The organism is Pseudomonas sp. RP-B7, assembly GCF_059803535.1.
The window spans coordinates 57,672-100,971 of sequence record NZ_JAPFHC010000022.1; the positions used below are offsets into that span (position 1 = coordinate 57,672).

Consider the following 43,300-nt stretch of genomic DNA (forward strand, 5'->3'; position numbering starts at 1 on the left):
ATCTACCTGCACAAGCAAACCCAGAGCGCCAACGCCAAGTCGCTGGTGGCGATCATGGCGCTGCAAACCGTGTACGGCGACACCTTGCAAGTAAGCGCCGCGGGTGAGGATGCCGACGCGGCGATCAAGGCATTGGTGGCGCTGTTGACTGACGGTTGCGGCGAGACGGTCGCGGCAGCGGCCGAAGTGATTGCGCCGGTGTCATCGTCGACACTATTGCGCGGCGTGTGCGCGTCGCCGGGCTCGGCGTTTGGCCAGGTGGTTCAGGTGGCTGAGCCCGAGTTGAGCATCACCGAGCAGGGCGCTGGTGAAGCGGCCGAACGCGCCGCATTGCAGCGTGGCCTGCGGGCCGCGAACGCAGCGCTGCAAGCGTTGCAAGACAAGGCCGCCGGTAGCGCCCAGGCGGAGATTTTCCGTGCTCACCAGGAGTTGCTCGAAGACCCGACATTGCTTGAGCAAGCCCACGACCTGCTGGCGCAAGGCAAGAGCGCCGCGTTTGCCTGGAACAGCGCCACGCTCGCCACCGTCCAGTTGTTCCAGGGCCTGGGCAATGCGCTGATCGCCGAACGTGCAGCGGACTTGGCCGACGTTGGCCAACGCGTGCTCAAGTTGATCCTCGGCATTCAAGACAGCGCCTGGGACTTGCCCGAGCGCGCGATCCTGATCGCCGAACAGCTGACGCCCTCGCAAACCGCCAGCCTCGACACGCGCAAGGTGCTGGGGTTTGTCACCGTCGGCGGCGGCGCCACCAGTCACGTCGCGATCCTCGCCCGTGCCCTCGGCCTGCCGGCGATGTGTGGTGTGCCACTGCAAGTGCTGGCGTTGGCCAATGGCAAGCAGGTGCTGCTGGATGCTGACAAAGGTGAGCTGCATCTGGAGCCGAACCTGGCTGAAATCGAACAGCTGGAGGCCGCGCGCCAACAGCAAGTACTGCGTCGCCAGCGCGAAGTGGCGCAGGCTGGATTAGCTGCCACTACTCGCGATGGGCATCACGTTGAAGTCACTGCCAACGTCGCCTCGTTGCAAGAAGTCGAGCAGTCGTTGACCCTGGGCGGCGAGGGGGTTGGCCTGCTGCGCTCCGAGTTCCTCTACCTGGACCGCAATCGCGCGCCCAGCCCGGAAGAACAGGCGGGCACCTACACCACCATCGCCCGTGCCCTGGGCACCGAGCGCAATCTGGTGGTGCGTACCCTGGACGTCGGCGGCGACAAACCATTGGCCTACGTGCCGATGGACGCCGAGACCAACCCGTTCCTCGGCTTGCGCGGCATTCGCCTGTGCCTGGAGCGCCCGCAACTGCTGCGCGAGCAGTTCCGTGCAATCCTCGCCAGCGCCGGTTTTGCGCGCCTGCACATCATGTTGCCGATGGTCAGCCTGCTGTCGGAGCTGCACCAGGCCCGCACGATTCTTCAGGAGGAAGCGCTGGCGCTCGGGCTCTCTGAACTGCCGAAACTGGGCATCATGATCGAAGTGCCGTCCGCCGCGCTGATGGCCGATGTGTTTGCGCCCCATGTGGATTTCTTCTCCATCGGCACCAATGACCTGACCCAATACACCCTGGCCATGGACCGCGACCACCCGCGCCTGGCCAGCCAGGCCGACAGCTTCCACCCGGCGGTGCTGCGCTTGATCGCCACTACCGTCAAGGCGGCCCATGCCCATGGCAAGTGGGTCGGCGTGTGTGGGGCGTTGGCCTCCGAAGCACTGGCGGTGCCGGTGTTGCTCGGGCTGGGGGTGGATGAGTTGTCGGTCAGCGTACCGTTGATCCCGACCATCAAGGCCACCGTGCGCGAGCTGGACCTGGCCGACTGCCAGATCATCGCCCGCCAGGTGCTGGGCCTGGAAGAAGCCGCCCAAGTGCGTGAGGCGTTGCGCCTTTACCACGCGGCCACTGTTGAAACCTCACCTGTCGTGGAGCTTTGAACATGTTCGAGAAATTGCAGCGGGCGTTCTGGAAGGCGTTGACCCCGGATTTGATTGCCGAGACGGTCGCCGCGCCTGGGGTGTTGTCAACCGAAGTGCTGAGTGCGTTGGGTGGGGCGGACAACCTCAAGTCGCAGCAGCGGGTGGCACTCACAAGGGTGAGGGTGCAGTTGTTGGATGCGACGCGATTGGACGAGCAGGCGTTGACGGCAGCCGGTGTGCCGGGGGTGATGGTGCTCGCTGGCGGCGTGGTGCACCTGCTCACCGGCCTTTAAGCCTGGAGAAGATCAAAATGTGGGAGCGGGCTTGCTCGCGAATGCGGCGGTTCAGTCTACTCATGCAGTGACTGACACACCGCTTTCGCGAGCAAGCCCGCTCCCACACAAGCCCGCTCCCACATCTGGTTTTGTGGTGTGCTTACAGTTGGGGGGTGTCTTCCGGAGGCTTGGTCTTGTTCACGCCCGGCACATGCAGGTTGCCTTCGACCACCTGGTTGCCCTCCAGCTGCGGCTGGGTCACCCAGGTCAGGATGTCGTAATAGCGCCGGATGTTCGCCACAAAGTGCACCGGCTCGCCACCCCGGGCATAACCGTAGCGGGTCTTGCTGTACCACTGCTTCTGCGACAGGCGCGGCAGCATCTTCTTCACGTCCAGCCACTTGTTCGGGTTCAGGCCTTCGCGCTTGGCCAGGGTGCGTGCATCTTCCAGGTGACCGGTGCCGACGTTGTAGGCAGCGAGGGCGAACCACGTACGGTCCGGCTCGGCGATGCTGTCGTCCAGTTCATCCTTGATCTTGGCCAGGTACTTGGCGCCGCCCATGATGCTTTGCTTGGGGTCCAGGCGGTTGGACACGCCCATGGCCTGGGCGGTGTTCTGGGTCAGCATCATCAGGCCGCGCACGCCGGTCTTGGAGGTGACCGCCGGTTGCCACAGCGATTCCTGATAGCCGATGGCCGCCAATAAACGCCAGTCGACCTTTTCTTCCTTGGCATAGGCCCGGAAGTGTTTCTCGTACTTGGGCAAGCGCTGCTGCAAGTGCTGGGCGAAGGTATAGGCGCCGACATAACCGAGTACATCAACGTGCCCGTAGTAGCGGTCTTTGAGCCGTTGCAGAGTGCCGTTCTTCTCGACCTTGTCCAGGTAACTGTTGATCTCGTTGAGCAGGCTGTTGTCTTCACCGGCAGCCACGGCCCAGCTCTGGTTGCTGGCGTTGCCGAGGTCGAACGCCACGCGTACGTTGGGGAAGTAGACTTGGTTCATCGCCACTTCGTTGGAGTCCACCAGGGTCAGGTCGATTTGCCCTTCGTCCACCATGCGTAGCAGGTCGACCACCTCAACGGCGTCGGATTCTTCATATTCGATTGCAGGGTTCTGCTGTTTAAGCGCCGCCAGTTGTTCGGCGTGGGTGCTGCCCTTGAGCACCATGATCTTCTTGCCCACCAGGTCCGCCGCATTCGTCGGGCGGGACTGGCCGTTGCGGTAGATGATCTGCGGGGTCACTTCAAGATAAGGATGGGAGAAGCGCACCTGCTGCTGGCGCTGCTCGCTGCTGACCAGGCCGGCGGCGGCCAATACCGGGCCGTTGGTCTTGCCCAACTGGCCGAACAGGTCATCGAGGTTGTCGGCGGTCTCGATCTGCAACTTGACGCCCAGGTCATCGGCAAAACGCTTGACCAGTTCGTATTCGAAACCGGTTTCACCGTTGCGGTCCTGGAAATAGGTCGCCGGGCTGTTCCGGGTAATCACCCGCAATACGCCGTCCTCCTTGATTCGCTCGAGCGTGCTGGGTTTATCAACACAGGCGCTGAGCATCAGGAAGAGTCCGGTTGCGATGAGCCATTTGGCGCACCGCGGGCGCAAAGCAGTAGGGGAGAACATCTGCGCAGTATACGCAAACGGCCCACGGCGCCATATCTCGACAGCGCGGGACTTGTCTGCTAGGTGCCGAAAAAGCGTGCTGCAGCCCGCAGAAATGCGGGTTGGCGGGTGATTGTGACGGTTAAAATAACTGCGCGGAATGCCCTGGATAATGCCCCGATAGCGTGCAAACCCTGCCAACTGACGTTCGGCAGCGGCCAGCGGTGCCGTTTCGGGTGCCGTTGGCGATGGTTTACGCTAGAATGCACGGCCTCAAAGCACACCCCCTTCCCGAGGCTGTCCCGAAGATGTTGATCCTGCGCGGCGCTCCTGCCCTTTCTGCCTTTCGCCACAGCAAACTCCTTGAGCAACTGAGCCAGAAGGTTCCAGCTGTTACAGGCCTGTACGCTGAATTTGCTCACTTCGCCGAAACCACCGGCGTATTGACCGCCGACGAACAGCAAGTGCTGGCACGCCTTCTGAAGTACGGCCCAAGCGTTCCCGTTCAAGAGCCGACTGGCCGCTTGTTCCTGGTTCTGCCACGGTTCGGCACCATCTCGCCTTGGTCGAGCAAGGCCAGCGACATCGCCCGCAACTGCGGCCTGGAAAAAATCCAGCGCCTGGAGCGTGGTATTGCCTTCTATGTCGCCGGCCAGTTCAGCGACGCCGAAGCCGAGCTGATCGCCAGCAGCCTGCACGACCGCATGACCCAGATCATCGTCGGCCAGCTGGAACAGGCCGCCGGCCTGTTCAGCCACGCCGAACCCAAGCCGCTGACCGCGATTGACGTGCTCGGTGGTGGTCGCGCCGCCCTCGAGAAGGCCAACACCGAACTCGGCCTGGCCCTGGCCGACGACGAGATCGACTACCTGGTCAACGCCTTCAACGGCTTGAAGCGCAACCCGCACGACATCGAACTGATGATGTTCGCCCAGGCCAACTCCGAGCACTGCCGTCACAAGATCTTCAACGCCAGTTGGGACATCGACGGCGAGAGCCAGGAAAAAAGCCTGTTCGGCATGATCAAGAACACCTACGTGATGCACAGCGAAGGCGTTCTGTCGGCTTACAAGGACAACGCCTCGGTCATCGTCGGCTCCGTTGCCGGCCGCTTCTTCCCGGACCCCGAGACCCGCCAGTACGGCGCGGTGCAGGAGCCGGTGCACATCCTGATGAAGGTCGAGACCCACAACCACCCGACCGCGATTGCCCCGTTCCCGGGCGCAGCCACCGGCTCCGGCGGCGAGATCCGCGACGAAGGTGCAACCGGCCGTGGCGCCAAGCCAAAGGCAGGCCTGACCGGTTTCACCGTGTCCAACCTGCAGATCCCGGGCTTCGAACAACCGTGGGAAGTGCCGTACGGCAAGCCTGAGCGCATCGTCACCGCGCTGGACATCATGATCGAAGGCCCGCTGGGCGGCGCTGCGTTCAACAACGAATTCGGCCGTCCGGCGCTGACCGGTTACTTCCGTACGTTCGAGCAGTCCATCACCACCCCGCGTGGCGATGAAGTGCGCGGCTACCACAAGCCGATCATGTTGGCTGGCGGCATGGGCAACATCCGTGAAGAACACGTCAAGAAAGGCGAGATCCTGGTCGGCTCCAAGCTGATCGTGCTCGGCGGCCCGGCAATGTTGATCGGCCTGGGCGGCGGCGCAGCTTCCTCCATGGCCACCGGCACCAGCTCGGCAGACCTGGACTTCGCTTCCGTACAGCGCGAAAACCCAGAGATGGAACGCCGCTGCCAGGAAGTCATCGACCGTTGCTGGCAGTTGGGTGACAAGAACCCGATCAGCTTCATCCACGACGTCGGCGCCGGCGGCTTGTCCAACGCCTTCCCGGAGCTGGTCAACGATGGCGACCGTGGTGGCCGTTTCGAACTGCGCAACATTCCAAACGACGAGCCGGGCATGGCCCCGCACGAAATCTGGAGCAACGAATCCCAGGAACGCTACGTGCTGGCTGTTGGCGCAGAAGACTTCGCGCGCTTCCAGGCCATCTGCGAACGCGAGCGTTGCCCGTTCGCCGTGGTCGGCGAAGCGACTGCCGAACCGCAACTGACGGTCACCGACAGCCACTTCGGCAACAGCCCGGTGGACATGCCGCTGGAAGTGCTGCTGGGCAAAGCCCCGCGCATGCACCGTTCGGCCGTGCGTGAAACCGAACTGGGCGACGATTTCGACCCAAGCACGCTGGATCTGTCCGACAGCATCGAACGCGTGCTGCACCACCCGGCCGTGGCGAGCAAAAGCTTCCTGATCACCATCGGCGACCGCACCATCACTGGCCTGGTTGCCCGTGACCAGATGGTCGGCCCGTGGCAGGTTCCGGTGGCTGACGTTGCCGTCACCGCCACCAGCTTCGACGTCTACACAGGTGAAGCCATGGCCATGGGCGAGCGCACGCCGCTGGCCTTGCTGGACGCTCCGGCGTCGGGCCGCATGGCCATCGGTGAGACCCTCACCAACATCGCCGCGTCGCGCATCGGCAAATTGTCTGACATCAAACTGTCGGCCAACTGGATGTCTGCTGCCGGTCACCCGGGTGAAGACGCGCGCCTGTACGACACTGTCAAAGCCGTCGGCATGGAACTGTGCCCTGAGCTGGGCATCACCATTCCGGTGGGCAAGGACTCCATGTCCATGGCCACCCGTTGGAACGAAGACGGCGTCGACAAGACGGTCACTTCGCCGCTGTCGCTGATCGTCACCGGTTTTGCACCGGTCACCGACATCCGCCAGACCCTGACCCCGCAACTGCGCATGGACAAGGGCACCACCGACCTGATCCTGATCGACCTGGGCCGTGGCCAGAACCGCATGGGCGCGTCGATCCTCGCGCAAACCCATGGCAAGCTGGGCAAGCAGGCGCCGGACGTCGATGACGCCGAAGACCTCAAGGCCTTCTTCGCGGTGATTCAGGGCTTGAACGCCGACGGCCACCTGCTGGCTTACCATGACCGTTCCGACGGCGGTTTGCTGACCAGCGTCGTGGAAATGGCCTTCGCCGGTCACTGCGGCCTGAACATCGTGCTCGACAGCGTTGCTGAGGATAAGTCCGAGATCAACGGCATCCTGTTCAACGAAGAACTGGGCGCGGTGATCCAGGTTCGCCAGGACGCCACCCCGGACGTGCTTGCACAATTCAGCGCCGCTGGCCTGGGTGATTGCGTGGCGGTGATCGGTCAGCCGATCAACAACGGCCAGATCGACATCGTCTTCAATGGCGACACCGTGTTCGAAGGCCAGCGCCGTCTGCTGCAACGCCAGTGGGCCGAGACCAGCTACCAGATCCAGCGTCTGCGCGACAACGTGGAGTGCGCCGAGCAGGAATTCGACGTGATCCTGGAAGAAGACAACCCGGGCCTGAGCACCAAGCTCAGCTTCGACGTCAACCAGGACATCGCCGCGCCTTACATCAAGAAAGGCATCCGCCCACAAGTGGCGGTACTGCGTGAGCAGGGCGTCAACGGCCAGGTGGAAATGGCGGCCGCGTTCGACCGTGCCGGCTTCAATGCGATCGACGTGCACATGAGCGACATCCTCGCCGGACGTGTTGACCTCAACGAGTTCAAAGGCCTGGTAGCCTGTGGCGGTTTCTCCTACGGCGACGTGTTGGGTGCCGGTGAAGGCTGGGCCAAGTCGGCCCTGTTCAACAGCCGTGCGCGCGATGCGTTCCAGGGCTTCTTCGAGCGCAACGACAGCTTCACCCTGGGTGTGTGCAACGGTTGCCAGATGATGTCCAACCTCAGCGAACTGATCCCGGGCAGCGAGTTCTGGCCGCACTTCGTGCGCAACCGTTCCGAGCAGTTCGAAGCCCGTGTCGCCATGGTGCAGGTGCAGGAGTCCAACTCGATCTTCCTGCAAGGCATGGCCGGTTCGCGCATGCCGATCGCCATCGCCCACGGTGAAGGCCATGCCGAGTTCGAAAGCGAAGAAGCGTTGCTCGAAGCCGACCTGTCCGGCACCGTCGCCCTGCGTTTCGTCGACAACCACGGCAAGGTCACCGAGACCTACCCGGCCAACCCGAACGGCTCGCCGCGCGGGATCACCGGCCTTACCAGCCGCGACGGTCGCGTCACCATCATGATGCCGCACCCGGAGCGTGTATTCCGCGCCGTGCAGAACTCGTGGCGCCCGGAAGAGTGGAACGAAGATGGCGCCTGGATGCGCATGTTCCGCAACGCTCGCGTGTGGGTGAACTAAGGCGGTGTACAAGCTCGCCTTCTTTGTGCCCGACAGCCATGTGGAGACGGTGAAGACCGCCGTCTTCGCAGCTGGCGGCGGGCGCATCGGCAGCTACGACAGCTGCGCCTGGCAAGTGCTGGGCCGGGGCCAATTCCGCGCGATGGACGGCAGCCAGCCGTTTATCGGGCAAGTGGGCCAGGTTGAAGTGGTTGAAGAATGGAAGGTTGAGCTGGTGGTGGCGGATGAGTTGATCGCGGCTGTTGTGGCTGCTTTGAAATTCAGCCACCCGTACGAGACGCCAGCGTATGAAGTGTGGCAGTTGGCGGATTTCTGATTCGCATGCTGCAAAAACAACAAACCCGCTGGGCCAGTTTGGTCAGCGGGTTTTTTGTTGTCTGCTAGGGCCTCATCGCAGACAAGCCAGCTCCCACATTTCGAATGTATTCACAGATCATAAATGTGGGAGCCGGGCTTGCCCGCGAAGGGGCCTGTTCAGGCAATGATCAATCAAGCACCAGCCCCAACCTGCCGACCACTGACCAACCGTTCCAACGCCTCACCCAACCCCGACGCCTTGTCACCGATCAGCAAGTGCCAAACACCGCTATCCAATTGGCTCACGCCTTGGCAACCCAGCGCAGTCAGGTCAGCCTCGGACAGCACCGAGTCATCCCCCAGCTCCACCCGCAATCGAGTCATTGCCACCGCTTCCAACTGCCGTACATTCGTCCGGCCACCCAATGCATCCAGCCATTTCTCGGCCTCCTGCACGTTCACCGCGACCGGTTTATCCACAGGCACAACCGTCACCGGCGCACTGGCAACAAACGTAGGCATCGCCAACCGAATCTCATCGGCAATGCTATCGGCCATCGGCCCCACCACCACCTGCAGACTCCCGCCATTCCCCGGCCGTACAACGGCCATGGCGCCCAACGCTTTCAAGTCCGCATCCACTGCTTTATTGCGATCGACCATGTCCAGGCGCAGACGTGTGGTACAGGCACCCACGCTCAGCAAATTGGCGGCACCGCCCAGCGCCCGGAGATAGGCGCTGGCGCGCTGGTTATCGGTCATCACTTCAGCCTGCACTGCCTGGACATCCTCACGCCCCGGTGTTTTCAGGTTGAAACGACGAATGCAGTAGTTGAACACGCTGTAGTAGATCGCCGCGTAAGCCAACCCCACCGGGAACACCAACCAGCCATTGGTGGACTTGCCCCAACCCAGCACCATGTCGATAAACCCACCGGAGAAGGTAAACCCGAGGTGGATATTCAACATGTTGGTGACCGCCATCGACAGCCCGGTCAACAGCGCATGGATCAAGTACAGGAACGGTGCGAGGAACATGAACGCAAATTCAATCGGCTCGGTCACCCCGGTCAAAAACGAGGTCAGCGCCATCGACAGGAAAATCCCGCCCATCACCTTGCGGCGCTCCGGTAATGCATTGCGGTACATCGCCAGGCACGCCGCGGGCAGGCCGAACAGCATGACCGGGAACATGCCGGTCATGAATTGGCCGCCTTTGGGGTCGCCGGCGAAGTAGCGCGTCAGGTCGCCCGTCACCACGGCGCCGGTCGCGGGGTCGGTAAAACTGCCGAACACAAACCACGCCATATTGTTAAGGATATGGTGCAGCCCGGTAACGATCAGCAGGCGGTTGAACACGCCGAACACAAACGCCCCCAGGCTGCCGCTCTCCATCAGCAACACGCCAAAACTATTGATGCCATGCTGGATCGGCGGCCAGATCAAACCAAAGATCACCCCCAGCCCGACCGCGCTGAACCCGGTGACAATCGGCACAAACCGACGCCCGCCAAAAAACGCCAGGTACTCTGGCAGCTTGATGTCCTTGAAGCGGTTATACAGCCCGCCAGCCATCAGGCCGCTGGCGATGCCGGCGAGCATGCCCATGTTGATGCTGGTGTCCATCACCTTGAGGGTGGAGATCATCACCAGGTAACCAATCGCCCCGGCCAGACCGGCGGTGCCGTTGTTGTCGCGGGCAAAGCCCACGGCAATGCCGATGGCGAAGATCAGCGCGAGGTTGGCGAAAATCGCCTGCCCCGCATCGTGCATCACCGCGATGTTCAACAGGTCGGTGTCGCCCAGGCGCAGCAGCAGGCCGGCGATGGGCAGGATCGCGATCGGCAGCATCAGCGCACGGCCAAGGCGTTGCAGGCCTTCGATGAAATGTTGGTACATGGCGAGTCTCCTTTTTTCTTGTTGTTGTCAGCTCAGCGGCCAGTGGTGTTGACAGGCTTGGCGAACCGCCTTGGCGCTGCTCAGGTCGAGCAGGCCCTGGCTCAGTTGCCGGCATTGCGCCGCGTCCAGGTGGCGGACGCGGTCCTTGATTTCACCGATCTGCGGCGGGCTCACCGACAGCTCGCTGACCCCCAGGCCAATCAGCACCGGTGTGGCCAGCAGGTCGGAGGCGAGGGCGCCACACACGCCAACCCAGCGCCCGTGCTTGGCCGCCCCGGCGCAGGTCTGGGCGATCAGCCGCAGCAGTGCCGGGTGCAACGCGTCGACCCGCGCGGCGAGGCCTGCGTGGTCGCGGTCCATGGCCAGGGTGTACTGGGACAGGTCGTTGGTGCCGATGGAAAGGAAGTCCGCATGCCTGGCCAGTTGCTCAGCCAGCAGCGCGGCGGCGGGCACCTCGATCATCACGCCGAGTTCCGGGCGTTGGGTCAGTCCGAGCTCGACGCAGAGTTCATCCAGGCGCTGGCGGATCTGCAGCAGTTCATCCACTTCGCTGACCATCGGCAGCAGGATGCGGCAACGCGCCAGCGGCGAGACTTGCAGCAGTGCACGCAGTTGTTGATCGAGCAGTTCAGGCCGCACCTGGGCCATGCGGATACCACGCAGGCCCAACACCGGGTTGGCTTCGACCGGCAGCGGTAGATAGTCGAGTTGCTTGTCGCCGCCCACATCGATGGTGCGGATGATCACCGTCTTGTCGCCCATGGCATCCAGCACGGCTTGATAGGCCTGGCGTTGCTCATGCTCATCCGGCGCGGTGCGACGGTCGACAAAGAGGAACTCGGTGCGCAGCAGGCCGACACCATCGGCGCCGTTTTCGTACGCCACTTGGGCTTCTGCGCTGGAGGCCACATTGGCGGCGACTTCGATGTTCACGCCATCGCTGGTGTACGCCGCTTGTTGGGCTTGGGCCTGTTGCTGTTGGCGCCGCTGTTTCTGCGCGTCGCGGATCTGGTGCACTTCGGCGTGGCGCGTTTCGCTGGGGGTCAGTTCCAGGCGGCCATTGCCGGCGTCCAGCACCACGCGCTGGCCGTGGGGCACGTCGAGTACTTCGGCTCCCAGCGCGACCACGCAGGGCAGGCCTTTGCCTCGGGCGAGGATTGCCACATGGGACGTCGCGCCGCCTTCGGCCATGCAGATGCCGACGGCGTGTTGTGCGCTCAACTGCAACAAGTCCGAGGGGGTCAGTTCGTGGGCGCTGACAATGGCGCCGGCCGGCAGTTCGAAATGCCAGGCTTCACCCAGCAAGGCGCGCAACACACGTTGTTGCAGGTCGCGCAGGTCATTGGCGCGCTCGGCAAACAGCGGTTTGCCCAGGCCCAGCAACACCGCGCATTGGGCCTGGATCGCATCGCGCCAGGCGTGGGTGGCGGCGCTGCCGTGTTCGATGGCGCGGGTGGCCGCGTCGAGTAACGTCGGGTCTTCCAGCAGGGCCAGGTGGGCGGCGAAGATGTCTTCCTCGTCGACGTTCTTGCGCTGGCGGGCGTGGTCGAGGGTGCTGCGGATTTCGCTACGTACCTGTTCCAGTGCCGTGTCCAAGTGTTGCAACTGTTCGTCGGCGGAGTGCTGGCCGGGGTCCTGCGGCAGTTCGATACCGGTCAGGCGCACCAGTGGCCCGCACACCAGGCCGGGGGCCGCGCACACGCCTTGCAATACACCGGCTTCGCGGTTCGCGCGGCGCGGCGTGATAGTCACCGGCGCGTGAGGTTCTTCGCCGACCGCCACTGACAACGCCGCGACCAATGCCTGCAACGCCGCCGCCGAATCCTTGCCGCGGCAGGTGACGCGCACCTCATCGCCTTCACCAATCCCCAGCCCCACCAGCCCGATCAGGCTGTCGCACGGCGCCGATTTGCCGGCGAAATGCAGCTGCGCCTGGCTGCTGAAACCCTGGGCCGCCTTGCGGATCAACGCCGCCGGACGCGCATGCAAACCGCCCCGGTGGGTGATGCGCACACTGGCGCTGCTTTCGCTCGCGGTGTTATCCACAGGCGCTTCAACCGCAGCTGCCGAGCGCGCCACGATCTGCAGCAACGGCTCGCCAACCTTGACGGATTTTCCCGCGACCGCGCGTAGTTCAAAGTGCTCGCCGTTGGTCAGGATAATCAGGCTGACCAGGCTCCTGCACTGCCGCGCAATGCGGTCCAGATCAAACTGTATCAACGCCTGTCCCTGGCTCACCCGTGCACCGTCCTTGACCAGCAGCGCGAACCCTTCGCCATTCAGCTCCACGGTGTCGATGCCCACATGCATCAACACCTCGGCGCCGTTGTCGGCACGAATCGTCAGGGCATGCCCGGTGCGGGCGACGTGGATGATCACGCCGTCACAGGGCGCATGCAGGCAGTCGTTGAGCGGGTCGATGGCAATGCCGTCGCCGATGGCGCCGCTGGCGAACACTTCGTCGGGAACGTCGCCGAGGGCCAGTACTGGCCCGCTTAACGGGGCGCTGAGGGTCAATTCATTATTGTTGTAGGACATCGGCACGGTACTCATCAGGAAAACGCGGCAATCGACTCAGTGAGTGCGAGTGACTTTGCTCAGGTGGCGCGGCTGGTCCGGGTTCATGCCCCGGGCGACGGCGAGGCCTGCGGCCATCACGTAGAAACTCTGGATCGCCAGGATCGGGTCCAGGCTCGGGTGTTCGGCGCGGTTCAGGGTCAGGTCGCGCTCGGCGATGTCGTCCGGTGCGGCCAGCAGCACGCGGGCGCCGCGTTGGCGCATATCGGCGGCCAGGCTCAACAGGCCGGCTTGCTCGGCGCCGCGTGGGGCGAAGACCAGTAGCGGGTAGTTGTCGCCAATCAACGCCATCGGGCCGTGGCGCACTTCGGCGCTGCTGAAGGCTTCGGCCTGGATCGCCGAGGTTTCCTTGAGTTTGAGTGCGGCTTCCTGGGCGATGGCAAACCCGGCACCACGGCCGATCACCATCAGTTGCTTGCAACTGCGCAGGGCTTCAATGGCTGCGGACCAGTCCTGCCGGGCCGCTTCGCGCAGGCCGTCGGGCAGTGCCTGGCAGGCTTGCAGCAAATCCGCTTCGCCGTTCCAGTGGCCGACCAACTGCGCGCTGGCGCTGAGGGTGGCGATAAAGCTCTTGGTGGCGGCGACACTCTGTTCCGGCCCTGCGCACAGCGGTACGTGAAATTCGCAGGCGGCCTCCAGCGGCGAGTCTTCGGCGTTGACCATCGAGATACTCAGCGCGCCGCGCTTGCGCAGCAGGCGCAGGCTGTTGACCAGGTCCGGGCTCTGTCCCGATTGAGAGAAACCGAACGCCACCTGGCCGCTGACCTTCATTGGCGCTTGCAGCAACGTCACCACCGACATCGGCAACGAGGCGACCGGAATGCCCACATGCTGCATCGCCAGGTAGGCAAAGTAGCTGGCGGCGTGGTCCGAGCTGCCGCGCGCGATGGTCATCGCCACTTGCGGCGGCTGGCGCCGCAGGCGTCCGGCGATTTCCTCGAGCAGCGGCTGCAGGCGTTGCAGTTGGGCGGCGACGGCGTCGCAGGAGGCCAGGGCCTCTTCAAGCATTTTTGAAGTCAATGGTTTCTCCTTCGACCATTACGTCGGTGAGTTGCAGGGAGCGGTCCAGGCGCACGCAGTCGGCAAAGCTGCCGGGTTGCAGGCGGCCGCGTTCTTCCAGGCCCAGGTAGTCCGCCGGAAATTGCGACAGGCGTTGTGAGGCTTCGCTGATGGGCAGGCCGATTTTCACCAGGTTGCGCAGCGCCTGATCCATGGTCAGCGTGCTGCCGGCCAGGGTGCCGTCGGCCAGGCGCACGCCGCCCAGGCATTTGGTCACGGTGTGGCTGCCCAGCTTGTATTCGCCGTCGGGCATGCCGGCGGCGGCGGTGGAATCGGTGACGCAGTACAAACACGGGATCGCGCGCAAGGCCACGCGCATGGCGCCGGGGTGCACGTGCAGCAAGTCGGGGATCAACTCGGCGTACTTGGCGTGGGCCAACGCGGCGCCGACGATGCCCGGCTCGCGGTGATGCAGCGGGCTCATGGCGTTGTACAAATGGGTGAAGCTGCTGGCGCCGGCGGCGAGGGCGGCGACGCCTTCTTCGTAGCTGCCCAAGGTATGGCCGATCTGCATGCGGATGCCGCGTGCGCTGAGGGCGCGGATCAAGGCGTCATGGCCGGCGATTTCCGGGGCGATGGTGATCACGCGGATCGGCGCCAGGCGCAGGTAGGCTTGCACTTCATCCATCAACGCGGTGTGGGCGAAGTTGGGCTGGGCGCCGAGTTTTCCCGGATTGATGTAGGGCCCTTCCAGATGAACGCCAAGTACCCGGGCGCAGCCTGTAGGGCGTTGCTCGCAGAAGCTGCCGAGTTGCTCGAGCACACGGGAGATCTCGTCCACCGGCGCGGTCATGGTCGTGGCCAGCATTGACGTGGTGCCAAAGCGCACGTGGGTGCGGGTAATGGTCTGGAAGGCGGCAACGCCTTCCATGATGTCCTTGCCGCCACCGCCGTGCACATGCAGGTCGATAAAGCCCGGCAGCAGGTAGGGCAAATCGTTGCTGGCCGGGTCGCAAGGCGCGCCGTCGATGGCGACCACCTTGCCGTGTTCGTGCACCAGGCGGCCGCGCATCCAGCCGTGGGACGTGAGGATATTGTCTTCGGACATGGCAGTTCTCTAAGGCCGCAACTCGGCGGCAAAGTCATAGCGGCGCAGCTCTGCGACAAAGTCGTAGTAGTCGTTGCGGCAATAGGTGTCGGTGATTTCAATCGGCGTGTTGTCGGCGGTGTAGCCCACGCGGGTCATCAGCAGCATGGCGGTGCCGGGGGCGATGCCGACCAGCTTGGCGAATTCGTCCGAGGCGTTGATCGCCTGGATGTGTTGCAAGGCGCGCACGATGGGTTTGCCAATGCCTTCCAGGTATTCGTACAGCGAGCTGCCGACCACCTGTGGGTTGGGCAAGACGGTGGCGGGCATGGCGGTCATTTCAATGGCCATCACCGTGTCGTCGGCTTTGCGCAGGCGCTTGAGGCGCGCGACTTTGTCGGTGGGCGACAGGCACAGGCGGATCAGTTCTTCGTGGGTCGGCGGGGTGATGTCGCGCTCCAGCCATTGGGAGCTGGGCACGAAGCCCTTGAGGCGCAGCATCTCGCTGAAACCGGACAGGCGTGACAACGGCTGTTCCAGGCGCGGCGTGATAAAGGTGCCCGAGCCTTGGCTGCGGCGGATCAGGCCTTGGGCAAACAGCACTTCCAGGGCTTTGCGGGCGGTGACCCGCGAGATGTTCAACTGCTCGCACAGCGCACGTTCCGAGGGCAACGCCTGTTCGGACGTCCACTGGCCGGCATGGATCGCCGCTTCCAGTTTGCGCGCCAGTTGCAGGTACAGCGGCGTGGATTGCTTGTCGTCGGGGCGCAGGGCCAGGATGGGGTTCATCGTTCAGGTTTCCGATGCGGTTATTGGAGTGTTGTCGCCCGGTATTGGCCGGAAATTAATACCACTTAAATACCATGTCAATGCAGCCAAAATGGTGCGGGCCAGGGTTTTAGAGCCCTGTAGTGGGGCTTGTTATCAAGTGGTATTAGAGAGGTCTTTGTTGCGCGCAGAACAGCGCAGCCCGGCGCGGTGAACTGGTATTCACCGGCGGGCGTGATCTGAGGTGGGATTTTTTTTGAATTAATTTACGAACGGTCGACGATTACGGACGAATCTCGATCAGGGTGCCGTCCTTGACCAGGTTCCACACTTCCCGCATGTCGACGTTGCGCATGCCGATGCAGCCGTCGGTCCAGTCCAGGGTGTGGAACCACTGCTCCGGGTATTCTTCGGTGTCGGGGGTGCCGTGGATCATGATCATACTGCCGGGCTTCACGCCTTCGCGGCGGGCGCGTGCGGCGTCGCTGATATTGGGGTAGGAAATGTGCATGGCCAGGTTGAAGCGCTCGCTGGTCTTGCGCCAGTCGAGCCAGTACAGGCCCTCCGGCGTGCGGCGGTCGCCCTCGACCAGTTTTTGGCCCTTGGGGTTCTTGCCGAGGGAAATGCGGTAGGTCTTGAGGGGCTTGCCGTCGTTGATCAACTGCAATTGGTGGGCGGACTTGAGGACCAGGACTTTTTCGACGATTTTGCCGCCGATGGTTTCTACGGTGGAGGCCGATGACAACGTAGCGAACGACAGGCAGATAAGAGCGAGCAACAGACGCATTAAAACGGTTTCCCTGAGAAAAAGTGCTGCCTGGAATTATTTGGGCGACGGCATCATCGGCGGCACCGCTTCGCTGCGCACCGGGAACTGCTGTTGGCGGCGGTCAGCGAAAAAGCATTCTAAGGTACGCCCGACCGTGCGGAAAGCCAGCTCGGACCAAGGGATGTCGGCTTCGTCGAACAGCTGCACTTCAAGGCTTTCGGGGCCTGCGGCGAAATCCAGGTCGACCAGTTCGGCACGGTAGAAGATGTGTACCTGGTTGATGTGGGGCACATCGATCAGGGTGTAGATGCTCAGGTTGCACACACGGGCGCAGGCTTCTTCCAGGGTTTCGCGGGCGGCGGCCTGTTCGACGGTCTCGCCGTTTTCCATGAAGCCGGCGGGCAGGGTCCAGTAACCCAGGCGCGGTTCGATGGCGCGGCGGCACAGCAGCACTTTATCGCCCCACACCGGCACGGTGCCGGCCACGATATTGGGGTTCTGATAATGAATGGTCGAACAGTGATCACACACAAAACGCAGGCGGCCGTCGCCGTCGGGGATGCGTTGGGTGACCGGTTTACCGCACTGGCTGCAGAAATTCATGCTGGGGTTCCTGGAAAGTGCGTCTATCTTGGCGTGGAGGGCAGGGCGCTGCAACAAGTTGTCGTTTCGCGACACCGACAGGGTTTTGGGGTTGGGCACCCGCACGCTTTGGTGCATGATGCAAGGTAGCCAACAGACCGAGATGACTCATGCTGGACGAGCTACTTCGCCGGGTAAGCAATCACACCCCCCACACGCTGGAAACTGACGGACGTTTCCCCGAGGCTGCGGTGCTGGTGCCGATTACCCGTAGTGACGAACCTGAGCTGATCCTGACCCTGCGCGCCAGCGGCCTGTCGACCCACGGTGGCGAAGTGGCCTTCCCCGGCGGGCGCCGTGACCCCGAAGACCCGGACCTGATCTTTACCGCCTTGCGCGAGGCCGAAGAAGAAATCGGCCTGCCGCCCGGCCTGGTGGAGGTGATCGGCCCGTTGAGCCCGTTGATTTCCCTGCATGGCATTCGGGTCACGCCTTATGTCGGCGTTATCCCCGATTACGTCGAATACCTGGCCAACGATGCCGAGATTGCCGCCGTTTTCAGCGTGCCTTTGGAGTTCTTCCGACAGGACCCGCGTGAACATACCCACAGGATCGATTACCAGGGCCGCAGTTGGTACGTGCCCAGTTATCGGTTTGGCGAATACAAGATCTGGGGCCTGACGGCGATCATGATCGTCGAGCTGATCAACCTGCTCTATGACGACGCCAAGATCAGCCTGCATCAGCCCCCCAAGAGCTTCATCAATAGCTAAAAGCCATCGTTTGAATGGCATGCCGTGAGGACACACCATGAAATACCGCCTGGGCGACGCCCGCGTCGAGACGCATCCCCACAGCTGGGTGGCCCCCAATGCCACGCTGGTGGGCAAGGTCAAGCTGGAGGAGGGCGCCAACGTCTGGTTCAACGCGGTGTTGCGTGGCGACAACGAGCTGATCCTGATTGGCAAGAACAGCAATGTGCAAGACGGCAGCGTGATGCACACCGACATGGGCTACCCGCTGACCCTGGGCACCGGCGTGACCATCGGCCACAACGCCATGTTGCACGGCTGTACCGTCGACGACTACAGCCTGATTGGCATCAACGCGGTGATCCTCAATGGCGCCAGGATTGGCAAGCATTGCATCATCGGCGCCAATTCGCTGATCGGCGAAGGCAAGGAAATTCCTGACGGCTCGCTGGTGATGGGTTCGCCGGGCAAGGTGGTGCGTGAGTTGACCGAGGCGCAGAAGAAGATGCTGGAAGCCAGCGCCGCACACTATGTGCACAACTCGCAGCGTTATGCGCGTGACTTGGCTGAGCAGGAAGAATGAACCCGATTGAACGCCCCGTTGCCTCGCCGTGCGTGAGTATTTGTGCGCTGGATGACGACGATATTTGCACCGGCTGCCAGCGCACCGTGGATGAGATCACGCGCTGGGGGCGCATGGACAATGCCGAGCGCCGTGTGGTGTTGGGGTTGTGCCATGAGCGTGCGGTGGCGGCGGGGATGGTGTTTATGGTTTCGGGGAAACCAGGCGCCTGATAGATCGCTTTCGCGAGCAAGCCCGCTCCCACAGTTGAACGCATTCCTACAGAATAAACGCGGTCCAAATGTGGGAGCGGGCTTGCTCGCGAAGGGGCCCGCCCCGACGACATATTTCCAATTGTGAAGTACCCTGTGCGGCATAACCCACAGGTCCACTTTCCCATGCTCTTCCTGATCGCCTACATCAGCAGCGTCGTGCTGATCAACTTCGCCTTCTCCACCGCCCCGCACCTGGATGTCATCTGGTCCGCCTGGGGTGGCCTGGTCTTTATCCTGCGCGACATGGTGCAAACCCGCTTCGGCCACGGTGCAATCGTCGCCATGCTGGCGGCGCTGGTGCTGTCCTATGTCACGTCCGATCCGGCGATCGCGCTGGCCAGCGCCACGGCGTTTGCGGTGTCCGAGTGCATCGACTGGCTGGTGTTCAGCATCACCAAGCGTGCGCTTCACGACCGCCTGTGGATAAGCTCGGCGCTGAGCATTCCCCTCGATACCTTTATCTTTTTCGGCTTGATCGGTGCGCTTACCCCGGCCGTGGCGGGCACGGCGCTGGTGTCGAAATTCGCCGGGGTCACGGTGGTGTGGCTGATCATGGCCTGGCGCGTGCACAAGCGAGCTGTCGCCAACTGAGGCCAATTCTTGCAGTTCATGTAAAATGCCGGCCTTTCTCCCCATGATCCGCTCCCCTGAGGACCTGAGATGACCCGAATCGGAACTCCATTGTCGCCAACCGCGACCCGCGTTTTGCTGTGTGGCTGCGGTGAGCTGGGCAAGGAAGTGGTAATCGAACTGCAACGCCTGGGCGTTGAAGTGATTGCCGTGGATCGCTACGCCAATGCGCCGGCCATGCAGGTCGCGCACCGCAGCCACGTGATCAACATGCTCGACGGCGCTGCGTTGCGTGCGGTGATCGAGGCCGAGAAGCCGCACTTCATCGTGCCGGAAATCGAAGCCATCGCCACCGCCACCCTGGTAGAGCTGGAAGCCGAAGGCTTCACCGTGATCCCGACTGCGCGCGCGACCTCGCTGACCATGAACCGCGAAGGCATCCGCCGCCTGGCCGCCGAAGAGCTGGACCTGCCGACCTCGCCGTATCACTTCGCCGATACCTTCGAAGACTACAGCAAGGCCGTCCAGGACCTGGGCTTCCCGTGCGTGGTCAAGCCGGTGATGAGTTCGTCGGGCAAGGGCCAGAGCCTGCTGCGCAGCACCGACGACGTGCAGAAAGCCTGGGAGTACGCCCAGGAAGGCGGGCGCGCCGGCAAGGGGCGGGTGATCATCGAAGGCTTTATCGACTTCGACTACGAGATCACCTTGCTGACCGTGCGCCACATTGGCGGCACTACCTTCTGCGCGCCGGTTGGTCATCGTCAGGAGAAGGGCGATTACCAGGAGTCCTGGCAGCCGCAGGCCATGAGCCCGATTGCCCTGGCCGAATCCGAGCGCGTTGCCAAGGCGGTCACCGAAGCATTGGGTGGCCGTGGTCTGTTTGGCGTGGAGTTGTTCATCAAGGGCGATCAGGTGTGGTTCAGCGAAGTTTCGCCGCGCCCGCATGACACCGGCCTGGTGACGCTGATTTCCCAGGATCTGTCGCAGTTTGCCCTGCACGCGCGGGCGATTCTGGGCTTGCCGATCCCCTTGATCCGTCAGTTCGGGCCTTCGGCGTCGGCGGTGATTCTGGTGGAAGGGCAGTCGACCCAGACGGCATTCGCCAACCTCGGTGCGGCCTTGAGCGAGCCGGATACGGCGTTGCGCCTGTTTGGCAAGCCGCAAGTGAATGGTCAGCGCCGCATGGGCGTGGCGTTGGCGCGGGATGAGTCGATTGAAGCGGCTCGGGCTAAAGCGACCCGTGCTTCGAAGGCTGTTGTGGTAGAGCTGTAACCGCGTCGCGCCCTTCGCGAGCAAGCCCGCTCCCACATTCAATCGCATTCCTACAGGATAAATGCGGTCGAGTGTGGGAGCGGGCTTGCTCGCGAAATCGATCTATCAGGCAACGCGATTCAAATCATTATCCCGCGTCTCTTTCAGGCACAGCACCGCAATCAAGCTAAGCAATGCTGCCGCCGACACATACCCACCCACATAACTCAGCCCGCCCATCGCCACCAGCTTGGTCGCGAAGAACGGCGCCGCCGAGGCTCCCACAATCCCACCCAGGTTATAGGCCGCCGAAGCGCCGGTATAACGCACGCGGGTCGGGAACAGTTCCGGCAGCATCGCGCCCATCGGCGCAAAGGTCACGCCCATCAGGAACAGCTCCAGCGCCAGGAACAGCGCCACGGCCCAGGTCGAACCGTGGGTCAGCAGTGGTTCCATGGTGAAACCCGACAGGATCGCCAGGATTGCGCCGACGATCAGCACCGGCTTGCGCCCGTAGCGATCACTGGCCAAGGCCGCCAGTGGCGTCGCCAGCCCCATGAACAGCACCGCGAAGCACAGCAAGCCGAGGAACGTCTCGCGGCTGTAGCCTAGGGTGGACACGCCGTAGCTCAGGGAAAACGCCGTGGTGATGTAGAACAGCGCATAACACACCACCATCGATGCGGCGCCCAACAGCACTGGCAGCCAATGCTGGCTGAACAGCTCCACCAACGGCACTTTGACTGGCGCTTCTTTGGCCACGGCATTGGCGAACACCGGGGTCTCGTGCAGTTTGAGGCGCGCATACAGGCCAACCATCACCAGCGCAGCGCTGAGGATGAACGGGATACGCCAGCCCCAACTGCGGAACTGCTCGTCGCTCAGGCTCATGGCCAGGATCAGGAACAAGCCGTTGGCCGCCAGGAAGCCGATCGACGGGCCCAATTGCGGGAACATGCCGAACCAGGAACGTTTGCCTTTCGGTGCGTTCTCGGTCGCCAGCAAGGCTGCGCCGCCCCATTCCCCGCCCAGGCCAAGGCCCTGGCCGAAACGCAGCACGCACAGCAGGATGGGGGCCCAGGCGCCGATGCTGTCATACCCCGGCAGCAAGCCGATCAGCGTGGTGCACACGCCCATCAGCAGCAGCGAGGCCACCAGCGTGGATTTGCGCCCGATACGGTCTCCGAAGTGGCCGAACAACGCCGAACCCAGCGGGCGGGCGATGAAGGCGATACCGAAGGTCAGGAACGACGCCAGCATCTGCGCGGTGCCGGAGGTCTGCGGGAAGAACACCGGGCCAATCACCAGTGCAGCGGCAGTGGCGTAGATATAGAAGTCGTAGAACTCGATGGCGGTGCCGACGATGCTCGCCGTGGCAACCCGCGCGGTCGAGTTGGTCGGTGCAGCGGTCGCCGCTTCGTTATAGGTGGTGCTCATGAAGGTATCCCTGGCAGTCAGTGCGCGTTTGGACGCGGATTATTATTGGTCGAACACCCATGGATCAGGGTTGTGTGCGGGGCCGCTCGGGATGGGGGCGGACACCGGTCAGACACGGTAATGCGGCGCCTGTCCGCTTGGAGTGCGGGTAGCACGCGGACGGGTGGGGCTCTGGTAGGCCGCAGGGATTATAGGAAGGGCTTTGGAGATACAACAAGAGGGACTGATGCACCACAAACCAAATGTGTCAGATAGTCAGGCGGCGACCGGCACGCGATTGGTGTGCCAGATCAGCACCTTGCTCACCCGGTTGTCCTCGGTCTCGAGGATCTCCAGGCGATAGCGGCCGATCTTCAGGCACACCGCGCAATCGGGGATGGTTTCCAGCGCTTCAGTGACCAAGCCATTGAGGGTTTTGGGCCCGTCGCTGGGCAGGTGCCAGTTCAGGCTCTTGTTCAGCTCGCGGATCGAGGCGGCGCCATCGATGATATAGCGACCATCCGGTTGCGCCTCGATATGCGGGTTGTCCGCGCTCTGCTCGCTTTCGAATTCGCCGACGATCTCTTCGAGGATGTCTTCCAGGGTCACGATGCCCAGCACTTCGCCGTATTCGTCCACCACCATGCCCAGGCGCCGTTGCTGCTTGTGGAAATTCAGCAGTTGCAGTTGCAGCGGTGTGCTCTCCGGGACGAAGTAGGGCTCGTGGCAGGCGGCGAGCAACGCTTCTTTGGTCAGGCTGGCGTCGGGCAGCAGGTGCTGGATCTGGCGGGTGTTGAGCACCGCTTCCACTTGGTTGATGTCGCTGTGGAATACCGGCAGGCGTGTGTGTTGGGAGCTGCGCAGTTGCTCGATGATCGCTTCGATCGGGTCATCCAGGTTGATGCCGTCCACTTCGCTGCGCGGTACCAGGATGTCATTGACCGTGATGTTGTCGAGGGCGTGGATGCCGGGCATGCCAGGGGGACGGTCTGTGTCGGCCTGGGGCTCGGGTTCGTCGTCGTGATCAGGCAGTGGCTCGTCGCTCTTTTTCACCACGCCGGTCTTGCGGGCGAACGGGCGCAGCAACAAGAGGCTGATGCCGTTGAGCAGCCAGGCCAGGGGATAGAGGATTTTCAGCGGTACGCCCAGCAGCGTGTTGCCAAAGCCGAGCACCGCCTGCGGGTAGCGGGTGGCGAGGGCGCGGGGTAGGTAGTCGGCGAGGACCAGCAGGAGTGCACAGGAGATCAGCCAGCCCAGCCATGGACCGTTCTGCGCCCAGGCATAGATCGCCAGCAGCGTGCAGAGGATCACCACTGCGGCACGACACAGGCTGTTGCACAGGATCAGGCTATTGCGCGGAAAGTTCAGGCGGGCGGCCGCCTTGTCGCCCTGGCGAGTGCCCGGGCGCAGTGCCAGCAGGTGCTGTTGCGCGGCCTCGATAGCGGTAAACAGCGCCGCCCATAACACCAGCAAGGCGACTACCGCGAGCATCGGCCCCAGGGGCAAGTTGTCCATGATCGCGGTCCGTCAGATATGCAGGATGTATTCACGAACCAGCTTGCTGCCGAAATAGGCCAGCATCAGCAGGCAGAAACCGGCCAGGGTCCAGCGGATCGCCTTGTGCCCACGCCAGCCGAGACGGTTGCGGCCCCACAGCAGCACGCTGAACACCACCCAGGCCAGGCACGCCAACAGGGTTTTGTGCACCAGGTGCTGGGCGAACAGGTTTTCGAAGAACAGCCAGCCAGAGATCAGCGACATCGACAGCAGCGTCCAGCCGGCCCACAGGAAACCGAACAGCAGGCTTTCCATGGTTTGCAGCGGCGGGAAGTTCTTGATCAGGCCGGACGGATGCTTGTGCTTGAGCTGGTGGTCCTGCAGCAGCAGGAGCAGGGCCTGGAACACCGCGATGGTGAACATGCCGTAGGCCAGGATCGACAGCAGGATATGCGCGAGGATGCCCGGCTCCTCATCGATCACCGGTACGGTGCCGGTCGGGGCGAATTGCGCCAGCAGCACCGTCAGCAAGCCGAGGGGGAATAGCAGGACCAGCAGGTTTTCCACCGGGATGCGCGAGCAGGCGATCAGCGTCAAGGCGATCACGGCGGCAGCGATCAGGCTGGCGGCACTGAAAAAATCCAGGCCCAGGCCGACTGGCGTCATCAGGTGGGTAAACAGGCTGGCAGCGTGAGCCAGCAGGGCAAGGACGCCAAGGCCGACCAGCAGGCGTTTGTCCGCCTTGGTGCCTTGGGCCAGACGAGTGCCCTGATAGAGAGTCGCAGCGGCATACAACACGGCGGCGGCGAGGCTGGATAGCAAACTGGGTGACAAAGGGAGCATAAATCCTGTTAGGCAAGCCCGAAAGCCGCTGAGTTTGGCATACCCCCGCGTAACACGAAAGACTCTCAGGCCAGACAGCGGGTGTGCACGGCGACAGTCTTCGCTATAATCCGCGACCTGCCCACGCCGCAGGCTCGCCAAGCGCTGTTTTTAATAGCGATTTATCACAGCCTGGGCCGTCATGACCTCGGTCTACCAATGCACTTCGCTGAATAGGGCCTGAAAGGATCGCGCATGTTTGAAAACTTGACTGACCGTCTCTCGCAGACGCTGCGCCACGTAACCGGCAAGGCCAAGCTGACCGAGGACAATATTAAAGACACCCTGCGCGAAGTGCGCATGGCGTTGCTGGAAGCCGACGTGGCGTTGCCTGTGGTCAAGGACTTCGTCAACTCGGTCAAGGAGCGCGCGGTCGGCACTGAAGTGTCCCGCAGCCTGACTCCGGGCCAGGCGTTTGTAAAAATCGTCCAGGCTGAACTCGAAAGCCTGATGGGCGCGGCCAACGAAGACCTGAACCTCAGCGCCGTGCCACCGGCTGTCGTGCTGATGGCGGGCCTGCAAGGTGCGGGTAAGACCACCACTGCCGGCAAGCTGGCGCGTTTCCTTAAAGAGCGCAAGAAGAAGTCCGTGATGGTCGTGTCGGCCGACGTATACCGTCCGGCGGCGATCAAGCAGCTGGAAATGCTTGCGGGCGAAGTGGGCGTGACCTTCTTCCCGTCCGACCTGAGCCAGAAGCCGGTCGACATCGCCAACGCGGCTATTAAAGAAGCCAGGCTGAAATTCATCGACGTGGTCATCGTCGATACCGCCGGTCGCTTGCACATCGACGAAGAGATGATGGGCGAGATCAAGGCGTTGCACGCTGCGATCAACCCGGTCGAGACGCTGTTCGTGGTCGACGCCATGACCGGCCAGGATGCGGCCAACACCGCCAAGGCCTTCGGTGACGCACTGCCGCTGACCGGCGTGATCCTGACCAAGGTCGACGGCGACGCCCGTGGCGGTGCCGCGCTGTCGGTGCGTGCCATTACTGGCAAGCCGATCAAGTTCATCGGTATGGGCGAGAAGAGCGAGGCGCTCGAACCGTTCCATCCGGAGCGTATCGCTTCGCGTATCCTCGGCATGGGCGACGTGCTCAGCCTGATCGAACAGGCCGAGGCCACGCTCGACAAGGACAAGGCCGACAAACTGGCCAAGAAGCTGAAGAAGGGCAAGGGCTTCGACCTCGAAGACTTCCGCGACCAGCTGCAACAAATGAAGAACATGGGCGGCCTCGGCGGCCTGATGGACAAGCTGCCAAACATCGGCGGTGTGAACCTGGCGCAAATGGGCAATGCCCAGGGCGCGGCAGAGAAGCAGTTCAAGCAGATGGAAGCCATCATCAACTCCATGACCCCGGCCGAGCGCCGCGACCCTGAGCTGATCAGCGGTTCGCGCAAGCGTCGGATCGCCATGGGTTCCGGCACCCAGGTGCAGGACATCGGTCGCTTGATCAAGCAGCACAAGCAGATGCAGAAGATGATGAAGAAATTCTCCGCCAAGGGCGGTATGGCCAAGATGATGCGCGGCATGGGCGGTATGTTGCCCGGTGGCGGCATGCCGAAAATGTAAAGAATTCGAGCGGGAGCCTGGCTCCTGCTCCGACCCACAGGGATGTGGGATCTCCAGCAAACCCGCCGTTGGCGGGGGCTGACTCGCCGTTTTAATCGACGGCTCTATAGCAGATCTGAATGGCACGCCTATAGGCGCCAGAAAAAGACATTTGCAAAAGTCCGGATATTCCTTAGAATATGCGGCCTTTCGGGCACCTATGCCCGCTGTGCATTTAGATTTGCAGCACCGACTACAGGAACGATGTTCACATGCTAACAATCCGTCTTGCCCTTGGCGGCTCCAAAAAGCGCCCGTTTTACCACTTGACCGTAACTGACAGCCGCAACCCACGTGACGGCTCTCACAAGGAACAAGTTGGCTTCTTCAACCCGGTTGCTCGTGGTCAAGAAGTCCGTCTGTCCGTGAACCAAGAGCGCGTAGCCTACTGGCTGAGCGTTGGTGCACAACCATCTGAGCGTGTTGCTCAGCTGCTGAAGGACTCGGCTAAGGCCGCAGCCTGAGCAATATGAACGCGACGCCAGCTTTTGCTGATGATTTGATCGTTATCGGCAAGATTTACTCTGTTCATGGCGTTCGCGGCGAAGTGAAGGTGTATTCCTTTACTGATCCGACTGAAAACCTGTTGCAGTACAAAACCTGGACGCTCAAGCGCGAAGGTAGTGTGAAACAGGTCGAGCTGGTCAGTGGACGCGGGAGCGACAAGTTCCTGGTCGCAAAGCTCAAGGGTCTTGATGATCGTGAAGAAGCTCGTCTTCTGGCCGGTTATGAGATCTGCGTGCCGCGTAACCTGTTCCCTGAATTGACCGACGGCGAGTACTACTGGTACCAGCTGGAAGGTCTGAAGGTTGTTGATCAACTCGGGCAATTGCTCGGGAAAATCGATCATCTTCTGGAAACCGGCGCCAATGATGTAATGGTGGTCAAGCCTTGCGCTGGCAGCCTGGATGATCGCGAACGCCTGTTGCCGTATACCGAGCAATGCGTGTTGGCCGTCGACCTGGCAGCGGGCGAGATGAAGGTGGAATGGGATGCGGACTTCTAAGCGTGGCTAATCTGCGCATTGAAGTGATCAGTTTGTTTCCCGAGATGTTTTCCGCCATCAGCGAGTACGGCATCACCAGTCGGGCGGTGAAACAGGGGCTGTTGCAGCTCACCTGTTGGAACCCGCGAGACTACACGACGGATCGACATCACACTGTGGACGATCGCCCATTTGGCGGTGGCCCGGGCATGGTGATGAAGATCAAGCCCCTGGAAGACGCATTGGCCCAGGCCAAGGCTGCAGCGGGGGAGAAGGCGAAGGTGATTTACCTGTCCCCTCAAGGCCGTCAGCTGAAACAGGCTGCGGTACGCGACATGGCGAATGAGGAAGCACTGATCCTGATTGCCGGTCGCTATGAAGGCATTGACGAGCGCTTTATAGAGGCTCATGTCGATGAAGAGTGGTCGATTGGGGACTATGTCCTGTCTGGCGGCGAGCTGCCGGCGATGGTCCTGATAGATGCGGTTACACGACTGCTGCCTGGAGCTTTAGGGCATGCGGACTCCGCGGAGGAAGATTCCTTCACGGATGGTTTGCTGGATTGCCCGCACTACACCCGACCGGAGGTGTATGCGGATCAGCGTGTTCCCGACGTATTGCTAAGTGGCAATCACGCACACATCCGGCGTTGGCGTTTACAGCAGTCCCTTGGTCGGACCTATGAACGACGCGCCGATCTTCTGGAAAGCCGCTCGCTTTCTGGAGAAGAGAAGAAGCTGCTCGAGGAATACATCCTCGCGCGGGACGATAGTTAACAACGTATCGATGGTAGGTCCATTGACTTACCTTAGGAGCACAGCATGACTAACAAAATCATCCTTGCACTCGAAGCAGAGCAGATGACCAAAGAGATCCCTACCTTTGCCCCGGGCGACACCATTGTCGTTCAGGTGAAAGTGAAGGAAGGCGACCGTTCGCGTCTGCAAGCGTTCGAAGGCGTGGTAATCGCCAAGCGTAACCGTGGTGTGAACAGTGCTTTCACTGTTCGTAAAATCTCCAACGGTGTTGGCGTAGAGCGTACTTTCCAGACCTACAGCCCGCAAATCGACAGCATGGCCGTCAAGCGTCGCGGTGACGTACGTAAAGCCAAGCTGTACTACCTGCGTGACCTGTCCGGTAAAGCAGCTCGCATCAAGGAAAAACTGGCTTAAGTCCAGCTTCCCGATGCAGAAAAAAGCAGCCTACGGGCTGCTTTTTTGTGCCTGAAATTTGTCTATTTGCCGGTATTTGTCCATGACCTCCCGCCTTGAAGAAATCCAGCGCCGCACCGACCTGTCCGTCACCCATGTGACCAAGGCCGTGTTCCCGCCGACCACCAATCACCACAATACGTTGTTCGGTGGCACCGCCTTGGCGTGGATGGATGAAGTGTCGTTCATCACGGCCACCCGTTTCTGCCGTCTCCCACTGGTCACGGTCTCCACCGACCGTATCGACTTCAACCACGCGATCCCGGCGGGTTCCATCGTTGAGTTGATCGGTCGCGTGATCAAAGTCGGTAACACCAGCCTCAAGGTCGAGGTGGAAGTGTTCGTCGAGAGCATGAGTGCTGATGGTCGCGAAAAGGCGATCCAGGGTGTGTTCAGTTTTGTGGCCATTGATGCCGATAAGCGACCAGTGCCAGTGCTGCCTGGGTTTGTAGACTGATCTGGAACCGCGTCGCGGCCTGCGCAGGCAAGCCTGCTCCCACATTTGATCGGTGTTGGATGCAAATCAGTGGCCCAACACAAAACCCTGTGGGAGCTGGCTTGCCTGCGATAGGATCTGACAGACACTCCAGTAATCCACCTGAGCCCCCATGCCCGCCATTGACCACCCCTTGATCGACCGCTTCCTCGATGCCCTTTGGTTGGAAAAAGGCCTGTCGGACAACACCCGCCAGGCTTACCGCAGCGACCTGGCCCTGTTCAATGGCTGGCTACAGGAAAAAAATCTCGAACTGCTCAACGCCGGCCGCGAGCTGATCCTCGACCACCTGGCCTGGCGCCTGGAACAGAACTACAAGCCACGTTCCACTGCGCGATTCCTCTCCGGTGTGCGTGGTTTTTATCGCTATCTGCTGCGGGAAAAGCTGATCGCCCTCGACCCCACCCTGCAAGTCGATATGCCCCAACTTGGCAGGCCATTGCCCAAATCCCTGTCGGAAGCTGACGTGGAGGCCTTGCTCGCCGCCCCGGACCTGAGTGAAGCCATCGGCCAGCGCGACCGCGCCATGCTCGAAGTGCTGTACGCCTGCGGCCTGCGGGTGACTGAGCTGATCAGCCTGACCCTGGAGCAAGTGAACCTGCGCCAGGGCGTGTTGCGGGTGATGGGCAAGGGCAGCAAGGAGCGGCTGGTGCCGATGGGCGAGGAGGCGATTGTGTGGGTCGAGCGCTATATGCGCGACGCCCGCGGCGAACTGCTCGGCGGGCGCCCCAGCGATGTGCTGTTCCCCAGCCTGCGTGGCGAGCAGATGACCCGCCAGACCTTCTGGCACCGCATCAAGCACCAGGCCAGGGTTGCCGGGATCGGCAAGACGCTGTCGCCCCACACGTTGCGCCATGCATTCGCCACGCATTTGCTCAACCACGGGGCGGATTTGCGTGTGGTCCAGATGCTGCTCGGCCACAGCGACTTATCCACCACCCAGATCTACACCCATGTGGCACGCGCACGTTTGCAGGATATGCACGCCAAGCACCACCCGCGAGGCTGAAAACCGCCAATTTATCCCGTCACGGGCTGCCCTGCGGCCCAACTGTGGTAGGCTTTGCCGGTTAGCAAAGGGGACGGCCCATGCCCGAGTTTCCACATCGGTGCTACTGCTCCCGTCCCTGCATCTGCCTTCAGGAGTTCCCATGCGCTTGACCCAGATTATTGCCGCCGCAGCCATTGCGTTGGTTTCCACCTTTGCCTTCGCCGATGACGCTGCCGAGCAGACCATCCGCAAGAGCCTGGCCAACCTGCAGCTCGATACCCCGATCGAAAGCATCAGCGCCAGCCCGATGGCCGGCCTGTATGAAGTCAAGCTCAAGGGCAGCCGCGTGCTGTACGCCAGCGCCGACGGCCAGTACATCGTCCAGGGCTACCTGTTCCAGTTGAAGGATGGCAAGCCGGTCAACCTGACTGAAAAAGCCGAACGCCTGGGTGTTTCCAAGCTGATCAATGGCATTCCGGTGGCCGAGACTGTGGTGTACCCGGCTATCGGCGAGACCAAGACCCATATCACCGTGTTCACCGACACTACCTGCCCGTATTGCCACAAGCTGCACGCCGAAGTGCCTGCGCTGAACAAGCTCGGCGTGGAAGTACGCTACGTAGCGTTCCCGCGCCAGGGCCTGGGTTCGCCGGGTGACGAGCAGTTGCAAGCGGTGTGGTGCTCGGCCGACAAGAAAGCGGCCATGGACAAGATGGTCGACGGCAAGGAAATCAAGGCGGCCAAATGCGCCAATCCGGTTTCCAAGCAATTCGCCTTGGGCCAGTCCATCGGTGTGAACGGTACGCCGGCCATCGTTTTGGCCGACGGCCAAGTGATTCCGGGCTACCAGCCAGCACCACAAGTTGCCAAACTGGCGCTCGGTGCCAAATAAATCAGTATCGTCGAAACGTCGACGATCAAGGCGCGCTGACACGTCGGCGAGTCGTTAATTGCAAGCCGCAGTCGTGCGGCTGTTTTCCACGGCCGACCTAGCGTCGGCCGTTTCATGGGGAGTTCTTCAGTGAAACCGGTCAAAGTAGGCATCTGTGGGTTAGGGACCGTCGGTGGCGGCACCTTCAACGTACTTCAGCGTAATGCTGAAGAAATTTCCCGCCGTGCAGGTCGCGGGATTGAAGTGGCGCAAATTGCCACGCGTTCGCCAAAGCCTCAGTTCGAAACGACCGGTATTGCGATTACCAACGATGTCTTCGCCGTTGCCACCAACCCTGAGATCGATATCGTCATTGAGCTGGTCGGCGGCTACACCGTGGCCCGCGAGCTGGTGCTCAAGGCCATCGAGAACGGCAAGCACGTGGTCACCGCCAACAAGGCGCTGATCGCCGTGCACGGCAACGAGATCTTCGCCAAGGCGCGCGAGAAGGGCGTGATCGTGGCGTTCGAAGCCGCGGTGGCCGGTGGTATCCCGGTGATCAAGGCGATCCGGGAAGGCCTGTCCGCCAACCGTATCAACTGGGTGGCCGGCATCATCAACGGCACCGGTAACTTCATCCTCACCGAAATGCGCGAGAAGGGCCGCACCTTCGAAGACGTGCTGGCCGAAGCCCAGGCCCTGGGTTACGCCGAAGCCGACCCGACCTTCGACGTGGAAGGCATCGACGCCGCGCACAAGCTGACCATCCTGGCGTCCATCGCCTTTGGTATCCCGCTGCAGTTCGACAAGGCCTACACCGAAGGCATCACCAAACTGACCACCGCGGATGTGAACTACGCCGAAGCCCTGGGCTACCGCATCAAGCACCTGGGCGTTGCGCGCAGCACCCCGGCCGGTATCGAGCTGCGTGTGCACCCGACGCTGATCCCTGCGGACCGCCTGATCGCCAACGTCAATGGCGTGATGAACGCCGTGATGGTCAACGGTGACGCCGCCGGCTCCACGCTGTTCTACGGCGCCGGTGCCGGTATGGAGCCAACCGCTTCGTCGGTGATCGCCGACCTGGTGGACGTGGTGCGTGCCATGACCAGCGACCCGGAAAACCGCGTACCGCACCTGGCCTTCCAGCCGGATTCGCTGTCGGCCCACCCGATCCTGCCGATCGAAGCCTGCGAAAGCGCCTACTACCTGCGTATCCAGGCCCAGGATCACCCGGGCGTACTGGCTCAGGTCGCGAGCATCCTGTCGGAGCGCGGTATCAATATAGAGTCGATCATGCAGAAGGAAGTCGAGGAGCAAAACGGCCAGGTGCCGATGATCCTGCTGACCCACCGCGTGCTCGAGCAGCACATCAACGATGCCATCACCGCCCTGGAAGCCCTGCAAGGCGTGGTCGGCCCGGTGGTGCGCATCCGCGTCGAACACTTGAACTAACCGATTTGTTCCAGGGGCCCCGTACGTGCGGCGGCCTCTGTTCGAGAATGTTTTAGAGGAGCCAGTCATGCGTTACATCAGCACCCGCGGCCAGGCACCGGCCCTGAATTTCGAAGATGTCCTGCTGGCAGGCCTTGCCACCGACGGCGGCCTGTACGTGCCGGAAAACCTGCCACGCTTCACCCAGGAAGAAATCGCCTCGTGGGCCGGCCTGCCGTACCACGAGCTGGCGTTCCGGGTGATGCGCCCGTTCGTCACCGGCAGCATTCCGGACGCGGATTTCAAGAAGATTCTGGAAGAGACGTACGGCGTGTTTTCCCACAACGCTATCGCCCCTCTGCGTCAACTGAACGGCAACGAATGGGTCCTGGAGCTGTTCCACGGCCCCACCCTGGCGTTCAAGGACTTCGCACTGCAACTGCTGGGTCGCCTGCTGGACTACGTGCTGCAAAAGCGCGGCGAGCGTGTGGTGATCATCGGCGCCACCTCCGGTGATACCGGTTCGGCGGCCATCGAAGGCTGCAAGCACTGCGAAAACGTCGACATCTTTATCCTGCACCCGCACAAGCGTGTGTCGGAAGTGCAGCGTCGGCAGATGACCACCATCTTCGGCGAGAACATCCATAACATCGCCATCGAAGGCAACTTCGATGACTGCCAGGAAATGGTCAAGAACAGCTTCGCCGACCAGAGCTTCCTGAAGGGCACACGCCTGGTGGCGGTGAACTCGATCAACTGGGCGCGGATCATGGCCCAGATCGTCTATTACTTCCACGCCTCGCTACAGCTGGGTGGCCCGGCCCGCTCCGTGTCGTTCTCGGTGCCGACCGGCAACTTCGGCGACATCTTCGCCGGCTACCTGGCGCGCAACATGGGCCTGCCGATCAACCAGTTGATCGTCGCCACCAACCGAAACGACATCCTGCATCGCTTCATGAGCGGCAATCAGTACGTCAAGGAAACCCTGCACGCCACGCTGTCGCCGTCCATGGACATCATGGTCTCGTCGAACTTCGAACGCCTGCTGTTCGACATGCACGGTCGCAACGGTGCGGCCATTGCCGGCTTGATGGACACCTTCAAGCGCGGCGGCGGTTTCAGTGTGGATGAAGAGCGCTGGACCGAAACCCGCAAGCTGTTCGACTCCCTGGCCGTGGACGACGCGCAGACCTGCGAAACCATCGCAGAAGTCTATGCCCAGACCGGCGAGCTGCTGGACCCGCACACCGCCATTGGTGTGAAGGCCGCCCGCGAATGCCGTCGCAGCCTGGACATCCCGATGGTGATCCTGGGCACCGCGCATCCGGTCAAATTCCCGGAAGCGGTGGAGAAGGCCGGTGTCGGCAAGGCCCTGGAATTGCCGGTGCACTTGGCTGACCTGTTCGAACGTGAAGAACGTTGCACAGTCTTGGCCAATGACCTGAAGGCTGTGCAGACGTTTGTGAGCCAGCACGGAAATCGTGGCAAGCCGCTCTGATTCAATGGCTTTGCGAGGTTGCTCAAGCCCGTCTTCGTGACGGGCTTTTTTATTGGGGCAAGCCATACCCATGGATTAGCGACGTTTTTTGTTTTTGGCAAGCCCGGCCGAGCGCTATGAGAATAGCTTCTGTGCGACCTCTATTACGGTGCCGACAGCGGCATAAAAGCCTGTTGCGTAAGCATTTATGTGCGCCGTTTTTTGCCTGTCATGTTTCAAGCGCATGCTGGAACCCGTCACCCCTGACGCCCCCATAAAGACGATAAAGCGAACTTTCCTACGTCACAAACAGTCACTTAGGATAGATGCAGCTCCCGTTGAAACGATTGTTCCCGAACTATTGAGTGGTGATCGAGATGGAAAGTATCAGCCTATTGCTCGAAGAAGCACTGAGCCCTTATCAGGTTACGCTGACCACCTCTGGTGTGCAGGCCGAGTGCCTGGTAACCGTGAAGAACCCTGCTGGCGCCATCGTGGTCGAGCGTGAAGTCGACCGCGCCCAATTGATGGACAAGCGTGTGCTGGTGGATGTGGTGGATTGCCTGCTGCGCGACATCAAGATTGCCGAAGGGCGCCTGGAGCCCTCGGTCATTGCAGCCTTGCGCAACGCAGCCCAGACCCGCAGCGCCGCCGTTGCATGAAGAATTGTTTAATCATGGAAACTTCCTACGGCATGGCCGGTCAGATTTCGTAACAGCAAGAGCAAACATTGTGCTCCGGTGTTTGTGCCTTGCTGTACTGGTCTTTGTAGGCCACGTTTAACCCCGAAGTGTCTCCCCACTCTTCGGGGTTTCTTTTTGCCCGGGATTTGTCACTGCTCCGGGAAGTCCTGGAAAAAGCTCGGGTTGTCCCGCAGGTAACGTTCGCGCAAGACCGGGTCCAGCCACGACGCATACGATTGCTGCACCTGCTCCAATGGAATCTCACGCAGCACTTGATTGATTCGCGCTATGGCCTGGCGACCCAGGGGTGTATCCGAGCAGGCAATGTGCGTGTGTTGGTAAGGTGCCGTGCCCTTGATGGGATAGAAGCTCAGGTCGTCGGTGGCAATGCCCTGTTGCTGGGCGTGGTAGCGGATCTCCGGCCAGTAACCCAGTACCGCCTCCAGGCGTGCCAGGCGCTGCATTTGCAACAGGCTGCCCAAGGCATCGTTGCCGTAGTGAAGGGCGAGCGTGTGGGGATCGGCGTGCTTGAGCTGCTCATCGATGACCGGCCCGTAGCTGCGCTCCGCGATCGCGCCCACCCGTGTCTTGTGGGCATCGAGGAAGGCCTGCAGGTCAAACTGGCCCTCGATGATGTAGGGCTTCATCGCATCCAACTGGCTGTGCCGGATCGCGATGCCATTGCTGGCAACCACAAATGCCTGGCTGGAAAACACGATGTACTTGGCGCGTTCTGGCGTCCACAGCAATGACGGGTCGCAGGTGAACGTAGGTTCGCGCAGCATCTGCATGCCACGCGCGCGATTGACGTGCTGCACCTGATGCCGGTACTCCGGCAAGTGTTCGATGAGTATCGGCAACAATTGGTCCAGCGCGCCCTGGCCTTTGCCCGGCCCCTCGAAAATGGTCAGTGGCGGCAAGTCGCGCAGCAGCCAGATCAAGGTGTCTTCGGCATGCGCCGTTGCAGGCAGCCCACCCAGTATTGCGCAGGCGAGGCACCACTGGATGAACCAGCATCTGCACCGGTGAGCCATCAGATCGCGCCTTCCTCACGCAAACGCACAATGGCGGCAGGGTCGTAGCCCAGTTCAGCGAGTACCACGCTGTTGTGTTCACCCAGTTGCGGCCCGACCCATTCGCAACTGCCTGGGGTGTCCGACAGTTTTGGCACGATGCCTGGCATCTTGAAGTCCTTGCCGCCGGGCAGTTTGGCCTGGAGGAACATTTCCCTGGCGAGATATTGCGGGTCGCCCAGCATGTCTTCGGCGCTGTAGATGCGGCTGGCGGGCACCTCGGCGTTGTTCAATGCTTCGACCACCTGATCCAGCGCAAGCGAATTGACCCAGCGATCAATCACGCCATACAGCTCATCGCGGCGGCTGTCGCGCCCGTCATTGCTGGCCAGTTGCGGATCATTGGCCAGGTCTTCGCGACCAATGGCCAGCATGAACCGCTTGAAGATCGCATCACCGTTGGCGCCGATCTGTACGTGCTTGCCATCGGCGCTGGTATGGATCGACGACGGTGTAATGCCCGGCATGATGTTGCCGGTGCGCTCGCGGATAAATCCGAAGACATCGAACTCGGGGATCATGCTTTCCATCATGGCGAAGATGGCCTCATACAGCGCCACGTCCACCACCTGGCCCAGCCCGCCATTCACCTCGCGATGACGCAGCGCCATCAACGCGCCGATCACCGCCCACAGCGCGGCAATCGAGTCGCCGATGGAAATCCCCGTACGCACCGGCGGGCGGTCCTCGAAGCCGGTGATGTAGCGCAGGCCGCCCATGGATTCGCCCACCGCACCAAAACCCGGCTGGTCTTTCATGGGCCCGGTCTGGCCAAACCCCGACAGGCGCACCATCACCAGCTTGGGGTTCAGTGCATGCAAGGTTTCCCAGCTCAGGCCGAGCTTCTCCAGCACGCCGGGGCGGAAGTTTTCGATAAGGATGTCGGCGTCGGCCAGCAACTGTTTAAGGATCGCCAAACCCTGTGGGTGCTTGAGGTTCAGCGTCAACGACTGCTTGTTGCGCGCCTGCACGAACCACCACAGCGAAGTGCCTTCATACAACTTGCGCCATTTGCGCAACGGGTCGCCGCCGTCCGGGGATTCGACCTTGATCACCTCGGCACCGAACTCGGCACAGATCCGTGACGCAAACGGGCCAGCGATCAGGGTGCCCAGTTCGATGACTTTCAGCCCGGCAAGTGGTTTGGCGGTAAACGACATGAGGATCCTTGCAAGCATGAGACGGTGGTGTGATGCCTTTTAACATAGGCGAGCGGCCCAGGGATAAGGATGATGCAGCGCAGTATTCGTTGAATGGCCTCGCCATCGGTTAGACTGGCCGCCTTTCCCTGTCTCTAGAAGTCCGTTCATGGCCCAGCCGTCCACGACCTACAAATTCGAACTCAATCTCACCGACCTCGATCGTTCGGTGTACGAGAGCGTCAAACAGACCATCGCCCGGCATCCTTCGGAAACCGAAGAGCGCATGACCGTGCGCCTGCTGGCCTACGCCCTCTGGTACAACGAACAGTTGTCGTTCGGTCGTGGTCTGTCAGATGTAGACGAACCAGCCCTGTGGGAAAAAAGCCTGGATGACCGGGTTTTGCATTGGATCGAAGTTGGCCAGCCCGATGCCGACCGCCTGACCTGGTGCTCGCGCCGCACCGAGCGCACCAGCCTGCTGGCCTATGGCAGCCTGCGTGTGTGGGAAGGCAAGGTGGTGCCGGTGGCGAACAACCTGAAGAACGTGCACATCGCAGCTGTGCCGCAGGACGTCCTGGAGATCCTGGCCAAGGACATGCCGCGCGTTATCAAGTGGGACGTGATGATCAGCGAAGGCACCATGTTCGTGACTGACGACCGTGGCCAGCACGAAGTGCAGCTGCAATGGCTGGTCGGCGAACGCGGCTGAACCTGCAGCAGCAGGCAGCTCCCACAAAGGGCCTGTGCCGTTTTCACTATTCCTGTTTAACCGTTGTATCGAAGAGAAGCCTTCCTCACCCCATGCGTATCGATCCCCGCCCGTTGCCCGCCGTCCTGCCGTTTCTCGGTGATCTGCCACCGCTGTTGACCCGCCTCTACGCCGCACGCGGGGTACAGTCCGAAGCCGAGCTGGATAAAAGCCTGGCGCGGTTGATTCCCTATCAGCAGCTCAAGGGCATCGACGCGGCGGTGGATTTGCTGGTGACGGCCCTGGAACAGCGCCAGCGCATCCTGATCGTCGGCGACTTCGACGCCGATGGCGCCACTGCCAGCACCGTGGGCACCCTCGGCCTGCGTTTGCTGGGTGCGGCCCATGTCGATTACCTGGTGCCCAACCGCTTCGAATACGGCTACGGCCTGACCCCGGAAATCGTCGCCGTGGCCTTGCAGCGCGAGCCGCAGTTGCTGATCACTGTGGACAACGGCATTTCCAGTGTCGAAGGCGTGGCGGCGGCGAAAGCGGCGGGGCTGCAAGTGTTGGTCACCGACCACCACTTGCCGGGCGATGAGCTGCCGGCGGCGGATGCCATCGTCAACCCGAACCAGCCAGGTTGCGAGTTCCCCAGCAAGGCCCTGGCCGGCGTGGGGGTGATCTTTTACGTGCTGATGGCCCTGCGCGCGCGTTTGCGCAGCCTGGGCTGGTACGAGAACAAACCCCAACCGAACATCGGCGAGTTGCTCGACCTGGTGGCCCTGGGCAGTGTGGCCGACGTGGTGCCGTTGGATGCCAACAACCGTATCCTGGTGCACCAGGGCCTGGAGCGTATCCGCGCCGGGCGTGCGCGGCCAGGGATCAAGGCGATCCTCGAAGTGGCCAAGCGCGACGCGGCGCGCATCACCTCCACCGACCTGGGCTTTATCCTCGGGCCACGCCTCAACGCAGCCGGACGCCTGGATGACATGAGCCTGGGCATCGAGTGCCTGCTTACCACCGACTTCGCCGCCGCGCGGGAAATGGCGGCGCAACTGGATGGCATGAACCAGGACCGCAAATCCATCGAACAAGGCATGCAGCGCGAGGCCCTGGCCCAGCTCAAGGACTTGCCGGTGGAGTCGATGCCGTACGGTTTGTGCCTGTTCGACCCGGAATGGCACCAGGGCGTGATTGGCATCCTGGCGTCGCGCATGAAGGAGCGCTACTTCCGCCCGACCATCGCCTTCGCCGATGCCGGTGATGGCTTGCTCAAGGGCTCAGGGCGCTCTGTACCGGGCTTTCACATCCGCGACGCGCTGGCGGTGGTCGCGAGCCAGCATCCCAACCTGATCGCTAAATACGGCGGCCACGCCATGGCGGCGGGGCTGACATTGCCCGAGGAACATTTCCCACTGTTTGCCGAAGCCTTTGATGCTGAAGTGCGTCGGCAACTGCGCGAAGAAGACCTCACCGGGCGCCTGCTGTCCGATGGCACCCTGGCGGTCGAAGAGTTTCACCTGGAACTGGCCCGCGCCTTGCGCCACGCCGGCCCGTGGGGGCAGCACTTTCCCGAGCCGTTGTTTCACGGGGTGTTTCAGTTGGTGGAACAGCGCGTGGTAGGGGAGCGGCACCTGAAGGTGGTGCTCAAGAGCGAATGCGGGTCGGTGAAGCTCGATGGCATTGCGTTTGGGGTGGACCGTGAGGTGTGGCCGAACCCGACGGTGAAGTGGGTGGAGCTGGCCTACAAGCTGGATGTGAATGAGTTTCGGGGCAATGAAACGGTGCAACTGATGATTGCGCACATCGAGCCACGCTAGACCTTAATCACACCACGAAACAAATGTGGGAGCGGGCTTGCTCGCGAATACGGAGTGTCAGTCAAAGTTGCTGTGACTGATCTACCGCTTTCGCGAGCAAGCCCGCTCCCACATTGGGTTTTGCGTATGGCGCAGGATTACTCGGCCTTGGCCTGGTGCTTGACGATGATGTCCACCAAGCGCTTGGCCAGCGCCGGGTAGTTCTCATCAAAGTGATGCCCACCGGGTAGCTTCAAGGCTTCGCCTACAGCGGTTTTGTCGGTGCAGCCACTCTCGTCGACTTCTTCCGCACCGTAGATGCACACCACCTTCTCTGGCGGCAGCTTGGCCATTTCCGGGCCGGTCGCGGCTTCCTTGCCGGCGTTGCCCAGCCAGCCTTCCACTTCGATTTCAAAGCTGCCGGTACGGGCGAATGCCAGCAGGATGATCGCATCTACCCGTTGCTGTTCGTTTTCCGGCATGCGGTTGTAGATCGCTGGCAGCACGTCGGCACCGAACGAGTAACCGGTCAGCACGAAGCGCTTGGTGCCCCATTTCTGCCGGTAGTGCTGCATCAGCTCGGTGAGGTCCTTGGCGCTTTGTTCCGGGGTCTTGTGCTGCCAGTAGTAGCGCAGCGTGTCGATGCCGACCACCGGGTAGCCGATCTTGGCCATTTCACCGGCCACGTCACGGTCCAGGTCACGCCAGCCGCCGTCACCGGAGAGGAACAGGGTCACGGTGTCCTTGGCCTGGCCAGCGGGCACTTCGACCACTGGGATCGCCAGGCCGCCGTTGTCCGAGCCCACCAGTTGCTTACGCAGCTCGTTGTTCAGCACTTGCGGGTAATGAATGTCGTAGTCGCTGATGCTGGTGGTAGCGCGCGGTGTGTCGCGTACGAAACTGGCGCTTTCATCGTCAGGGTTATCGTTCCAGGCCACCAGCCAGTTGCCGTGGGCCGAGGTTTTCGGCAGTGGGTCCTTGCAGCCTTCCTGCACCAGGGCGAAACCGACGGAGATCGCGTTGGCCTTGTCGTCGTTCTGTGTCGCCAGCCAGCGCCAGGCGAGGGCTGCGCCAGGGCCGATGCCGCTGACCAGGGTGGCCGGGCCTTTGAGCTGGGCCAGGGCGCCTTGCAGCGCTTGTTCCTGCAACTTGCAGTCATCCTTTGGCAGGATCACTTGGACGATTTGTGCTTTACCACCCTGGCTCAGGGCAATCAGTTGGCTGTCGGTCAGGGTTTCTTCGGCCATCACGGCCACCGCTACGCGAGCTTTTGGCGTGCCGTTCGGGGTTACGCGGGTGATCACCGAACCGTCGGCCTGGGGCAATTGCTCCAGGGTTGGCTGCGGGGCAGGGCGGCTCCAGTACCAAAAGCCAGCGCCCGCGACCAGGGCGAGCAGCACTACCAGGGCCAATACATACCGCCAGGAACGTCGAATCATCAGCGTTTCACCAATCCAGTCAAGCCGCCCGCGATCAGGGCGGCGGTATCGGCCAGTGCCACCAGCGGATCAAGTCCTGCGGGCACGGCCATGTAACGGGGTTCCCAGTCGGGCTGGAACTTGTCTTTGAAGCGGCGCAAACCTTGGAAGTTATACAGTTGCTCGCCACGGCGGAACACCATCGAACCCAGGCGCTGGGTCAGCGGTGCGCCGCGACGTGGCTGCAGGCCCGACAACGGCACCATGCCGAGGCTGAAACGGGCGTAGCCATGACTCTTATAGTGCTGAATCAGGCCGACCATCATGAACTCCATGGTCAGCTTGGGTGCGTCCGGGTGGGCGCGCATCAGGTCGAGGCTGGCCAGGTCGTGGTTGTACGTCTCGAGCAGGTTGGCGAAGGCCACCGGGCGCCCTTCGAAGCGAATGATCGCAATGCGAAAGTGCTTGAGGTAGTCGTCGCTGAACCGGCCCAGGGAAAAACCCTTTTCCCGCACGTTCTTGCCGGTCAGCCAGGCGTCGGAAATGACTTTGAGCTCATCCATCGGCGCGGTGCCCGGTTCATGGATCTCCAGGGACAGGCCGTCCCGGGTACCACGGTTCCAGGTGTAGCGCAGGTCCTTCATCTCTTTGCCCTTGGCTTCCAGGTCAAAGCGTTTCAGGTCGACGCGGGCTTCTTCGCCCAGTTTGATCGCGGTCAGGCCGATGTCCATGTAGTACGGCAGGTTTTCCGCACGCACCTGATAGAACACCGGGCGGGCGTGGTGGATGTCGCATAGGTCACGGAATTGCCAGATCATTTCGGCGCGAGGTTGGGTCGGGCCGATCGGATCGTACAAGGCTACCAGGCTGCGGCCACGACGGGCGTACATGAGGAAAGCTTCATCATTGGGATGAAACAGCAGCGCCTTGTCGCCGGTCAGCGCCAGGCCGCCGTCGGGCTGGGACGAGGCCATCAGGATCTTGCTGGCGCGCTCCAGTTCGTCAGGTGTCGGCAGGTGGATCACCGGGCGCGCAGTACGCAGCAGCCAGGTCAGGGACACGATCACCAGCAACACGGCGGCACCCAGCAGCGAGCGCAGGCCGCGGGGGGCGTTGGCGTCCAGGGTGAACTGCCACCACAGCTGATGGCTGTACGGTACGTCCTGGTAAGCGAACAGCAGCAGCCAGATCGACGCCCCGAGCACACAGACGCTGGCCACCAGGTACAGCGGCGAGAACGGCAGTTCGGTGAGGCGGCTGGCGCGATAGAACGAGCGTCGGAAGATCGCCAGCAGGATCGCGGTCATGGTCATCAAGCTGGCTTCTTCCCAATCGAAGCCTTTGAGCAGCGAGAGCAGGGCGCCCGCCAGCAACAGCACCATGGTCAGCATCCAGGCGGCCGACAGGCGTCGACGCAGGCCCTGGGCCAACAGCAGGCACAACACGCCGATCAGGCTGGCGCCAAAGTGCGAGGCGTCAATCAGGCGGTGGGGAATCAGGAAGCCGATGTTTTCCAGGCGTGAGTCGATTTCTGGCGTGGCGCCGGAAAACAGCAGGACCACGCCGGACAAAAAAACCAGCACGGCCAACACCGGTGCCGCGAGGCCTGAGGCAACCCGCAGGCTTTGCTGGGTCTGGAACAGGCGCTGGGCTTCGTTGACCAGCAGGAATACGCAGGCGATCAGCAGGGGCAGCACCACGTAGATCATGCGGTAAAGCAGCAGAGCGGCGGCCAGCGGCGCGGCGCCGAGCTTATCGGCAAAGGCCGCGAGCAGGATGGCTTCGAAAACCCCGACACCCCCCGGCACATGGCTGAGCACACCGGCGGCGAGGGCCAGCAGGTACACCAGCAGGAACGGACCAAACGGTGGCGCTTCCGGCAGCAGCATATAAAGGACGGTGGCGGCAGCGGCGACGTCGAGTGCGGTGATGACCAGTTGCAGGAAGGTCAGACGCGCGCCGGGCAGGCGCAGGGTGCGGCGGCCGATCTTGACCAGCAGGTTATCGGCAAACGGTTGCTCCGGCAGGCGGCGGCGATAGAGGCCGACGCACAGTGCGATCGACAGCAGCAGCACCGCACCGGCGACGCCGCCGAGCAAACCTTGCGACAAATTCAGTGCCGTGGCCGCGGCGGGCAGGTTGCTCAAGGTGGCCAGGGCGGCGAGAGGGGGCAGGGCACAACCGAGCGCCAGGCTGGCGAACACGGTCATGCGGGCGACTTCCGAAGCGCCAATACCGTGGCGAGCATACAGGCGGTAACGCACCGAGCCGCCGGAGAGCATCGACAGGCCAATCGCGTTGCCAATGGCAAAGGCGGTGAAACCGCCATGGGCCAGGGTCTTGGCCGGTAACTTCACCCCGGCATAGCGTGCGCCGGAGAATTCGTAGCCCAGCAGAATGACGAACCCGGCCACCGCTGCGGCAAACGCACCCAGCAGGGCAGGCTTGGGCACTTCCAGGATCGAGTCGTGGAGAGCGTAGAGATCCAGTTCCAGCAGCAAGTGTCGGCAAGCGATCAGGGCGATAGCAAACAGCAACAGGGTGACGGCCAATCCGATGGGCTGGCGGTATTTGCTCAACAGATCCAGCCAGCGCAAACGGGTGGGAGTGATCGGTTGTTCTGCTGTGACGGTGTCTTGTGGTTCAGACGAGTTGGCGCGCATCAATCACCTCGTGGATTGTGCGCGACAGGATGGAGGTATCCAGCCAAGTTACCAATCCCTATGGACAAAATAATTACAAATATTAACGCGTATCGCCGGGGGCGGCGACTGCGGCCATTGGTCGTAGAGGATTAAGCATAGCGTGCGATGAAATGGACTCTACAAACCGTGTACGGTTTCATGAAAGATGCCATGTCATTGTTTCAGAAGAACTTTTTCACCGGATACAAAAAAGGCCACTCTTTCGAGTAGCCTTTTTTGATGTTTGGTTGCGGGAGCCGGATTTGAACCGACGACCTTCGGGTTATGAGCCCGACGAGCTACCAGACTGCTCCATCCCGCGTCTGTGGGCGGCATTCTACAGCCAAGCGGCGGGGTGTCAACCGTTAATCAACTAATGGGTCAAATAAGTGTGAATTGACTGTCATCGGTTGGCCGTGCGCGGTAAGTGCGCGATGGGGAAAGACTTTTTTGTCTTACAATTTTCATACATCCCCAAAACAGGCGCGCACAAAAAAGGCCACTCTTTCGAGTAGCCTTTTTTGATGTTTGGTTGCGGGAGCCGGATTTGAACCGACGACCTTCGG

Annotated in this window: 37 protein-coding genes and 1 tRNA gene (1 of these 38 running past the window's edge); 22 read left to right on the forward strand and 16 right to left on the reverse strand. The window is 61.9% G+C overall.

Annotation, left to right across the window (positions count from 1 at the left end):
* Together ptsP (OPU96_RS19520) and OPU96_RS19525 are read left to right on the forward strand one after the other, a co-directional pair.
* Positions 1 to 1,923, forward strand: partial view of a phosphoenolpyruvate--protein phosphotransferase gene (gene ptsP, locus OPU96_RS19520; RefSeq protein WP_498559526.1) — the 3' portion only. It extends 594 nt beyond the left edge of the window; only the last 1,923 of its 2,517 coding nucleotides appear in the window; its start codon lies beyond the left edge, outside the window; its stop codon occupies positions 1,921 to 1,923.
* A 2-nt stretch (positions 1,924 to 1,925) separates the two neighbouring features.
* Positions 1,926 to 2,198, forward strand: a complete 273-nt coding sequence (locus OPU96_RS19525; protein WP_226456305.1) for a PTS sugar transporter subunit IIB — start codon at positions 1,926 to 1,928, stop codon at positions 2,196 to 2,198.
* Positions 2,199 to 2,340: 142 nt separating this feature from the next.
* Here the strand turns inward: OPU96_RS19525 and mltF are convergent, their stop codons facing one another.
* Entirely contained in the window at positions 2,341 to 3,801 is a 1,461-nt protein-coding gene (gene mltF / locus OPU96_RS19530; protein ID WP_498559527.1) for a membrane-bound lytic murein transglycosylase MltF, read from the reverse strand.
* A gap of 287 nt (positions 3,802 to 4,088) precedes the next feature.
* Here mltF and purL point away from each other — a divergent pair, with 287 nt between their 5' ends.
* Entirely contained in the window at positions 4,089 to 7,985 is a 3,897-nt protein-coding gene (gene purL, locus OPU96_RS19535) for a phosphoribosylformylglycinamidine synthase (protein WP_226456304.1), read from the forward strand.
* 4 nt (positions 7,986 to 7,989) lie between these two features.
* Positions 7,990 to 8,301 carry an NGG1p interacting factor NIF3 gene (locus OPU96_RS19540; protein ID WP_498559528.1) on the forward strand — a complete coding sequence of 104 codons (312 nt, stop codon included), beginning with the start codon at positions 7,990 to 7,992 and terminating at the stop codon, positions 8,299 to 8,301.
* Between the two features lie 173 nt (positions 8,302 to 8,474).
* On the opposite strand, the gene nagE is transcribed toward OPU96_RS19540, so the two are convergent.
* The 7 genes from nagE to OPU96_RS19575 all read right to left on the reverse strand — a co-directional run bounded on the left by nagE (position 8,475) and on the right by OPU96_RS19575 (position 16,984).
* Entirely contained in the window at positions 8,475 to 10,181 is a 1,707-nt protein-coding gene (nagE, locus tag OPU96_RS19545) for an N-acetylglucosamine-specific PTS transporter subunit IIBC (RefSeq protein ID WP_305391476.1), read from the reverse strand.
* A gap of 27 nt (positions 10,182 to 10,208) precedes the next feature.
* The gene (ptsP, locus tag OPU96_RS19550; RefSeq protein ID WP_498559529.1) at positions 10,209 to 12,719 is read right to left on the reverse strand and encodes a phosphoenolpyruvate--protein phosphotransferase; all 2,511 of its coding nucleotides are present in this window, start codon (positions 12,717 to 12,719) and stop codon (positions 10,209 to 10,211) included.
* Positions 12,720 to 12,755: 36 nt separating this feature from the next.
* The gene (locus tag OPU96_RS19555; RefSeq protein ID WP_498559536.1) at positions 12,756 to 13,766 is read right to left on the reverse strand and encodes an SIS domain-containing protein; all 1,011 of its coding nucleotides are present in this window, start codon (positions 13,764 to 13,766) and stop codon (positions 12,756 to 12,758) included.
* Positions 13,759 to 14,865, reverse strand: a complete 1,107-nt coding sequence (gene nagA / locus OPU96_RS19560) for an N-acetylglucosamine-6-phosphate deacetylase (RefSeq protein ID WP_305391474.1) — start codon at positions 14,863 to 14,865, stop codon at positions 13,759 to 13,761. The genes OPU96_RS19555 and nagA overlap by 8 nt, the downstream gene beginning before the upstream one ends.
* A gap of 9 nt (positions 14,866 to 14,874) precedes the next feature.
* Positions 14,875 to 15,633, reverse strand: a complete 759-nt coding sequence (locus OPU96_RS19565) for a GntR family transcriptional regulator (RefSeq protein ID WP_305391473.1) — start codon at positions 15,631 to 15,633, stop codon at positions 14,875 to 14,877.
* A gap of 262 nt (positions 15,634 to 15,895) precedes the next feature.
* Positions 15,896 to 16,399, reverse strand: a complete 504-nt coding sequence (locus tag OPU96_RS19570; protein WP_498559530.1) for a L,D-transpeptidase family protein — start codon at positions 16,397 to 16,399, stop codon at positions 15,896 to 15,898.
* Between the two features lie 36 nt (positions 16,400 to 16,435).
* Positions 16,436 to 16,984 carry an NUDIX hydrolase gene (locus OPU96_RS19575; protein WP_192299532.1) on the reverse strand — a complete coding sequence of 183 codons (549 nt, stop codon included), beginning with the start codon at positions 16,982 to 16,984 and terminating at the stop codon, positions 16,436 to 16,438.
* Between the two features lie 149 nt (positions 16,985 to 17,133).
* On the opposite strand from OPU96_RS19575, the gene OPU96_RS19580 reads away from it, so the two are divergent.
* From OPU96_RS19580 to purT, 5 genes are all read left to right on the forward strand, one after another.
* Complete coding sequence (locus OPU96_RS19580; RefSeq protein WP_192299531.1) at positions 17,134 to 17,736, forward strand: CoA pyrophosphatase; 603 nt, start codon at positions 17,134 to 17,136, stop codon at positions 17,734 to 17,736.
* A gap of 37 nt (positions 17,737 to 17,773) precedes the next feature.
* Positions 17,774 to 18,298: a gamma carbonic anhydrase family protein gene (locus OPU96_RS19585; protein ID WP_192299530.1), complete on the forward strand. Its 525-nt coding sequence runs from the start codon at positions 17,774 to 17,776 to the stop codon at positions 18,296 to 18,298.
* A complete protein-coding gene (locus OPU96_RS19590) occupies positions 18,295 to 18,510 on the forward strand; it encodes a DUF1289 domain-containing protein (protein WP_226456299.1) in 216 nt (71 codons plus the stop codon). Before OPU96_RS19585 ends, OPU96_RS19590 begins: the two co-directional genes overlap by 4 nt.
* A gap of 165 nt (positions 18,511 to 18,675) precedes the next feature.
* Positions 18,676 to 19,143 (forward strand): VUT family protein, encoded by a 468-nt coding sequence (locus OPU96_RS19595; RefSeq protein ID WP_192299528.1) that lies wholly within the window; start codon positions 18,676 to 18,678, stop codon positions 19,141 to 19,143.
* Positions 19,144 to 19,212: 69 nt separating this feature from the next.
* Positions 19,213 to 20,394, forward strand: a complete 1,182-nt coding sequence (purT, locus tag OPU96_RS19600) for a formate-dependent phosphoribosylglycinamide formyltransferase (RefSeq protein ID WP_152746777.1) — start codon at positions 19,213 to 19,215, stop codon at positions 20,392 to 20,394.
* Positions 20,395 to 20,499: 105 nt separating this feature from the next.
* Here purT and OPU96_RS19605 read toward each other — a convergent pair whose 3' ends face one another.
* The 3 genes from OPU96_RS19605 to OPU96_RS19615 all read right to left on the reverse strand — a co-directional run bounded on the left by OPU96_RS19605 (position 20,500) and on the right by OPU96_RS19615 (position 24,129).
* Positions 20,500 to 21,810 carry an MFS transporter gene (locus OPU96_RS19605; protein ID WP_498559531.1) on the reverse strand — a complete coding sequence of 437 codons (1,311 nt, stop codon included), beginning with the start codon at positions 21,808 to 21,810 and terminating at the stop codon, positions 20,500 to 20,502.
* A gap of 255 nt (positions 21,811 to 22,065) precedes the next feature.
* Positions 22,066 to 23,304, reverse strand: coding sequence for a transporter associated domain-containing protein (locus OPU96_RS19610; protein WP_226456297.1), 1,239 nt, complete (start codon positions 23,302 to 23,304; stop codon positions 22,066 to 22,068).
* A 12-nt stretch (positions 23,305 to 23,316) separates the two neighbouring features.
* Positions 23,317 to 24,129, reverse strand: coding sequence for a cytochrome C assembly family protein (locus OPU96_RS19615; RefSeq protein WP_192299524.1), 813 nt, complete (start codon positions 24,127 to 24,129; stop codon positions 23,317 to 23,319).
* A 234-nt stretch (positions 24,130 to 24,363) separates the two neighbouring features.
* Between OPU96_RS19615 and ffh the strand changes: the two genes are divergently transcribed.
* The 11 genes from ffh to OPU96_RS19670 all read left to right on the forward strand — a co-directional run bounded on the left by ffh (position 24,364) and on the right by OPU96_RS19670 (position 33,906).
* Complete coding sequence (gene ffh / locus OPU96_RS19620; protein ID WP_003175900.1) at positions 24,364 to 25,740, forward strand: signal recognition particle protein; 1,377 nt, start codon at positions 24,364 to 24,366, stop codon at positions 25,738 to 25,740.
* Between the two features lie 251 nt (positions 25,741 to 25,991).
* The gene (gene rpsP / locus OPU96_RS19625) at positions 25,992 to 26,243 is read left to right on the forward strand and encodes a 30S ribosomal protein S16 (RefSeq protein ID WP_045059142.1); all 252 of its coding nucleotides are present in this window, start codon (positions 25,992 to 25,994) and stop codon (positions 26,241 to 26,243) included.
* 5 nt (positions 26,244 to 26,248) lie between these two features.
* A complete protein-coding gene (rimM, locus tag OPU96_RS19630; protein WP_498559532.1) occupies positions 26,249 to 26,785 on the forward strand; it encodes a ribosome maturation factor RimM in 537 nt (178 codons plus the stop codon).
* Positions 26,767 to 27,540 carry a tRNA (guanosine(37)-N1)-methyltransferase TrmD gene (gene trmD, locus OPU96_RS19635; RefSeq protein WP_192299523.1) on the forward strand — a complete coding sequence of 258 codons (774 nt, stop codon included), beginning with the start codon at positions 26,767 to 26,769 and terminating at the stop codon, positions 27,538 to 27,540. The genes rimM and trmD overlap by 19 nt, the downstream gene beginning before the upstream one ends.
* A gap of 45 nt (positions 27,541 to 27,585) precedes the next feature.
* A complete protein-coding gene (rplS, locus tag OPU96_RS19640) occupies positions 27,586 to 27,936 on the forward strand; it encodes a 50S ribosomal protein L19 (RefSeq protein WP_003175895.1) in 351 nt (116 codons plus the stop codon).
* A gap of 82 nt (positions 27,937 to 28,018) precedes the next feature.
* Entirely contained in the window at positions 28,019 to 28,432 is a 414-nt protein-coding gene (locus OPU96_RS19645) for an acyl-CoA thioesterase (protein WP_192299522.1), read from the forward strand.
* 151 nt (positions 28,433 to 28,583) lie between these two features.
* Positions 28,584 to 29,480, forward strand: coding sequence for a site-specific tyrosine recombinase XerD (gene xerD / locus OPU96_RS19650; protein WP_192299521.1), 897 nt, complete (start codon positions 28,584 to 28,586; stop codon positions 29,478 to 29,480).
* Between the two features lie 142 nt (positions 29,481 to 29,622).
* A complete protein-coding gene (locus OPU96_RS19655; protein WP_124525023.1) occupies positions 29,623 to 30,354 on the forward strand; it encodes a thioredoxin fold domain-containing protein in 732 nt (243 codons plus the stop codon).
* A gap of 129 nt (positions 30,355 to 30,483) precedes the next feature.
* Complete coding sequence (locus tag OPU96_RS19660) at positions 30,484 to 31,788, forward strand: homoserine dehydrogenase (RefSeq protein WP_192299520.1); 1,305 nt, start codon at positions 30,484 to 30,486, stop codon at positions 31,786 to 31,788.
* 67 nt (positions 31,789 to 31,855) lie between these two features.
* The gene (gene thrC, locus OPU96_RS19665; RefSeq protein WP_192299519.1) at positions 31,856 to 33,265 is read left to right on the forward strand and encodes a threonine synthase; all 1,410 of its coding nucleotides are present in this window, start codon (positions 31,856 to 31,858) and stop codon (positions 33,263 to 33,265) included.
* A gap of 356 nt (positions 33,266 to 33,621) precedes the next feature.
* On the forward strand, positions 33,622 to 33,906 hold the full coding sequence (locus tag OPU96_RS19670; RefSeq protein WP_192299518.1) for a DUF3509 domain-containing protein: 285 nt from the start codon (positions 33,622 to 33,624) through the stop codon (positions 33,904 to 33,906).
* Positions 33,907 to 34,076: 170 nt separating this feature from the next.
* Here OPU96_RS19670 and OPU96_RS19675 read toward each other — a convergent pair whose 3' ends face one another.
* Together OPU96_RS19675 and OPU96_RS19680 are read right to left on the reverse strand one after the other, a co-directional pair.
* A complete protein-coding gene (locus OPU96_RS19675; RefSeq protein ID WP_498559533.1) occupies positions 34,077 to 34,961 on the reverse strand; it encodes a TIGR02285 family protein in 885 nt (294 codons plus the stop codon).
* Positions 34,961 to 36,160: a CaiB/BaiF CoA transferase family protein gene (locus OPU96_RS19680; RefSeq protein ID WP_498559534.1), complete on the reverse strand. Its 1,200-nt coding sequence runs from the start codon at positions 36,158 to 36,160 to the stop codon at positions 34,961 to 34,963. Before OPU96_RS19680 ends, OPU96_RS19675 begins: the two co-directional genes overlap by 1 nt.
* Positions 36,161 to 36,308: 148 nt before the next feature.
* Between OPU96_RS19680 and OPU96_RS19685 the strand changes: the two genes are divergently transcribed.
* Together OPU96_RS19685 and recJ are read left to right on the forward strand one after the other, a co-directional pair.
* Entirely contained in the window at positions 36,309 to 36,851 is a 543-nt protein-coding gene (locus OPU96_RS19685) for a YaeQ family protein (RefSeq protein ID WP_192299515.1), read from the forward strand.
* Positions 36,852 to 36,943: 92 nt separating this feature from the next.
* Positions 36,944 to 38,653: a single-stranded-DNA-specific exonuclease RecJ gene (gene recJ, locus OPU96_RS19690; protein WP_498559535.1), complete on the forward strand. Its 1,710-nt coding sequence runs from the start codon at positions 36,944 to 36,946 to the stop codon at positions 38,651 to 38,653.
* 137 nt (positions 38,654 to 38,790) lie between these two features.
* Here the strand turns inward: recJ and OPU96_RS19695 are convergent, their stop codons facing one another.
* The 3 genes from OPU96_RS19695 to OPU96_RS19705 all read right to left on the reverse strand — a co-directional run bounded on the left by OPU96_RS19695 (position 38,791) and on the right by OPU96_RS19705 (position 43,056).
* Positions 38,791 to 40,071 (reverse strand): virulence factor family protein, encoded by a 1,281-nt coding sequence (locus tag OPU96_RS19695; protein ID WP_226456293.1) that lies wholly within the window; start codon positions 40,069 to 40,071, stop codon positions 38,791 to 38,793.
* A complete protein-coding gene (gene mprF, locus OPU96_RS19700) occupies positions 40,071 to 42,713 on the reverse strand; it encodes a bifunctional lysylphosphatidylglycerol flippase/synthetase MprF (RefSeq protein WP_226456292.1) in 2,643 nt (880 codons plus the stop codon). Before mprF ends, OPU96_RS19695 begins: the two co-directional genes overlap by 1 nt.
* 266 nt (positions 42,714 to 42,979) lie before the next feature.
* Positions 42,980 to 43,056: transfer RNA gene (locus OPU96_RS19705), tRNA-Met, on the reverse strand.
* Between the last annotated feature and the right edge of the window lie 244 nt (positions 43,057 to 43,300).

Coding starts and splice junctions, on each gene's coding strand:
- OPU96_RS19655 (WP_124525023.1), top strand. CDS start 29,623: ATGCGCTTGACCCAGATTATTGCCGCCGCAGCCATTGCGTTGGTTTCC.
- thrC (WP_192299519.1), top strand. CDS start 31,856: ATGCGTTACATCAGCACCCGCGGCCAGGCACCGGCCCTGAATTTCGAA.
- nagA (WP_305391474.1), bottom strand. CDS start 14,865: ATGTCCGAAGACAATATCCTCACGTCCCACGGCTGGATGCGCGGCCGC.
- mltF (WP_498559527.1), bottom strand. CDS start 3,801: ATGTTCTCCCCTACTGCTTTGCGCCCGCGGTGCGCCAAATGGCTCATC.
- OPU96_RS19570 (WP_498559530.1), bottom strand. CDS start 16,399: ATGCGTCTGTTGCTCGCTCTTATCTGCCTGTCGTTCGCTACGTTGTCA.
- OPU96_RS19575 (WP_192299532.1), bottom strand. CDS start 16,984: ATGAATTTCTGCAGCCAGTGCGGTAAACCGGTCACCCAACGCATCCCC.
- nagE (WP_305391476.1), bottom strand. CDS start 10,181: ATGTACCAACATTTCATCGAAGGCCTGCAACGCCTTGGCCGTGCGCTG.
- OPU96_RS19565 (WP_305391473.1), bottom strand. CDS start 15,633: ATGAACCCCATCCTGGCCCTGCGCCCCGACGACAAGCAATCCACGCCG.
- OPU96_RS19610 (WP_226456297.1), bottom strand. CDS start 23,304: ATGGACAACTTGCCCCTGGGGCCGATGCTCGCGGTAGTCGCCTTGCTG.
- rplS (WP_003175895.1), top strand. CDS start 27,586: ATGACTAACAAAATCATCCTTGCACTCGAAGCAGAGCAGATGACCAAA.
- OPU96_RS19525 (WP_226456305.1), top strand. CDS start 1,926: ATGTTCGAGAAATTGCAGCGGGCGTTCTGGAAGGCGTTGACCCCGGAT.
- purL (WP_226456304.1), top strand. CDS start 4,089: ATGTTGATCCTGCGCGGCGCTCCTGCCCTTTCTGCCTTTCGCCACAGC.
- recJ (WP_498559535.1), top strand. CDS start 36,944: ATGCGTATCGATCCCCGCCCGTTGCCCGCCGTCCTGCCGTTTCTCGGT.
- OPU96_RS19595 (WP_192299528.1), top strand. CDS start 18,676: ATGCTCTTCCTGATCGCCTACATCAGCAGCGTCGTGCTGATCAACTTC.
- OPU96_RS19645 (WP_192299522.1), top strand. CDS start 28,019: ATGACCTCCCGCCTTGAAGAAATCCAGCGCCGCACCGACCTGTCCGTC.
- purT (WP_152746777.1), top strand. CDS start 19,213: ATGACCCGAATCGGAACTCCATTGTCGCCAACCGCGACCCGCGTTTTG.
- rimM (WP_498559532.1), top strand. CDS start 26,249: ATGAACGCGACGCCAGCTTTTGCTGATGATTTGATCGTTATCGGCAAG.
- OPU96_RS19685 (WP_192299515.1), top strand. CDS start 36,309: ATGGCCCAGCCGTCCACGACCTACAAATTCGAACTCAATCTCACCGAC.
- OPU96_RS19675 (WP_498559533.1), bottom strand. CDS start 34,961: ATGGCTCACCGGTGCAGATGCTGGTTCATCCAGTGGTGCCTCGCCTGC.
- ffh (WP_003175900.1), top strand. CDS start 24,364: ATGTTTGAAAACTTGACTGACCGTCTCTCGCAGACGCTGCGCCACGTA.
- OPU96_RS19590 (WP_226456299.1), top strand. CDS start 18,295: ATGAACCCGATTGAACGCCCCGTTGCCTCGCCGTGCGTGAGTATTTGT.
- mprF (WP_226456292.1), bottom strand. CDS start 42,713: ATGCGCGCCAACTCGTCTGAACCACAAGACACCGTCACAGCAGAACAA.
- ptsP (WP_498559529.1), bottom strand. CDS start 12,719: ATGTCCTACAACAATAATGAATTGACCCTCAGCGCCCCGTTAAGCGGG.
- rpsP (WP_045059142.1), top strand. CDS start 25,992: ATGCTAACAATCCGTCTTGCCCTTGGCGGCTCCAAAAAGCGCCCGTTT.
- OPU96_RS19585 (WP_192299530.1), top strand. CDS start 17,774: ATGAAATACCGCCTGGGCGACGCCCGCGTCGAGACGCATCCCCACAGC.
- OPU96_RS19695 (WP_226456293.1), bottom strand. CDS start 40,071: ATGATTCGACGTTCCTGGCGGTATGTATTGGCCCTGGTAGTGCTGCTC.
- OPU96_RS19605 (WP_498559531.1), bottom strand. CDS start 21,810: ATGAGCACCACCTATAACGAAGCGGCGACCGCTGCACCGACCAACTCG.
- OPU96_RS19555 (WP_498559536.1), bottom strand. CDS start 13,766: ATGCTTGAAGAGGCCCTGGCCTCCTGCGACGCCGTCGCCGCCCAACTG.
- OPU96_RS19670 (WP_192299518.1), top strand. CDS start 33,622: ATGGAAAGTATCAGCCTATTGCTCGAAGAAGCACTGAGCCCTTATCAG.
- OPU96_RS19615 (WP_192299524.1), bottom strand. CDS start 24,129: ATGCTCCCTTTGTCACCCAGTTTGCTATCCAGCCTCGCCGCCGCCGTG.
- OPU96_RS19580 (WP_192299531.1), top strand. CDS start 17,134: ATGCTGGACGAGCTACTTCGCCGGGTAAGCAATCACACCCCCCACACG.
- trmD (WP_192299523.1), top strand. CDS start 26,767: ATGGGATGCGGACTTCTAAGCGTGGCTAATCTGCGCATTGAAGTGATC.
- OPU96_RS19680 (WP_498559534.1), bottom strand. CDS start 36,160: ATGTCGTTTACCGCCAAACCACTTGCCGGGCTGAAAGTCATCGAACTG.
- xerD (WP_192299521.1), top strand. CDS start 28,584: ATGCCCGCCATTGACCACCCCTTGATCGACCGCTTCCTCGATGCCCTT.